This is a genomic window from Ruegeria sp. HKCCSP346, assembly GCF_017872595.1.
Classification (GTDB): domain Bacteria; phylum Pseudomonadota; class Alphaproteobacteria; order Rhodobacterales; family Rhodobacteraceae; genus Ruegeria.
In genome coordinates, this window is record NZ_JAEDOT010000002.1 from 459,105 (window position 1) to 516,775 (window position 57,671).

Sequence of the window (57,671 nt, forward strand, 5' to 3'; positions counted from 1 at the left end):
ATGATGATGAGCACATCGGAGACGACGGGCACGATCACGATGATCATGAACATGGTCACGACGACCACGCCAAGGATGATGACCACGATCACGAAGAACATGCCGATCAAGAAAAGCATGATGAGCATCACGATCACGCGCATGGCGAGCACGATCCACATGCATGGCTTTCACCCGCAAATGCAGAAACCTGGCTGAACCTGATCGCCGCACAGCTGTCGTCTGCCGATCCGGACAATGCAGGTGCATATTTTGCCAATGCCGCAGCCGCGCGCGCTGAAATGGCCGCGCTGTCTGCACAAGTGGCCGAGACGCTTGGACCGGTTCGCGGAGGAAGCTTCGTCGTGTTCCATGACGCCTACCAGTACTTCGAAGACGCATTTGACTTCCCTGCCGCAGGTGCGATTTCCATCGCCGACGCCTCGGACCCGAGCCCGGCTCGTATCGCCGAGATTCAAAGCCGTATCCGCGAAGAAGGTATCAGCTGCGTTCTGGCCGAGCCACAGTTCAACCCCGGCATCGTCAAAACCGTGCTGGACGGGACCGAGGCCAAAACGGGCGTCATCGATCCGCTGGGCTCTGATCTGGAACCCGGAGCGGATCTCTACCCGCAAGTCATTCTCAACATGGCAAAAACTCTGGCCGAGTGTCTCTAGCCCCGTTGCAAACCCGGCTCGGGTTGAGAAACCGGCCGGGTTCAACCTTTCAGGAGACAGGGCGGATCAGCTCGCAGACCGAAAAAACCAGCAGCTGCATCATGTTCGACGGCAATGTCAGGGAAACCTGACACTGCCGCTTCTCTGACCCAGTGTGTTGCAACCAAACGATCCTTCAGGAACGCATCTCAATCGCCAACGCGCTTGTCAGATCGCCTCGGAAACGGATTGGTCTCACTCCTTGAGACATGCTTTTAGGAAGGTGATTTCAAACCCAGCTTTTTCAGGGCTGCATCCGCTGCCCGCGTCCACCTTTCCCGAAGGGCAGCGTTGGTGCTGTGGCGCAAGCCAAGTGATCTCAGATGCTCAAATCGTTTCGGGTCATCCCTCCCGAAAGACACAGCTACGCGGGGCCACCAATAGTCCACAGCGTCTTGCATATCTTGCGACTCTCCGTTTTCAACCAGCTTCACAGCACCTTCCAACGCCAGTTCGCCGTGATGCGCCTCGATCGGTGCGATCTGCCGGAAAGCCTCGGCGAGTGGTTGATAAGAGACGGTCGAAAACTCCGCCAGTTGTTCTGCCACGGCACGGCTCATCAGCAGGTTCATGACGACGGCGTCAGTCCAACCGGCAATCGGATAATTGAACACCGCAAGCCGCATGTCATGTTCGCTGCGGGTCGCGCCGATATCCGCTTTTCGATCCAACCGGGCAGTCCACGGGTGATGCGTGGCATAACGATCCGTGTCGGCGCCGAACTCACCCATGATTTTCAGAACCCGGTCCGCGTGGTCCGTCTTTTCCAGCACGATCTTCGCCGCCGCGATACGTTCCTTTATGCCAGGGCCCTGGTTGATGACATCAGCAAAGCCTGCGGCACCTGCGAGTTCGCTGTCCACAAACGTAGCCATCAGTTTCATCAGCTCGGCGCGGTAACGCGGCGGTACGTTGGTCGGATTGGTCAGCACTCCGCCTGCGGCCAGGTAGCTGTCGAGTGTCATGGCGTCGGTCATTGATCCTCTCCCTTTACTGGTCGTAGTCCACGACCACGCGGTCGGTCACCGGGTAAGCCTGACAACTCAGCACGTAACCTTTTTCGACCTCGTAATCTTCCAGCGCGTGGTTGGCGAGCATCTCGACTTCGCCCTCAAGAACACGGCAGCGGCAGGTCGAACAAACCCCGGCTTTGCAGGCGTAAGGCGCATCCATGGCATTTTCCAAGGCTGCATCCAGAATGGACTGATCTTTCGGCAAGGTCACGGTCTGCGTCGCGCCATCCAATGTGATCAAAGCGCTGGTCTGGTTTGCCTGCGTGCCTGCGTCGGCCGCGTCTGCCTTGCGTCTGGCCCGACCCGGCTGGGCGCTGGCGAAGAGTTCGAACTTGATCTGGCTGTCCTCAAGACCGTGTTCCCGCAGAGCGGCGGCAATACCCAGCATCATCGGCTCTGGTCCGCAGATGAATGCGGTGTCTGCATTCTTGACATCGATCCAGTGCTTGAACAGCTCGCGGCATTTTTCCTGCGTCACCAGACCGGTGAACAGATCAATCTCCTGCGCGTCGGTTTCCAGAATGTGGATGACGTTCAGCCGGCCCATATAGAGGTTTTTCAGATCCTCCAGTTCCTCGCGGAACATGATCGTGTTGATGCCCTTGTTGGCATAGATCAGCGTAAATCGGGATTTGGGTTCGCGTGCCAACGAGGTTTTAAGGATCGACAAAACAGGCGTGATCCCCGATCCGCCGGCGAAGCCAACGTATTGTTTTTCCGCATCCGCATCGATGGGCACGTGAAAATTGCCCATGGGCGGCATTGCCTGCACGACGTCACCTATGTTGAGCTCTTCATTTGCCCAGCTTGAGAACGCGCCACCCTCGACGCGTTTTATGCCAACCTGAAGAACACCGTCATCCTTGCCGGCACAGATGGAGTAGGAGCGGCGCAGTTCTTCACCGTCGAATTCGCGCCGGAACGTCAGGTACTGGCCGGCGGCGAAGTCGAACTGTTCCGCTGCGCCGTTAACAGGTTCAAGCGTAACGACAACCGCATCGCGGATGGTTTTGTGGATGTCGGTGACTTTCAAGTCGTGAAAACGTGCCATCCGGTGCTCCTCCTCAGATGCACTTGAAATAGTCAAAGGGTTCCAGACAGTCCGCGCAGCGCCAATGGGCCTTGCACGGGGTCGAGCCGAACTGGCTGACCTTTTCGACTGCTTTACTGCCGCAATGGGGGCAGCGATCCGGGCCGCCCGCGGGTTGCGGCGGCGCAATTCCATAATCTTCCAGCTTAGCGCGGCCTTTTTCGCTGAGCCAATCGGTGGTCCAGGCGGGTGAAATGCTGGTTTCTATGCGCAGATCCCCGATGCCGTGATCGCGCAGGGCGGTTTCGATATCCATACTGATGATGGATGTCGCCGGGCAACCGGAATACGTTGGCGTGACGGTTACGACCAGCGTATCAGCGTCCCAGCGCACATCGCGCACAATGCCCAAATCCACGACGGAAATCACCGGGATTTCAGGATCGGGCACGGCATCCAGCCAGCTCCATATCTGGTCAGTCGAGACCCGCATCCGCTTTTACCACTTTGCTCCGGGATAGGCGCGTTGCAGCCATTGCATCTGCGTCAGCAGATGGCCCAGATGTTCGGTATGCATGCGCCCGTTGCGGCCGCCTTTATGGGCAAAACGGCTTTCCGGAATGGTCAGCGTCGCCTGATTGAGGACCCGCTCAACCAGAGCGTCGTATTCCTCTCGCAAATCCGCCGGGTTCGGCGCGATCCCTGCGGCGACCATCTGGGCGTCCACCTCGTCGCCGGCAAACATCTCGCCCACATAGGGCCACAGGTAATCCAGTGCGTCCTGCATCCGTGCATGACTTTCCTCGGTTCCGTCGCCAAGCCCGACAACCGTGTCGCCCGAACGTTCCAGATGGTAGGTCACTTCCTTGCTGGCCTTGGCGGCGATTGCCGCGACCCGCTCGTCCGAGGAAGCCATCAGCCGCCCCAGCATGATCGAGTGCCACGCATCGAACAGGAATTGACGCATCAGCGTACGGCCGAAATCGCCGTTCGGCACCTCGACCAGCAACACGTTGCGGAAATCCCAGGCGTCGCGCAGGAAGGCCAGATCGTCGGCGCTTTTGCCACCATCGGCCTCTCCGGCAAGGCCCAGCCACATCTGGGTCTGACCAATCAGGTCCAGCGCGGTGTTGGCCAGCGCTATGTCTTCTTCCAGAACCGGCGCATGGCCGCACCACTCACTGACACGATGGCCGAGGATCAGGGTGTTGTCCCCCATCCGCAGCAGGAATTGCAGAGATGCCTCGTCCCGGGTCATCACATTGCCCCCACTTCATCGGGAATGTCGAAGAAAGTCGGGTGGCGGTACACTTTGCTTTGGCTTGGTTCATACAGTGGGCCTTTGTCGCTGGGCGACGAAGCCGAGATGTTGTTGGCTTCGACCACCCAGATCGAGACGCCTTCGTTGCGGCGGGTGTAAACATCGCGCGCGTTCTTGATTGCCATTTCCGCGTCAGGGGCATGTAGCGAACCGACATGTCGGTGGCTCATCCCATGCTGACCGCGGATGAAGATTTCCCACAGGGGCCATTCGGTATTCATCGGGTATCCTCCTCAGGGTAAGCTTATTCAGCAGCCAGATTGCCGGCCTGTTTCTTGCGGGCGTGGGCCAACAGCCCGTCACGGACCCACTTGCCGTCGTCCCATGCCTTGTTGCGCGCGGCCAGCCGATCCACGTTGCACGGGCCGTTGCCCTTGATCACGTCAAAGAATTCCGACCAGTCGGGTTCCGTAAAGTCGTAATGCCCCCGCTCTTCGTTCCACTTCAGATCCGGATCAGGGATTGTCAGACCCAGATATTCAGCCTGCGGCACGGTCTGGTCGACGAATTTCTGGCGCAGCTCGTCATTGGTGTTGATCTTGATCTTCCACGCCATCGACTGGGCCGAATGCACCGAGTCCTTGTCGGACGGACCGAACATCATCAGTGACGGGTACCAGAAGCGGTTCATCGCATCCTGCGCCATCTTGCGTTGCTCGGGCGTACCTTCGGCCATCTTGCGAATGGCATCGTAACCCTGACGCTGGTGAAAGCTCTCTTCCTTGCAGATGCGGATCATAGCTCGCGAATACGGCCCGTAGGACGTTCTTTGCAGCGGCACCTGGTTCATGATCGCCGCTCCGTCAACCAGCCACCCGACGGCACCGATATCGGCCCAGTTCAAGGTCGGGTAATTGAAAATCGACGAATATTTCATGCGGCCATCCAGCAGCATCTCGGTCAGTTCATCGCGGCTGACACCCAACGTTTCGGCGGCACAATACAGGTAAAGACCGTGCCCGGCCTCGTCCTGCACCTTGGCGAGAAGGATCGCCTTCCGCTCCAGCGTCGGCGCGCGCGTGATCCAGTTGCCTTCCGGCAATTGGCCCACAATCTCGGAATGAGCGTGCTGTCCAATCTGACGGATCAGCGTCTTGCGATACCCGTGCGGCATCCAGTCCTTTGGCTCGATCTTGATGTCCGCGTCGATCCGCGCCTGGAATTCAGCAAGCTTGTCCGGATCTTCATTCGACGCTTCGGATTCTACCATCTGAGCATACATGTCCCGTCTCCTCCGTTACACGCGTTCAAGTATAAGGGCCGCACCCTGCCCGACACCCACACACATGGTGCACAGGGCATAGCGCCCGCCGGTACGTTTCAATTGATAGGCCGCGGTCAGCACAAGACGCGTACCGCTCATGCCAAGGGGATGGCCCAGCGCTATTGCGCCACCGTTGGGGTTCACGTGGGGCGCGTCGTCGGGAAGACCCAGCTCGCGCAAGGTGGCAAGGCCCTGAGACGCAAACGCCTCGTTCAGTTCGATCACGTCCATCTGATCCACGCTCAGTCCTGCGCGGGCCAACACCTTGCGGCTGGCCGGCACCGGGCCGATGCCCATCACACGTGGTGCAACACCCGCAACCGACATGCCAACCACACGGGCCATCGGGGTCAGGCCGTTCTTGGCTGCTGCGGCCTCGTTCGCCATCAGGATCGCCGCCGCGCCATCATTCACACCGGACGCATTTCCCGCCGTCACGGTTTTGTCGGGCCCGTTCACACCTTTCAGACCCGCGAGTTTTTCTGCCGTAGTTCCCGGGCGCGGGTGCTCGTCCGTATCAACGACAATCGGATCACCCTTGCGCTGGGGAACCGAAACTGGGGTGATTTCGTCCTTGAACACCCCAGCCGCATGCGCGGCGGCCCAGCGGGACTGGCTGCGCGCGGCAAAGGCATCCTGGTCTTCCCGGCTGATACCATAATCTTCGGCGACATTGTCGGCCGTTTGCGGCATGGAGTCGACGCCGTATGCCTGCTTCATCTTCGGGTTCACGAAACGCCATCCGATCGTGGTATCGTACACCGCGTTGCTGCGGGTGAACGCCGAACTTGCCTTGGGCATCACGAACGGCGCACGGGACATGCTTTCCACGCCACCCGCAATGGCCAAATCATAGTCGCCCGCCTTGATGCCGCGCGCCGCCATTCCCACGGCATCCATGCCACTGGCACACAGACGGTTCACCGTCGTTCCCGGCACATCAATCGGCAAACCCGCCAACAGCGCCGCCATACGCGCAACGTTTCGGTTGCTCTCGCCCGCCTGATTGGCATCGCCATAGATCACGTCGTCAACACTGGCCCAGTCGACCTGAGGGTTGCGCGCCTTCAATGCCGCCAACGGCAAAGCAGCCAGATCATCTGTGCGGACCGTCGAAAGCGCTCCTCCGTAGCGTCCGATCGGAGTGCGCGTCGCGTCACAAATGAAAGCGTCCATCTTAGAGTACTCCTGTTCCCATGGAACAATATCTACCGTCTGGTCGGTTAATAAATCTTCCCCTGATTCGATGCAAGTCTTATGTTACTCAATCTTCTTATGTGCCGTACATCTTGTAACATTAAATGTGACTACTGACCAAAGAGGTTTTCTTGACTGCAAAAAAGACGACGCAGCCCTTCTTAACAATGGCAGGACATCCAGCAGCTCACCCGAACTTTGCCCCGCTGTGGGTCAGTCCATCAGCTCGGCTTCCAAGCTCGATAGCGAAGGGCGCGGTAGCCTGTCCAACAAGTGCGAGACAGCTTCTCTGCATGCGGCGCCTTTCCAGTCGTCCGGCAGGAAAACCGGTGGCAGGCTTGGGTGGCGCAGAACGATACGTCGCCAGGCGTGCACCACCAGTACGCGCAGAACCGCCGAACGCATCGGGTCACCCGCCCCCTCTGCGGGCAAAAGCCGCTCAACAACCTGAATGGCATCCCAGAATTGATCATAGGCGGTTTTCAATGGCTCCGGCCCGCACAGGTCGCGAAGCCAGTTCGGGACGGACATCGTGTCGCTCTCGAAACCCAGAAGCTCTTCAAGATCATCCGGCATCGGCCCGGGCGCCATGGCCGTGGACGCATTCAGCGAGAAGTAATCCCCCGTCAGCATCAGGTCCGACAATTCCTTTCGGGAACTTTCCGAGTTGCTGGCGATGAGGACATGCCAGATATCCGGCATGTTCGGGTCGCGGGAATAGATACGCGGTGCGGCTGCAACGCTTTGACGGCGGCCAAAGCTGGTCAGCCTGTGCACACTGTTCCGACCAACCCGCGTGCTTTCAATCCAGCCTTCCTTGCGCAACCGATGCAACGCAACACGCGTGGCCTCGGCCCTGATCCCCGCCAGACGCGTAAGCGCGGTGATCACTGATCCACTGATCTGATCTGATCCATCCTGCGCCAGATCGCCGAAAATCGTGACCAGAACAGACCACACCCGCTGGGTGCTTGTCGTGGTCAGCCGGCTGACACAGGTTTCAAACCAGTCTGGAGCGGTATCTTTCATTTGGACAGTATAATCAGGCCCGAGGGAATTGCCATCCGGCCCCGCGCGCCCGGTTTCGTACAGGGCCAGGATTTCGGCAACGGGATCGGTTCAGTCAAGCGTTATCGGGCAAGACAAATGATCGGCCGAGGCAGCGCCAGCTGCGCGCGGCCCGCGTTGCGTGCCGCTCTATTTGGAATGCATGTCACGTTTGCGGTTGCGAGTCCGTTTCGTGGCCTCGTCCGAGCCATCATGATAGGTTCCGAACCACTTGTCCCAGGGCATTTCTGCGTTGCCGTAATTGCATTCGTAATACCGGTGATGCAACTGGTGGAAAAACGCCCCGATCAACAACGCCTGACGGTCGCGCGCCCAGATCGCCTCGTACCCGGAATGAGACGAGGCGGCGCCCAACATCAGCCAATACCCCAGAAAGATCATGTGCACCGGGTTGCTGGGCAGTACCAGCACGATCAGGATGGCACTGAGATACCCCAAGGCCTCGACCGGATGCATCGACATGCCCGACCATGGGCCGGTGTTGACGTTGCGGTGATGTACGGCGTGAACATGTCTGTAGATGAATGGCTGGTGCAGAAACAGATGCACGACGTAGAAATGAAAGCTCTGCCAGATCGCCAGGATCGGAAACAGCAGCACGAACCAGACCGGATGCGCCGTGAAGCTGAGCGTGGCGATATAATTGTTGGCGTACATCCAGCGCAGAAAACACTCCAGCATCGACAGGAACGTCGCGCCAAAGACCATCGAATGGTAGATGTTGTCCCAGGTCTGATAGCCGAACTTATACAAAGCATTCTTGCGCTTCATGTAAGGCCGTGGGTCGTATTTCAGCAGCTTTCCCTGCCCGTCAACCCCGTAGAACCACATGTGCAGACCACCGGCGACGATCAACAGCAGCACCCAGTTCCGAATGAACACCCATGACATCCAGCCCGGGGCAAACGAAGCCTGCCCGGCATCTACGGGTTGTACCAAGAAGGCCACAAGGAAGGCCAAGGCCAGAAAGATCGAGCGGTCCGAGAACTGAAGCCAGTTCTGCCAAACCCATTTCGCCAGGACGCCGATTTTCGGCGGCCAGTTCCAGTACGGGGCGTATTTCACCGGCAAGTCCGGGTGCCAATGCCATTCGCGGCTCATGGGGCCGGGCTCGGGCGGTGCGTTGGTGGTGTCCTGAGGGTTCGCATCTTGGATCGTCACGTGATTGTCCTTTCCTGATTAAAGTCACCTTTTTCAGGACCACGCCGGTGGCGGCTCGTAAGGATATTTGCGGGACGGCCGACGATACATGATGTGACCTATTCGTGGAACGGGCGGTGGTTACCGAGCGCCTTGCGCGACCTGCCCCGCCGATCTGGTTTCTTGGGGGCACGAAAAACGGCCAGACGTTTCAGCCGATTTGCTTCAGGCGTGATGCAGGATCCGCCCTAGTCGGCGAATGCAACGGCGCAAGAATGATGATCCGCCATACTGTAGATCCGTTTCCTGCCCGCCGCGCACCGCCCTATTCGGCGGCCTTCAGGTCAGATCCTTGCGGGATCACTTCGTAACCGGGCTCTTCGGGTTCATCGTCCAGCATTTCCGATGGGAACCCCGGCGCGCGGATATCCAGCCCGGTTTTGTCTTCGAGCCGGCGGATGATGTTGGGGGAAAACTCACGAGGGCCGTATTTCTCGATCCCGTCCTTGAAAATCTCGATCATCAGCGGATTGATCTCCAGCGGCACCCCGGCGCGATCCGCCACCTCCTGAAACAGGCCGATATCCTTCAACACCAGGTCCATCGTGAACGAGATATCACGAGATCCGTTTAGGATGACCTGACTTTCGGTTTCATGCACGAAGGATGTTCCCGAACTGATCTTCATTGCCTCATACGCCGTATTCAAATCCATTCCGGCGGCCTTGGCGACCACAAGCGCCTCTGAACAGGTGATCAGGTTTGCAGTGGCCAGATAGTTGGTCAGCACTTTCAGTACCGAAGCAGATCCCAGTTCACCGGTATGAAGGATGCGACGCCCCATCGTGGTCAGAAAGGGCAGAATACGTTCGAACGTGGCGCGATCACATCCGGCAAAAATCGAAATGTTGCCGGTATCCGCCCGATGACACCCGCCCGAGACCGGACAATCGACGGCAGCGCCACCGCGTTCCTTCACCATCGCACCTAGACGCTTGACCTCAGCTTCATCCGTGGTGGACATCTCCATCCAGATTTTGCCCTCGGTCACTTCGGGCAGCATGTCCTGCATCACAGCGTCCGAAGCCGCCGGAGAAGGCAGGCAGGTGATCACCGCATCACAATCCCGCATCAGTTGTGCCGGTTTCTCGGCGGCCTTTGCCCCGCGGTCGACGAAACCTGACACCAGGTCAGAGTTCAGATCATGTACGGTCAGATCAACGCCATTGCGCAGCAAACTGCCGCTGAGTTTCCCGCCGACATTTCCAAGGCCGATAAATCCAACTTTCATACCTGCGTTCCCTTTCCGGTGGCCAATCAGAGGACCAGTGCTGTTTCTCCCTGATGAAATCTACGGGCGTTGAATGCAGCGTGTAAAACGAATAAATATCGCCGGTATCCATAAAATTTTTTGGTGCTGGAAATGTCAAAATCGCCCAATCTGGTCTGGCTGCGGTCTTTTGACTGTGCCGCACGGCATATGAGCTTTACTGCTGCGGCAGAAGAGCTTGGCATCACCCAGACGGCCTTGAGCCTGCACGTCCGCTCATTGGAAGCACAGCTGGGCTGCCCTTTGTTCTTTCGTGCCGCACGCAACCTCAGCCTGACAGAGGTCGGGCAGGCGTATGCGTTTTCAGTTCGGCGCGCCTTGGGCGATATCGACCTGTCAACCGCAAACCTGTTTGGCTCCAGCCACAAGCATGAGCTGGTCGTGCGTGTGCCGATTTCCACGGCCAGCTTGTTCCTTGCCGGCAGATTGCCTGAGTTTTCACGCGCACACCCGGGTGTATCGATCAGGTTGGTTTCAAATATCTGGGCAGAATCCGCAGGCAGGGAAAACGTCGATGTCGAGCTGCGTTTGGGAAACGGGGAATGGAACGACGGGCCGTTCAGCAAGATCTCGGACGAACGTATCGTTCCGGTTGCAGCCGGATCACGAGATCGGAAATGGCCTTCGACGGAACAACTGCTGGTCAAACCCCAGATACAGATTTTGGGATTTCAGGACATGTGGCACCGGTATTTTTCCGCTTTCGGCACAGAGTATTCTCCTGCGGCGTCTTGCTTCACCGTGGACACGACAATTGCCGCCGTGGACATCGTGGCGGAAGGTGGAGGTTACTCAGTAATCCTTGAGCGCTTTGCCAGAACCGCAATCAAGGCCGGAAGGTCCATCGCGATAGTCGGGGACGCCATTCCAATCGAACAAAGCCATTTCCTTGTCGATGGCCAGGGATCGAACGCGAACTCTGCTGCCAAACAGATGTTTGAAACCTGGCTCAAACAGATTTTCGCCTGAGATGTGCCTGTGGGCGATGAATTCGATCTTCTGTATTTGACCAGTTACGCGCGTGCCCGCGTTTGCTTGCTGATCCAGTTTGCAAAAACTTGAACGGCGTCGTTCTTCTGACCTGTTGGCGTCGCGATGTAATAGGCGCTGTTCGACGTGTTGGCGATCTGGCCGATTTCGGTCAGAACGCCGGACGCCAGCTCTTCTTCAATCAAATACGAGGGCAGAATGGCGGCACCCAAACCGACGACGGCGGCCTCGATCAGCATCGAGAACTGGTCAAACCGCATCCCCGGAAAAACCGCCCCCGGATCCAGCCCGAGTTGAGAGTGATAGGTAGACCACAGCTCGGGGCGCGAGGTCAGATGCAAAAGCGGCAGTTCAAAGGTTTGCGCACGGGTGTCCAGCCTGTGACGTCTTAGCAGCGCGGGTGCTGCCGTGACCACCAGATGCTCGGGGAACAACCTGCGCAATTGCGCGCCCGGCCAATCCTCCTGCCCGAAATGGATGGCCAGATCCATACGTCGTTCTTCAAGGCTGAAAGGCGTCGTGTAAGAGTGCAGATCCAGTTCGATTCCGGGATGGCGCGTTTTGAAATCCGGCAGGCGCGGCACCAGCCACCGTGTCGCAAAGGTGGGCAGGACGGCCAATGTCAAAAGCGACGCACCGTCTCCGGCTGCAATCGCACGGCTGATCGTGCCACTGAGACGTTCAAGATCACCTGCCAGCTCGTCCCGCAAGGCCCGCCCCGCTTTGGAAAGGCGCACTGCGCGTCCAACCCGCCGAAACAACGTAACGCCAATCGCGGCCTCAAGCTCTCGGACCTGACGGCTGATCGCGCTTTGCGTCACGCCAAGCTCTTCGGCCGCCATGGTATAGCTTTCATGGCGCGCGGCGGCTTCGAAACTGCGCATTAGGGCCAGAGATGGCAGTGAGTTGATCCGGGGCATGGAACTCATGAGTTTTAGTCACTGAAAAGATACTCATTGGCGTATTTTTCTCAAGTAACTTTGTGGCTAAAACCGAACTTGATTGCAGAGGAAGGTTCATGGTGTTCCAGCGCGCTGACCGGTTGAACGGTATCGAATTGTCGGAAATCGTCCAGATCTCAGAGGCCGCCGCCCGCCTGCGCGCCCAAGGGCGTAATATTCTGGCGCTGTCAACCGGCGAACCGGACCTGCCGACGCCGCCCCGTGTGGTCGAAGCTGCGCATTCAGCGGCACTGGAGGGCAAAACCAAGTACCCGCCCACTACCGGTGTGCCTGAACTACGCGCGGAAATTGCCCGACAAGCAGGTGCCGAGATGACCCAGGTCATCGTATCAACAGGCGCGAAACAGGTGATCGCAAATGCGATGCTGGCCAGCCTGAACTCCGGCGACGAGGTCATCATGCCCGCCCCCTATTGGACCAGCTATTCCGATATTGTCCGGATGGCAGGTGGGGTGCCGGTTGTTCTGCCCTGCCCGATGGAACAGGGCTTCAAACTGCTGCCTGAACAATTGCAGGCCGCCATCACACCGCGCACGCGCTGGCTGATGCTGAATTCACCCTCGAACCCGTCGGGCGCGATTTACGCTAAGGCAGAACTTGCGGGGCTGGCAGAAGTGCTGGAGCGCCACCCGCAGGTCTGGGTTCTGGCCGATGAGATTTATCGCCATCTCAGCTTTGCACCTTTCACGTCCGCGGCCGAGGCCGCCCCGGCGCTGACCCATCGCATGTTGATCGTCAACGGTGTGGCCAAGGCGTGGTCGATGACCGGATGGCGCATCGGCTGGGGGATCGGACCGTCCGATCTGATAAGCGCCATGGTCGCTGTTCAGGGTCAGGTCACATCGGGGGCATGCTCGATCTCGCAATGGGCGTCGCTGGCCGCGATCACTTGCGACCCCGAGTTGCTGGAGGTGCGTCGCGCCCTCTTTGCCGCGCGCCGCGATCTGGTCGTCGACGGGTTGAACGCAGTACCCGGGCTGCACTGTTCCACCCCGGACGGGGCGTTTTATGCCTTTCCGTCCTGCACTGGCCTGCTGAAAGAACAAGGCGGGCCATTTGACAGTGACGCGGAATTCTGCACGTGGTTGCTGGAAGATGCCGGCGTTGCCCTGGTGCCCGGCCGCGCCTTTGGGATGCCGGGCCATCTTCGCCTGTCGTTCGCTTATGCTGAAGATACAATTGCAGCGGGCCTTGCGCGTCTGAAAACCGCTGTGGAAAGGAAACTTGCATGAAACCTCAATCCGCCCCGCACCTTGGCCCCTTCACCTGGGACGATCCGTTCCTGCTGGAAGACCAGCTGGCCGAAGACGAACGCATGGTTCGTGATGCCGCACATGCCTACGCGCAGGACAAACTGCTGTCTCGGGTAACTGCCGCGTTTGCCAATGAAGAAACCGACCCGGCCATCTTTCGCGAGATGGGTGAGATGGGTTTGCTGGGAACAACCATTCCCGAGGAATACGGCGGTATTGGGTCCAGCTATGTGACCTATGGTCTTGTCGCGCGCGAGGTCGAGCGTGTGGACAGCGGCTATCGTTCGATGATGTCGGTGCAGTCCAGCCTGGTGATGTATCCGATCTACGCATACGGCACCGAAGAGCAGCGCCAGAAATACCTGCCCAAACTGGCAACCGGCGAATTTATCGGCTGCTTCGGGCTGACGGAACCCGATGCCGGTTCGGACCCCGGCTCGATGAAGACTGTCGCGAAGAAAACCGAGGGCGGCTATGTGCTGAACGGGTCGAAAATGTGGATCTCGAACGCCCCGATCGCCGATGTGTTCGTCGTTTGGGCCAAATCCGAAGCGCATGGCGGCAAGATCAAGGGCTTTGTCCTGGACAAGGGAACGGCTGGACTGTCGGCCCCCAAGATCGAAGGCAAGCTGTCTCTGCGCGCCTCGATCACCGGTGAGATCGTGATGAACAATGTCGAGGTCGGCGAGGACGCCCTGCTGCCCAATGTCGAAGGTTTGAAAGGCCCGTTCGGCTGTCTGAACCGTGCGCGTTACGGCATTGCCTGGGGATCGATGGGCGCCGCCGAGGCGTGCTGGCACGCGGCCCGGCAATATGGGCTGGACCGCAAACAGTTTGGTCGTCCGCTGGCGCAGACACAACTGTTCCAGCTGAAGCTTGCCAACATGCAGACCGAAATCACGCTGGGCCTGCAAGCCGCGCTGCGCGTGGGTCGCCTGATGGACGAAGCCCGCGCCGCGCCCGAGATGGTCAGCCTGATCAAACGGAACAATTGCGGCAAGGCGCTTGAGATCGCCCGCCATGCCCGCGACATGCATGGTGGCAACGGGATCAGTCAGGACTTCCACGTGATCCGGCACATGGTGAACCTTGAAACCGTCAACACCTATGAAGGCACCCATGATGTGCATGCCCTGATCCTGGGCCGTGCGCAGACAGGCCTGCAAGCCTTCGCCTAAGGACATCTGACATGGATCGCGCCGCAATCGTGCATGACAATTTCCTGCGCCGTGTTGCGGCGCGGGACTTTCCCGAAGGGCCCGCACCGGCCGGACCGCTGAGCGGTCATGAAGCCGTCGCACTTTACAGGGCGCAATGCCTGAGCCGGGCGCTGGACCGGCAAAGCCGCGCGATGCAGAAGGCGGGTCAGGGGTTCTATACGATCGGGTCATCCGGACATGAGGGCATGGCGGCCGTTGCCGCGGCCCTGCGCCCGACCGATCCGGCGTTTCCGCACTACCGCGATGCGGCCTTTCAGATTGCCCGCTCGGATCAGGTGCCGGGCCAAAGCCCGACATGGGATATTCTGCTGTCCTTTTCCTCGTCTTCCGAGGACCCGATCAGTGGCGGGCGTCACAAGGTTCTGGGATCGAAAGCGCTGTGCATTCCGCCGCAGACCTCGACCATCGCCAGCCATCTGCCGAAGGCGGTCGGCGCGGCATATGCCGTCGCCGCTGCAAGGCGTCATCGCCCTGAACATGCAGACATGCCCGAGGATGCTATCGTCTATTGCTCGTTCGGGGATGCCTCGGCCAACCATTCCACCGCACAGGGCGCTTTCAACACGGCGCAGTGGACGTCCTTTCAATCTGTGCCTCTGCCCCTTCTGTTCTGCTGCGAAGACAACGGGATCGGTATCTCGACCAAAACGCCGAAAGGCTGGATCGCGGCCACTTTCGCCAACCGTCCGGGCCTGAAGTATTTCTCGTGCGACGGGTTGGATCTGTTCGACACCTATCGCGTTGCGCAACAGGCGGCCGACTATGTGCGCAGCCGCAGGAAACCTGCTTTCCTACATGTTCGAACTGTTCGCCTGTACGGTCACGCCGGGGCCGATATGCCAACCACCTATATGCCAAAAGCCGAGGTTGAGGCCGAAGAAGCCAACGACCCGCTGCTGCATTCCGTGCGCCTGTTGGATCAGTGCGGCGCGATGAGCCCGGAACAGGCGCTGAGCGTCTACAATGATACCTGCGCCCGGGTCGCCCGCGTGGCCGATCAGGCCATCACACGCCCTCGCCTGCAAAACGCAACAGAGGTGATGGCCAGCCTGATCCCGCCCGTACGCCCCTGCGCGCCGACCAATGGCCCAACACCCGAGCGTCGGGCCGAGATTTTCGACGGCGATCTCAAGGCCCATTCCGAACCGCAGATCATGTCGCGATTGATCAACTGGGCACTGACCGATCTGATGCTGGAACATGGCGAGATCGTCATGATGGGCGAAGATGTCGGGCGCAAGGGCGGCGTTTACGGCGTGACCCAAAAGCTGCAAACACGGTTTGGCCCTGACCGGATGATCGACACGTTGCTGGACGAACAGTCGATCCTTGGCCTGGCGATCGGCATGGCCCAGAACGGGTTCACGCCAATGCCGGAAATCCAGTTTCTGGCCTATCTTCACAATGCCGAGGACCAGCTGCGAGGTGAGGCCGCCACCCTGCCCTTTTTCTCGAACGGTCAATACACCAACCCGATGGTCGTGCGCATTGCCGGACTGGGGTATCAAAAAGGGTTTGGCGGACACTTCCACAATGACAACTCGGTTGCTGTATTGCGCGACATTCCGGGCCTAATCCTGGCCTGCCCGTCGAACGGTGCCGACGCCGCGCGGATGCTGCGTGAATGCGTGCGCCTCGCGCGTGAAGAACAGCGGCTGGTCGTTTTCCTCGAACCCATCGCCCTCTACCCGATGCGGGACCTGCACGAGGCCGGAGACGGCGGCTGGATGCAAACCTATCCCGACCCTTCTGAAAAGATCGGCTTCGGCGAGGTGGGCGTGGACGGTGACGGCGACGATCTGGCCATCGTCACCTTTGGAAATGGCGTCTATCTCAGCCATCAGGCGCGCACGGCCTTGCAGGCCTACGGGATCAGGACACGGATCATCGATATGCGCTGGTTGTCCCCTTTGCCCAAAGCGGCACTGACACAGGCCGTGACCGGGGCCAAACGCATCCTGATCGTCGACGAAACCCGCCACCATGGCGGCGTGGCCGAAGCTCTGATGGCGCATTTTCATGAAACATGCGATGTGCCGCTGGCCCGTATCACCGCAGAAGACAGCTTTATCGCCACGGGCCCGGCCTATGCTGCGACCATGCCATCGAAGGACAGTATCGAAGCCGCCGCGCGATCCTTGATGGAGGCCGGCACATGAGTTCCGCCAAACAGACTGCCGTCGTCATCTGCCCTGGCCGCGGTACTTACAACAAACCCGAACTGGGTGTCCTGGGCCGGCAATTCAGCGACAAGGCCGTGTTGCGACGCTTTGATGACATGCGGCGCGCGCAGGGGCAAGAAACGCTCAGCGAACTGGACGGTGCGGCCCGATATTCCATTGCCAAGCACACCCGCGGCGACAATGCATCTGCTTTGATCTATGCAGCGACTTTGGGTGATTTCCGCGCCATCAATCCTGACAAAATCGAAGTGGTTGCGGTGACGGGAAATTCGATGGGCTGGTATTCGGCGCTGGCCTGCGGCGGTGCGCTGTCCGCCGAAGGAGGGTTCGAGGTGGTCAACACTATGGGCACTCTGATGCAGGAAAACATGATCGGTGGACAACTGATTTATCCTTTCATGGATTCCGACTGGCATCCTGACCAGACCCGCAAGGCAGAGCTGCTTGCCTTGGTGGATGACATTGACCGAACCGATGCAACGTTGACCCTGTCGATTGATCTGGGTGGCATGTTGGTGCTTGCAGGCGACGACGCCGGTTTGGCCGCGTTCGAAAAGGCAGTACCGGTGGTTCAGGAACGTTTTCCCATGCGATTGGCCAACCATGCCGGGTTCCATTCGCATCTTCAGGCTCCGGTCTCGGCGCAGGGCCGCACGAAACTGAGCGCTGGCCTGTTTCGACAACCGGACCTGCCCCTGATCGACGGGCGTGGCCGGATATGGTGGCCCGGAGCTTGCGACCCGAATGCACTTTGGGATTACACCCTTGGCCATCAAGTGACCGAAACTTATGATTTCACCCATGCCATCGCACAGGCCGCGCATGAGTTCGCACCGGATCTTTTCATTGTTACGGGTCCCGGCACCACGCTGGGCGGTGCCGTCGCGCAAAGCCTGATCCTGACCAATTGGTCCGGGCTGTCGGACAAGTCGACATTTCAGTCTCGCCAAAGAAACAGCCCGATTCTGTGTTCGATGGGAATGGTTGATCAAAGGAAACAGGTGACATGAACCTGTGCGCCCACCGGTCAGCCTCAGAGCCGGCGCGCCGAGGTTGCCAAGCCGTTTCAGAAAACCGGTGCAGGTAGTCCGGTTTGTCGTGTCCGGCGCTATTCAATGCGATAGAAACGTTCTGACGTGCCGCGAAAGACGTCGTCCAGCATCGACCCCGGGATGAGCGTCTCATGCCGGGAAACGGTTTCCTTGTAGGTCGAGGTAAGGCTGTCGACCGGGAAATTCGACCCGAACATGCAGCGATCGGCACCAAAATGCGACAGGCAGGTTGAAACGATCGGCGAGACTTTTTCAGCATTCCAATCGTGGTCGAACATTCCCAGGCCGGAGAGTTTGCAAAAGACATGTGGCAGGTTTGACAAGGCCGTCAATTCATCTGCCCACCGTCGCAACCCTTGCGGGGTCCGGTCGTATGGCGAACCTGCGTGGCAAAGAGCGATCCGGGTCTCTGTGGCCTGTGCAAGGACATTCGCGGTTTGACCCATCAGCTCTGGCAGCAGTTGAAGATCAAAGGAAAGACCACGCGCGCCCAGTTGCTTCAGACCAGCCAAGAACTTTGGGTCTTCAAGTAACGCGTTCGTGCCAGTTGAGGCGTCTTCACCCGGAGCGCGGCCAATAATCTGACGAACGCCGCGCACCGAAGGCAGGGTTTGAAGACGGTCGAGCTGTGCATCCAGATCATCCGAGGTCAGATCGCAGAATGCCACCTGCACCAACGGCCAGTCAGGGAACTGGTCGGCAACGGAGTGTACCCACCGCGCCTCGGCCCAGGGGTCAGCGGCGCCGACCTGAATGTGAACCGAAGCGCCGAACCCCATGGCTTCGGCGTCCGCGCGAAACTCCGGGAGCAAATAGTCCCGCTGGATGGAAGACGGATCGCCGAAAAACCGAACGATACCTTTCTCTGTAAGCCAGGGGTAGTGCACGGCCGAAAGGTCCCACAGGTGGTGATGCGCATCTATCCTCATGATGCTTCAATCCCGGTGGTGCGCGCCAGAATATCCACACCCTGTCCTTTCCAGAAATGCAGCAAGTCGATGAAGATCCAGTTTTCGGCCAGCTTGTCTTCGACGCGGCGATAGATATCGATCACCCTGAATTCGCCGGGTTTTCCGGTGGCTGGCATCCCCATAAAACCACCTGTGGGCGTGGCAGTAAAGTTGGGCCATCCAAAGAAGCCACCGTAATGCCCTTCGGCCAGACGGCAGACATGATTGGTCTTTGACCGGTCCGTGAAGGCAGCGCGAAACGGTCCGGAGTGTTGCCTGGCATAACGTTCGATCGTGTAGGTCGCGCCAATTCCTTCGGGGCCCCACCAGATCATGTCCTGGTGCCACGTGCGCGCCAATTCTTCTTCCAGCGACAGCCCGCTGTCCCAACGGCCCAGATCCGCGATCATCGCATTGATGACCGCCAGCGTTTTTTCGCCTTCGTGTGCGGGCTGCTCATCATGCAGCAATCCATCATGAGACCTTGGTCCGGGCTGCACCAGATGTGACGCAGTCTGCGGGGGGAACGGATTCTGGCCAGCCTGAACCATCAGGTGCGGGATGTCGAAATACATCGCCGTTTCGACAATTCTGTCACCGGCCACCTTGTAGAACGCGCAATATCGCAGGAACGCCATCTTGCCGGTCGGGCGAATACCCAACCACGGTCGGTCGAACAGCCCCATCAGATGGCCCATGGCGACAACCCAAACGTCGGTTTCTTTCTGCAACGCGTTTTGCCCCGCAAACAGAATATCCACTCGGTTCTGCAAATGAGCAAGGCTGCCCTTCAGCGGCTGCCAGAATTGCCGGGCAACCTGTTCGGCGCCGTTGATTTCGTTGAACGGATGAAAGCCGCGCCACCTCGAATCCGAAGCGCAGAATTGGCTCATCACCTTCGGAGTTTCCGTCACTGCGGCGGAGTCCAATGCGGTGTGAAACGCAGAGACCAGTTTTTTTTCTGTCTGAAAGTTCACGGTATTTACCATTGTAGTCAAAGTTTTGCGAGCGGCGCGAAGCCAGGTTGAGTCGGATTTCTCCGCAATTTTTGCATACGTATGCAAAAAAGTCTTGCCTGATTTGATACATGCGAATTACAGTTTTGCAAACGTATGCAAAACGATTCCTTGCAGGGGGCACCATGGCGGAAATTCAATTGCGGAACGTCGGCAAGCGATGGGGCTCATTCGTTGGGGTTCACAATTTTGACCTGACGATTGCAGATCGTGAGTTTCTGGTGCTGCTCGGCCCATCAGGCTGCGGCAAGACAACCACCATGCGCATGATCGCCGGCCTCGAAGACGTGACGGAAGGCGAAATCCTTGTCGACGGCAAAGTGGTCAATGATCTGGAACCCAAGGACCGCGACGTGGCGATGGTGTTCCAGAGCTACGCTCTGTATCCCAACATGAACGTTTACGAGAACATCCGCTTTCCGCTGAAAGTGCGTGGTATCGACCCGGCGACGCACGACGAAAAGGTGCGCCGCGCCAGCGCCATGGTGGAACTGGACGATTTCCTGCATCGCAAGCCAGCCGAGTTGTCGGGTGGTCAGAGACAGCGTGTGGCACTGGCACGTGCCATCGTGCGCGAACCCAACGTGTTCCTGATGGACGAGCCGTTGTCCAATCTTGACGCCAAGCTGCGGGTTTCCACCCGGGCCCAGATCAAGAACCTAAGCCATGAGCTGGCCGTCACCACCATTTACGTCACACACGACCAGATCGAGGCCATGACCCTTGCCGACCGCGTTGTCGTGATGAAACAGGGCGTGGTTCAGCAGGTCGGAAGCCCGACCGAAATTTATGACCGTCCCGCGAATACTTTTGTCGCCAGTTTCATCGGTTCACCTGCCATGAATTTGATGGACGGCGACGTGGCGAGCGGAATATTCCGCGCCGAACATGTCGAAATTGCGGTGGATGCACCGGATGGCCCAATGACACTGGGTTTCAGGGCCGAAGATGCCAGCCTTGCCGATGGCAAAGGTCAGATCACCGCTCCGATCTATACGCTGGAACTACTGGGCGACGCGACCATGATCTCGGTTCGGGTCGGCGGAGCTCTGGTTTCGGTGAAAGCAGACAAAGCATTCCGCGCCGAGATTGGCGAAATGGTCTCGTTCTCGGTGCCGACGGAAATCTGTCACCTCTTCGAAGCTGGAAGCGGTGCGCGGATCGGGGGCTAACCCCACAAACGGCCCGCAAGGGCATAACACCGGTCCGGACGTCGACGACGGACCGATCCTGACAGGGAGAAACCTATGAAACTCAAGACGATCCTCATGGCCGGTGCCATGTCCATCGCCGCCACCGGCGCGTGGGCAGATTGCGCCTTTGAAAACGAAGTGCCGCTAAAATCGCTGTCCGCCGGTTTTGAAGCCTGGAAGGCGGTCACCGATGCGATGGCAGAATGCGGCAATTTCAGCGCATCGCTGGATCAGGAATTCCGCGAAAAGCAGCCCGAAGCATTTGCTGCGGATCCCGCGCTTTATCAGATCGGCGGTGTTTCAAACGCGACCCTGGTGCCGTTGCTGAACGCAGGCACGATCCGTCCGCTGGATGATCTGGTCGAAAAATACGGCCAGGACCTGCTGCCCAACCAGTTGATCAAGGTTGATGGCAAGACCATGGCCATTGCGATGATGGTGAATGCGCAGCACCTGATGTATCGCGATGATGTTCTGGCTGAACTGGGCATCGAAGAACCAAAAACCTATGATGACGTCCTGGCCGCAGCTGCCAAGATCAAAGAAGCCGGTGTCATGGATTATCCGATCGGGGGAACGTTCAAGACCGGTTGGAACCTCGGCCAGGAATTCGTCAACATGTACCTTGGCGAAGGCGGCTCGTTCTTTGGCGACGGCAACGTTCCAACGATCAACAACGAGCAGGGCGTCGCTGCGCTGGAAACACTGAAAGCCATGACCGATTACATGGATCCGGAATATCTGGTTTCCGACTCGACATACGTTCAGCAACAATTCCAGCAGGGCAAGATCGCCATGGCAAACCTTTGGGCCAGCCGTGCCGCCGCGATGAATGATGAGGCCGAAAGCCAGGTCGTAGGCAAAGTCACCATGGCAGCCGCACCAATGGGTTCGGCGGCCCCGGCAACCACCATCTGGTGGGATGGCATCGTTCTCGCTTCGAACATGAGCGACGAAGAGGCCGACGCCGCATTCCGCGTCGCGCTTGAGGGCATGGACGGCGAAATGGTCAGCGCAAACAACGACGTCGCTGTTTGGCTGAGCCCTGCCTATTCAGCGGGTGCTTTGGCTGCAGGAGCAGCCGCTTCGGCTGAAGCGGGCGCAAAGGCGTACCCGGCATCTGGTCCGATGGGCATCATGCACACCGCCCTGGGCAACGGTCTGGCCGACTACCTGACCGGCGCCAAGGATGCTCAGACGACGCTGGCGGATATCGAGGCAGATTACATCACTGCCGCGAAAGAAGCCGGTCTGATCAGCAACTGATCCTCCCGTGGGAGGGCTACGGCCCTCCCGCCCCTTCCCTTCGAGAGTCATGAGAAAGGCAGAGCCATGAATTTCCGGACATTTGCCGCATTTGTCGGCCCCTCTGTCTTTATGATGCTTCTCTTTATCGCGTTTCCTCTGGTCAGCGTGTTCAAGCAGAGTTTTTACGTGACACAGCCGATCTATGAGACGGTCGAAAAGGAAACCTGCACGCCCGGTTTCCTGACGCAGACCTGCGTGACCGAGATGGTTTCGCAGCCAAAGCTCGACGAACATGGCGAGGTCATTACCCAAACCCAATATGTCGGCTTGCAAAGCTATCGCAACGTATTGGAGCCTGAACGCGCATGGCGCGCCATAAGCGACGGCAGTTGGCATGTGCTGTCTACGATCAACTTCTGGAAGGCGCTTCGGTTCACCCTGACCTTCACATTGATCACTCTGCCGCTTGTGGTCGGGTGCGGGCTTGGGATAGCAATACTGATCAACAACGCGGCGCGGTCCATCCGCGGCCCGGTGATCTTTGTGTCCCTGCTGCCCTTCATCATCACACCGGTGATCGGAGTACTGTCGATCAACTGGCTGTTCCGGGGCGACGGCATCCTGACCGCAATGATGGAATGGTGGCTGAACCGGGACATCGCCCTGTTCGCCCAAGCCTGGACCATCGAAATACTGATGATGCTCTACCGCGTCTGGCACGTGGCACCCTTTGCCGCAATCGTCTTCTACGCCGGGCTGCAAACGGTCAATCAGGACAGTCTTGAAAGTGCCGTGATTGACGGTGCGACCCGTTGGCAGCGCCTGAAATACATCGTCATTCCACACCTGATGCCGCTGATCATTTTCGTGTCGATGATCCACCTGATGGACAGCTACCGCGTGTTCGAAGAGATCGTTGGTTTTTCGAGCCAGGGCTACGTCATCTCGCTACAGTGGCTGACCTTCGATTATCTGACGCCTGATCAGGCCGGCAACCGGTCGATCAGCCGGGCGTCCGCCAACTCGATGCTGACCATGATCGGTGTCGTCATCCTGCTTATCCTGCCGCTGCGCCGTACGTGGCGCGACCATAAAGGAGGTCACTGACATGTCCTCGCGTGCGCTTCGCCAGCCCTTCAGCCTGCGGTTGACCTCGAACATCTTCCTTGCGCTCTGGTGCCTGATCGCGGCCTTTCCGATCTTCTGGATCGTGGTCATGAGCTTCAAGTCACCCGTCGATGCGTTCGACAGCAACGCGCTGAACGTGATCTTCGGGCCGGCCACGCTGAGCGTCGGAAAGGGCTTGTCGCTGCTGGATATCATTCTGGGCATCGCGGTTATCTGGGGCACGATCTTCGCTGCCACCAAAACACTGCCATCGATGATAAAGTCCTACACCAAGCCCGGTCAGGAATGGTTCGGCTGGCTGATCGGTGTTCTGGTCTTGCTGGTGGGTTTCCTGCTGGTGTTCTTCGTGGTCCTGCCTGCAATCCTGAACGTGTTGAACCCGCTGTTTGGCCCACTGGGACGGGATGTGCTTGGTCTGACGACCGAGCATTACAAAACCGTCTGGATCGACCGGGGCTTTTCAAACAACTTCAAGAACTCGCTGATCGTAACGACGGGCGTGGTGACGGTGTCGCTGACCGTGGGCACATTGGCGGGCTACGGTCTGGCGCGGTCAGGATCAACTTTGGCCTTCTGGATCCTGATCGTCGCACTGGTGTTCCGGGCATTGCCCCATTCGGTTCTGGTAGCAGGCTATCTGCCGGTGTTCATCAACTCGGCCGAATGGCTCAGCCCGATCTTGGGTGAAAACGCACCAACCTTGTACGGCAAGCCTTTTGCGGTGATCGCTGTTCTGGTTGCGATCAATCAACCCTTCACGATCTGGATGTTGCGCTCGTTCTTCCAGAACATCCCGGCCGAGCTGGATGAGGCCGCCCGCGTGGATGGGTGTAGCCACTTTCAGGCCTTCCGCCGTGTCATCATGCCGGTGATGTGGCCAGGTGTGATCACTACGGGGCTGTTCAGCTTCTTGCTGGCGTACAACGATTTTCTGGTCACCGCGCTGCTGCTTGATGCGCAGAACCAGACCATGGTTCCCGCCATCGTCGGCATGTTCAATCGCGAGACGACGACAACCGATCAGGTCGTTGCGGTTGCCGCTGCCGTGTCGATCACCGCGCCTCTGATCTTCCTTGTGCTGATTTTCCAGCGCCAGATTGTCAGCGGTCTGACAGCCGGGGCAGTGAAAGGCTGATGAGCAAGAACGCCCGACATAACGCCATGTCGCGCCACCCGGCGCTGAACAGGATGCCGAGGGACTTTCTGAGCATTGGGGCCGCACGTCCCAATCCCTCCCTTCGGCAACCTCAAAGGATAGAAAAATGAAAGGTTCCCGTCCCGAACAAGCGGTTCTGACCCGCGAAACGGACATGAGCAAGACGGAAGACACGCGCCGCGTGATCGAAACGATGGTTGATGGTCTGAATGATCACCGCATTGATGACATCGGTGAATTCTTCGCCGAAGGTTTTCGCTGGATGGGCAATCAGGGCTGCGGCACCAAGACCGGCCTGCAGGAATTTCAGGATAACTGGCAGCGCCCGTTTCAAGCCGCGTTTTCGGATAAGGTCTGCGTTGACGAAGCGCGCCTTTACATGGGTGAATGGGCCGCCGCCTTCGGCCGCCAGGAAGCCACGCATTCCGGCGAATTTCTGGGCATTGCCCCCACAGGCAAGCGTGTCGAAATCAGGTACATGGACTTCTGGAAAGTGGTCGACGGCAAAATTGTCGACAACTGGGTGAATGTCGACTTTGCCCACGTTGCGGCTCAGCTGGGCGTGGACCTGTTCAACGGCGAAGGCTGGGAAGCATTTGACCGCGGCGAGAAGACTCCGCCACGGCCGGAAAACTGAGGATTGGAAAGATGGCAATCGAGTATCTTAAACGCGGCAAATCCGATGCGGATCGGGCGGAAGATGATGCCAAGACCCGCGCCGTGGTTGAAGCGACGCTGAAAGACATCGAAACCCGTGGGGATGCCGCGGTGCGAGAGTTGAGTGAGAAGTTCGACAACTACTCACCTGCCTCGTTCCGCCTGAGCCAGCAGGAAATTGATGACCTGATCGGGCAATTGTCCGATCGTGAGCTGGCCGATATCAAATTCGCGCAGGAACAGGTGCGCAACTTTGCGCAGGCGCAGCGGGATTCAATGCTGGACATCGAGGTCGAAACCCTGCCCGGTGTCATCCTGGGGCATAAGAACATCCCGGTGCAATCCGTGGGTTGCTATGTTCCGGGCGGCAAATTCCCGATGGTCGCCTCGGCGCATATGTCGGTGGCGACCGCTTCGGTCGCCGGTGTTCCGCGCATCATCGCCTGCACGCCCCCGTTTCAGGGCAAACCCAATGCAGCGGTAATTGCCGCCATGCACTTGGGTGGCGCGCATGAGATATATGTCATGGGCGGCATTCAGGCCATCGGGGCCATGGCATTGGGCACCGAAACAATCGATCCGGTTCACATGCTTGTTGGCCCCGGAAACGCCTTTGTCGCGGAAGCCAAACGTCAGTTGTTCGGTCGTGTCGGGATCGATCTTTTTGCAGGGCCGACCGAAACGATGGTCATTGCCGACGAGACCGCCGCAGATGCGGAGCTGTGCGCAACCGATCTGCTGGGGCAGGCCGAGCATGGATACAACAGCCCCTGCGTTCTGCTGACCAACTCACGCAATCTGGCCAATGACACCTTGGCCGAGGTCGACCGGCTGCTGGGCATCCTTCCAACCGCGGATACCGCGAAGGTGTCGTGGGACGAATATGGTGAGGTGATCGTTTGCGACACCTATGACGAGATGTTGCAGGTTGCCGATGACATTGCCTCGGAACATGTGCAGGTGATGACTGACCGCGACGACTGGTTCCTTGAGAACATGACCTGCTATGGGGCGTTGTTCCTTGGGCCGCGCACCAATGTTTCGAACGGGGACAAGGTGATTGGCACAAACCACACGCTGCCCACCAAGAAGGCCGGGCGTTACACGGGTGGTCTTTGGGTTGGTAAATACCTGAAGACGCACAGCTATCAAAAAGTTCTGACGGATGAGGCCGCGACGCTGATCGGCGAGTATGGCTCGCGCCTGTGCATGCTCGAAGGGTTCGTTGGCCACGCGGAACAGTGCAACGTTCGCGTGCGCCGATATGGCGGAATCAATGTGCCCTACGGTGCGCCCGCCCCTTACCGGGACGCTGCTGAATGAGTGACAAACACACACATCACAAGGCCCTGATCGAACCGCTCAGGGCTGCGATGTACGATTTCAATGAGGCAGGCGTACGACAGGCTTTGGCGGAGGTCACGTCACCGGATGCCGTGTTCCGTCTGTGTCATCCCTTTGGGGACAGCGTCGGCAGCGATGCTTTCTATGACACTGGCTACAAAGACTTGCTGGCGGCATGGCCCGATCTTGAACGGCGGGACTATATCGTCATGGCCGGCCCGGATGAGTTCGGCGCAGATTGGGTCGGGTGTGGCGGCTATTACACCGGTGTTTTCACCGGCCCCTGGCTGGACATCCCGCCGACGGGTCATCAGGTCACGATGCGGTTTCATGAATTCTACCGCTTCGAATACGGCAAGATCGTCGAGATGCAGGCCCTGTGGGACATCCCCGAAGTCATGATGCAGGCGAATGCCTGGCCGATGGCGCCAAGTCTGGGCCGTGAATGGCACGTCCCAGGCCCCGCCACCCAGGACGGGTTTGTCCCCGGCCCTTATGATGAAACCAAGGGAAAACAGACCTGCCAGCATATCATCGACATGCTTGATCATCTCAAGAAACACCCGTCTCAAGGCGGCCCCGAAGTGATGGAGATGGAACGGTTCTGGCACCCGCGCATGAACTGGTACGGTCCTTCGGGCATCGGCACCGGGCGCGGGTTTGCGGGGTTCCGCAACTGGCATCAGATCCCGTTCCTGAACGGTATGCCGGATCGCGGGCAGTTCGTGGACGACATCACCTATCACTTCTTCGGTGACGGGGAATATGCAGCTGTGACGGGCTGGCCCAACATGATCCAGACCGTCACAGACGATGGTTGGATGGGCATCGCTCCGTCAGGCAAGAAGATCACCATGCGCAGCCTCGATTTCTGGCGTTTGGAAAACGGCAGGATCCGGGAAAACTGGGTGCTCGTTGATTTGCTGGATGCGTACCGGCAGCTTGGCGTTGACGTCTTTGCCCGTCTGCGTGAATTCAATAAAGCCCGAAATATGGGTCGTATTGAAATACCGGATGGAATGAGCTGATGACTAAACTGCCGCGCACCCCTTCATTTTCTCTGAATGGAAAAACCGCCCTTGTGACCGGAGCCTCCTCTGGTATCGGGCAAGGATGCGCGGTAGCGCTGGCCGAGGCGGGTGCACATGTAGTTTGCGCGGCCAGAGGAGCGGATCGGTTGAATGAGACAGTTTCCGCTCTGAAAGAGAAGGGATGGTCAGCCGAAGCGCTTGTGATGGATCAGGGTGATTTGGACGCCCTGAAACAGCTTTTCGATCACCGCGCCTTCGATATCGTGGTGAATTCGGCGGGCGTGGCGCGCCACAGCCCGGCTATCGAGACAACACCCGATGACTTTGATGTTGTCACCAACGTCAATTTGCGTTCGGCCTACTTCTTGTCGGCCTACGCCGCCCGCGCTTTGATCGAGGCAGGAAAGCCGGGTTCGATCATCCATATATCCAGCCAGATGGGGCATGTTGGCGGGGTTGATCGGGCGCTTTATTGCGCGACCAAGCATGGGTTGGAAGGCATGGTCAAATCCATGGCCATCGAATGGGGCAAACAGGGCATTCGGATCAATACGGTCTGTCCGACTTTCATCCGAACGCCGTTGACCCAGTCCACATTCGACAATCCTGAACGTGCCGCGTGGATCATGGAGAAGATCAAACTGGATCGCGTGGGCGAAGTCGAAGACATCATGGGCGCGGTACGCTATCTCGCCTCGGACGCCTCGGCACTGGTTACCGGCACCTCAATGTTGATTGACGGAGGTTGGACGGCAGACTGATGGCTGAGAAAGTAACATCCCTCCAGGTTGCCCAATTGGCCGGCGTTAGCCAGTCTGCCGTTAGCCGCGTCTTCACGCCCGGTGCCTCGGTCAGCAAAAAGACCGAAGAAAAAGTGCGCAAGGCTGCGTCTGAACTGGGCTATCGCCCCAACGTGCTGGCACGCGCGATGGTGTCCGGCAAAAGCAGGATCATCGGTTTGGTGGTCGCCTATCTGGACAATTACTTCTACCCCGAGGCGCTCGAGAAACTGTCCAATGCCTTGCAGGAACAGGGCTATCACGTTCTGATTTTCATGGCCTCCAGAACCGCTGGAAACATAGACGACGTGATGGAGGAAATCCTTGATTATCAAGTCGATGGCGTCGTTCTGGCATCCGTTGCGATGTCTTCAGACATTGCCACCCGGTGCCAGCAGGCGGGTGTGCCCGTGGTTTTGTTCAACCGCAGCCAGGACCTCGACGGGATCACATCTGTTACTTCTGACAACTATGCCGGTGGTCGCAAAGTTGCGGAATTTCTGATCACCGCCGGGCACAGTCGTATCGCCTACATTGCCGGTTGGCCGGGTGCCTCAACCCAGCGGGACCGCGAGGCCGGATTCCGCGCCGCGCTCAACGATGCGGGCCAGGAATTGTATGCGCACGACATCGGAGATTTTCACACCGAGAAAGCGCGTTTAGCTGCCCGCCGGATGTTTGATGTCGAACCGCAGAAACGACCTGACGCCGTGTTTGTCGCCAATGATCACATGGCGCTTGCGGTCATGGACGTCATTCGGTTCGAGTTGGGATTGCGCGTGCCCGAAGACGTGTCTGTCGTTGGTTACGATGACGTCCCTCAGGCCGGATGGCTTGCCTACAACCTTACGACCATTCGCCAGCGGGCAAATTTGATGGTTGCTGAGACCGTTGATGCCCTGCTGGATCATATCGAAAACCCGACAGCTGCTTCGGCACGCAAAGTCGCCATTGATGGGCCGCTGATCGTGCGCACATCGGCACGTCTGCCCAAAGGCTGGACACCTCAAAGGATGAATTCATGAAAGGTTTCGATCCCAAGTTCCGGGATTTCCCCGACTATATCATCGGCATCACCAAAGAGATCTGGGAAGATCGGGGTATCGCCACGCTGCATGAGTATTACAGCGAAGACATTGTGGTACGCTCACCCGGTTCGGTGGTGTTGGGCAATCAGAATGTGATCGGCGCTACCATGGCAACGCTGGCCGAGTTTCCGGACCGGCAGCTGCTAGGCGAAGACGTGATCTGGTCCGGCACACCGGAAGAGGGCATGTTGAGCTCTCATCGGATCATTTCAACGGCCACGCATTTGGCCGAGGGTGTCTATGGCAAGCCCACCGGCACCAAGCTGCGTTACCGGATTCTTGCGGATTGTCACGCCATCGACAATCAGATCAACGATGAATGGCTGATCCGCGATCAGGGCGCGATTGTGCGCCAGATGGGCTGGGACCCTAAGGAATACGCCGCTGATCTGATTGCCCGGGAAGGCGGCAAAGAGAACTGCGTCAAACCTCTGACACCCGAAATTGATCAGCCTGGACCATACAAAGGCCATGGGAATGACAATGAATGGGGGCAGCGCTACGCCGACATTCTGACGCGGATCATGAACGCAGATATGGGCGTGATCGGTTCAGAATATGACCGCGCTGTTCAGTCAGAATATGTAGGTGGTGTAACCGGGCATGGCTGGCAGGCCATCGACCGCTTCTGGATGGGACTGCGGGCGAGTTTTCCGAATGCGGAATTCAAGATCGAGCATCAGATCGGGCGAGATGACCCTGATATGCCTCCGCGTGCGGCAATTCGCTGGAGCCTTTGGGGCAAGCATGACGGCTGGGGCGTGTTTGGCGCGCCGACTGGTGCGCAGGTTTATGTCCTCGGGATCAGCCACGCTGAATTCGGCGCACTTGTTGCGGGGCAGCCGCAGTTGCGCCGTGAATACACCCTGTTCGATGAAACCTCGGTCTGGAAGCAGATCCTGTTGCAGAACGGCGAGGTCTGAGTGGGCCGCCCGGTCTCATATCGCATCCTGTCGGGCGGTCTGTCCGAGCCCCGGACCGTTCGGCTTTTCCATATGTACCGTCAAAGCCTGAGGGCGCGGCGACTGAACCTGCGCCCGCCCGGAAAGTAAGGGCCTGTCCTACTTGGGCACACGAGCTTTCTTTCCAAAAACGCTGAATCGGATCGTACGTCATGACAAAATCATCCATCCCTTCCCGCATCGTCCGCTATGGCGAGCTTCAACCCTGTAAAACCGCTTTTATCGATGCCCATACTCCCGGCAGCGATCAGAAAGAGAACTTCACGATAATCGGCGGCGGCGTCTCGGAATCTCCGGACCAGCATGTCCACATCACGGACAAGATCGGCTTCAACATCGGAGCGGCAGGGCAGCCGCCGAAATGCCGCAACTCACTGCACAGCCACACCACCGCCGAGGTCTTTTTCGTTGCCAAGGGTCGTTGGCGGTTTTTCTGGGGCCGCTATGGTACGGCCGGGGAATTCATCGCCGAGGAAGGAGACATCTTCAACATTCCAACGGGTATTTTCCGGGGCTTTGAGAATGTCGGCCAGGATTACGGAATGATCATGTCGATCCTGGGCGGAGACGATGCGGGTGGCGGCGTCACCTGGGCGCCTCAAGTGATCGAAGATGCGCAGGCACACGGTCTGATGCTGGGCGACAATGGCGTTCTGTACGACTCCAAACTGGGCCAGGAACTGCCCCACAATGTCCGCCCGATGCCTGTGCTGACCGAAGAACAGCTGAAAAGCTATCCCGAAGTTCCTGTCGAGGATGTGGTGGGCAGATACGTTGCGCGGTATTGGGATCTGATGGCGTTGTCGGCCAATAAGCCCGCAAAGGTGATTGGCGAAAACGCGTTGATCAAGGACAAACCCGGATTCGAGGTCGATTTTCTGGGGCGCGGATCCGCAGTGAACCAACCGATCGCTGCCGAGAAACCAGTGGTTCTGATGCCGGCCAGCGGTCACTGGCGTGTTTCGATCGACGGGTACGAGACCACGATCTCGGTAGGCGACACGGCCTTGGTTCTTCCTGGCGAAACCTATGGTATTCAGCCATCCATGACCGGACAGGCGGGCCTGTACCGGATCACCGCAACCGATGACCCGGCAGGAGCGACCTGGACAGGATGAACGCGGACCCGAATGACACCCACGCCGTTTATGAACGGCAGGCAACCGAGTATGACAGGCGCCGTTCCAAGGCCCTGTTCGAAGCGCGCTGGTTGGCGCGCTTCACGGCCAGCCTGAAGCCGGGTGACCGCGTATTGGACTTGGGCTGTGGCTCGGGCGACCCGATTGCCCGTTGGTTCATGGCCGAAGGGTTTGACGTCACGGGTATCGATTTTTCCGACGCCATGCTTGCCATAGCCCGCGACCGTTGGCCCGATGGCGACTGGCGCAACGCGGATATGCGGAATTTTGAACTGGATCAGCAGTTCAACGGCATCATTGCCTGGAACAGCTTTTTCCACCTTACGGCGGACGAGCAGAAAGACTGTATCGCCCGGATGGCGCGCCATTTGCGACCCAAGGGAATGCTCATGCTGACCGTCGGACCTCGTGCCGGAGAGGTCAGCGGCACAGTGGGATCAGAGCTTGTCTACCACGCGTCGCTGTCCCCGGCCGGTTACGCCGGGTGTCTTGAGATAAACGGGCTGCAAATGACCGGATACCTGGCCGAAGACCCAGAAGCCCAAAGCCACACGATCCTGATGGCACGAAAAAATTAAGGAGGTCCCCATGACCGTAAAAACAACACATGTTGGCTCTCTGCCCCGAACGCAGGACGTCGTGGATTTTATTTTTGCCCGCGAAAACGGCGAACCTTATGACACAGGCGCCTTTTATACCTGCATGGCCAACGCCGTGGCCGAAACGGTGCGCAAACAGGTCGAAGCCGGTGTTGATATCGTCAGCGACGGCGAAACTTCGAAAATCTCCTATGCGACCTATGTCAAAGATCGCTACACCGGGTTTTCGGGCGACAGCCCTCGTAACGCGCCGGCAGACTTGAAGATGTTCCCCGGCTTTCTGCAAAGACTGGCCGATGACGGCGGTACGCCACAATACGCAAGGCCGATGTGCACGGGTGAGGTGCGATCAAAAGGGCAAGGCGAGTTGCAAAAGGACATCGCCAATCTCAAGGCGGCCATGGCTCGACACGGGGCCGAGCGCGGCTTCATGAATGCCGCGTCTCCCGGAGTGATCTCGTTGTTTTTGCAGAATGATTTCTACCCTACGCGTGAGGCTTATCTGGCAGCGTTGGCCGACGCGATGAAGGACGAATACGAAACCATCGTCGCCGCCGGGTTGGACCTGCAACTGGATTGCCCCGATCTTGCCCTGTCACGCCACATGCTGTTCACCGACCTGTCGGATGAGGCGTTCATCAAGATTGCCGACATGCATGTCGAGGCCCTGAACCACGCGCTTCAGAACGTCCCGCAGGATCGGGTACGGGTACATATTTGCTGGGGCAACTACGAAGGCCCTCATTGCTGCGACATCGCCATGGACAAGGTCTTCAGCACCCTGATGGCAACCAAGTCGCGCTATGTCCTGTTCGAAACGTCCAATCCGCGGCATGCCCATGAATGGACTGTCTTCCGGGACCGCAAGGCCGAGATTCCCGATGACAAGGTTCTGGTGCCCGGCGTGGTCGATACCACGACCAATTTCGTCGAACATCCCGAACTTGTGGCCCAACGGATTGACCGGTTCACGGAAATCGTGGGACCGGACCGGGTGATCGCGGGCAGCGATTGCGGCTTTGGCACTTTTGCGGGTTTCGGCGCCGTCGATCCCCAGATCGCCTATGCCAAGCTGGCGGCGTTGTCCGAAGGGGCAAAGCTGGCTTCGGCATGAAACCTCTGATCTTGTTGCCGGGCATGATGTGTGATGCCCGGCTTTTTGGCCCCCAGATCAATGCTCTGTCGGGCAGAATGCCCGTAATGACCTTTCCGTTGTCTCATCACGACAGCATAGAGGCCATGGCCCAGGATATCCTTGGAAATGCACCGCCGGTCTTCGCGCTGGCCGGGCTGTCCATGGGGGGTATCGTGGCGATGGAGGTCACGCGCCAAGCCCCCGAACGTGTTTTGCGTCTGGCCTTGCTTGACACTAATCCACTGGCGGAAAAGCCAGAGGTAAAAGCGCGTCGTACGCCGCAGATGTCCGCCGTTCGCAAGGGTCAGCTGAGGACCGTGATGCGTGACGAGATGAAGCCCGGGTATCTGGCTGACGGACCGAACCGGGGGGCGATCCTGGATCTGTGCATGGCAATGGCCACCGACCTGGGCCCAGACGTTTTCATACGTCAGTCCAAGGCACTTATGAACCGACCGGACCAAAGCGAGACACTGACGGCCTATGCCGGACGGGCTCTGGTTTTGTGCGGGCATGAAGACCGGCTTTGCCCAGTTGAACGCCACCGACTTATGCATGACCTGTTGCCACGAAGCGCGCTTGAGATCATCGGCGACGCGGGCCATCTCCCGACATTGGAACAACCTGAAAAAACAACAGCGGCGCTGTCCCGCTGGCTGGAGGACACATGACACCGTCCCTTTTGTCTTTGCTTCGCAAAGTCGATACGCCAACTGTCTGCAATGCCATCGAGGTGGCACAGGGCAGGCGCGGGTTCGACAGGTTCACACGTGGCACCATGCTAAGCTCGGCCCCCGAAGGGCCTGCCATCGTCGGCTATGCGCGCACCGCCAAAATCGCTGCGGTCAATCCCCCGACCGAGCCGCCCGAAGTCATCAAAGCCCGACGTATGGCCTATTACAGGTACATGGCCGAGGCACCCGGCCCTTCAATCGCCGTGATCGAGGATCTGGATTATCCCGATTGCATCGGCGCATATTGGGGTGAGATCAATACGACGGTTCACAAGGGTTTCGGAATGTCTGGCGCTCTGACCAACGGTGTCATGCGGGATCTCGGGGATTTGCCTTCAGGGTTCCCGGTTGTCGCTGGTTCCATCGGCCCGAGCCATGGTTTCGTCCACGTCCGCGAGATTGACACTCAGGTTTCGATTTTTGGTCTGACAGTTGACCCCGGTGATCTGGTTCACGCCGATCGTCATGGTGCATTGGTCATACCGAATGATGTCGTTGATCAATTGGAAGGTGCCATCCAAAAACTTTTGGCGACAGAACGTATTGTTCTGGACGCAGCCCGCGAGCCCGCGTTTGATTTCGAAGCATTCGAAACCGCCTGGGCCGCCTTTGAAAAAGCAAGGGTCTGATCGCAGGGGTCGGAAACAATGAAAGCCGGCTGGGTGAAAAGCACTTACAAGTCCCTTGCTCGTCAACCCAGAGCAAGACGGCCTCTGCCAACGCAATGCCCGTGACGAAGTGTTACCCACATCCGTCTGTCCGGTGGCCGCGTCGCGCCGCTGCTGGTGACGCCCGAACGCAAACCGGACCGTTTCAGATAGAAGTCCATTACACCGGAGTGTAAGGGGGTTCAGATCCGTTCAGCCCCGTGTACAATCCGCGTTTCCAGACAGGTTCCGGAAAGAACAATCAAACCTTGTGAAAAGCGGCGCCCTGCGCATCCCTTCGCTGTTCTCCGATCACGTTCAGCATGGCATCTACATCTGCACGTACAGTTTGTGTTGCCGCTTCGCGCACCGGGCCAAAACCGCGGATATCCAGCGGGGCTGACAGGATTTTCAGGCAGGTTTCCGCCTCCAGCTCGGGGCTGACTTTTTCAATGCGATCCAAGACAGCCAGAAACCAGGCCAGGGTTTCGTTTTCAAGCTTGCGGTCCCTTGAAAACCGGAATGGATCAAGCCAGCCGCCGCGAAGCCTGCGTGCACGCGAAAGGAGCCTCAGAACGGGGGTCATCCAACCACCAAAGCTTCGCTTGCGCGGTCGCCCGCGTTCATCCTTGCGACCGCTCAGAACCGGTGGCGCGAGGTGGTATTTGATCCGAAATTCCCCTTCGAACTCGGACCGCAGTTGTTTCTCGAATTGTTGCGATGTCAGCAACCGAGCAACCTCGTATTCGTCCTTGATTGCCATGAGGCGAAACAGGGATTTTGCCGCAAGCGAAAGCGCTTCCTCGCGTATCTGGTCAGGCAGTGCTGCGGACAGACGGGCCAGGCGATCCCGGTACTTTTGCGCATAACCGTCATCGTGATAGGTCGCCAATTCATCGGACCGGTAATCGATTATCTGCTGCGATGTTTCTTGCGAAAAGCTCTTTTCCCTCGCATTCAGCATCTGCGGGTTTGCAGCGATCACCCGCCCCAGATCAAAGGCCATTATGTTGGCCTCGATCGCGGTTCCATTGAGCTTGATCGCCTGTTTGATTGCAAACTCACTGATTGGAATGTTCCCCAGCTGCCACGCGACACCAAACAGCAAGGTATTGGCAAAGACCGAATCCCCCAGCAAATCCACAGCCAACTGGTTTGCATCCAACGCGAAGACATTTTCTGCGCCGACGGTCCGGCGTATCAACGCTTCTCTTTCGTCGACCTTGAGCTGGGCATCGCGGTGCAAAACAAGGTCGCCTGTTGGCATTTCCGCACGGTTCAGTACGACCTTTGTGCCCTTGCGATAGTGAACCGAGGCTTTGGGCGCCGAAGACACGACCACGTCACACCCGATGACGGCGTCGGCGCTATTGGCCTCAATTCGGACCTGATTGATTTCTTCGGGCGTGCGGGCAATGCGAACATAGCCGACAACCGTACCGAATTTCTGGGCGAACCCGGTGAAATCCAGCACGCTGGCGCCTTTGCCTTCCAAATGCGCCGCCATCGTCAGAACGGCGCCCACCGTTACGACACCGGTGCCGCCGACCCCGCCGACCAAAAGATCGTACGGCGCGTGCAGGTCAGGAAGCTGCGGGTCGGGAACCTTGGCAAGAAGCGACGGGATATCCAGTTTCTGCCTGGGTTCCTTTCGCCGCACCGCCCCTTCCACCGTAATGAAACTGGGGCAAAACCCGTTCAGGCAGGAAAAGTCCTTGTTGCACGAGTTCAGGTTGACCTTTCGCTTGCGGCCCAATGGGGTTTCCAATGGTTCAATACTCAGACAGTTGCTTTCGACCGAGCAATCGCCGCAGCCTTCGCACACCGCGGGGTTGATGAAAGCAAACCGCTTGGGGTCTTCTGTTTTGCCACGCTTGCGGCGACGACGTTTCTCGGTGGCGCAGGTCTGCTCGTAGATTAAAACCGTCACACCTTGGATGTCACGCAACTCACGCTGCACCGCATCCATCTCTTCCCGGGGGTGAAAGCTCGTTCGTGCCGGAAAATCGCTGGAATCGAATTTCGTAATGTCGTCTGAAACCAACGCGATCCGGTCCACACCTTCTGCGCGACAGCACTGGGCGATCCCGGAAACGCTGATAGGGCCATCAACAGGCTGCCCCCCCGTCATTGCCACTGCGTCATTGTAAAGGATCTTGTAGGTGATGTTCGTACCCGCCGCCACGGCCTGGCGAATGGCAAGCGACCCGGAATGATACCAAGTGCCCTCGCCAAGGTTTTGAAAGATATGTTTGTTGCCATTGAATTTCGAGGCAACAACATGCGGCACACCTTCCCCACCCATCTGCGCATAACCGACCGTGTTGCGATTCATCCAACTTGCCATCACGTGACAGCCGATGCCTGACGCAGCCATGCTTCCATCGGGGACTTTGGTGGATGTGTTGTGGGGACAACCCGAGCAAAAATACGGAGCCCTGACCGCACCCGGAACATTCAGAACGGATGGCGGTTCGTCCGTCAGCGCCTTCGCCTTTTCCAAGAAACCCTCTTCCGGAAAAAAACGGTCGAGTCGCTCTGCAACGACTGGGATCAGGTTCAACGGGCTCAACTCTCCGGTCCAGGGAATCAACGGATCACCCGCTGCGCGGTGTTTTCCGACCATCTTTTCGGGTTTGTCCCCCGGCCAGTCATAGAAATATTCCTTGAACTGGCTTTCGATGATCCCGCGTTTTTCCTCGACGACCAGCACCTCTTTTTTACCACGGACGAAAGACAGCGCATCGCGCCGCGCCAAAGGCCAAACCATCCCGACCTTGTAGATGTCGATGCCCAAACGGCGGCATCCGCTTTCGTCGAGCCCCAGAAGGCGCAGCACTTCCATCAGGTCCAGATGGCTTTTGCCCGTTGTGACAATCCCGAATGGGGCATCCTTGATGTCATAGATGCGCCGGTCGATCGGGTTCGCCTCGACAAAAGCCTCGACTGCCCGCAACTTGTGTTCGATCCGCGTCTCGATGGCCGGGCTTGGCAAATCGGCGCTGCGCACGTGCAAGCCGCCCGGCGGCAGATCTATTTCCGGCAAGGTAAACATACGGTCCGGCTTCAACCGCACGGATTGCCCGCTTTCCACGGTTTCCGAAATCGCCTTGAACCCGACCCAGGTGCCCGAGTATCGGCTCAGCGCGATCCCGTATTCACCGAACTCCAGGTATTCAGCCACGTTGGCCGGGTTCAGCGTTGGCATGAACCAGGTCATGAAGGCGACGTCGGACTGATGCGGCATTGAAGAAGACACGCAGCCATGATCGTCACCCGCGACAACCAGTACCCCGCCCTTCGGCGACGAGCCATAGGCATTGCCATGGCGCAACGCGTCCCCTGAACGGTCAACTCCGGGGCCCTTCCCGTACCACATCGAAAACACGCCCTCGACCTCACAATCGGGATCAAGCGAGGCCTGCTGGGCACCAAGAACCGCTGTTGCGCCGAGGTCTTCGTTTACGGCCGGCATGAATGTGATCCTGGCCGCCTCGGTTTCCTCTTTCGCTCGCCACAGCTCCAGATCCAACCCACCAAGAGGAGACCCCCGATATCCGGAAATGAACCCGGCCGTGTTGTTTCCTGCTGCTGCGTCCCTGCGGGCCTGGTCTAACATGATGCGCACCAGAGCTTGCGTTCCCGTCAGGAAAACACGACCCTTTGAGGCTTTGTATCGGTCCGACAGGGCGTAAGTATCGAATTTCAGGGACTGGTCAGTCATGAACACCTCGCCTTTTTTGGATATTTTACCGGAAATTTTTGAAGAATCTGTTCTGTCTTCCCGACGTTTCCTAGCATTCTTGAAAAATCATCTCTTCTTTTGTCGCGATTTGGGGTATTTTTCTCGGATGCTTCTCGACTCACGTGACTGCCAACTTCTCGCGCTGCTTCAAAAGGACTGTCGCATCTCAAATGCTGACCTTGCACAACGGGTGGGCATGTCATCCTCTGCTTGCTGGCGTCGTGTCCGTGTGTTTGAAGAGGCCGGCCTGATTTCGCAGTACCGTGCCGAATTGTCGCCTGAACACGCCGGGCTTTCGTTTCAGGCCCTGGTGCATGTTCATCTGACCCGGCACAATCCGGAACATCTTGAACGGTTCATTGCAGCGATCGAGAAGCGCCCTGAAGTCATGGAATGCTACGCAACGACCGGGCAGGCAGATTACCACATGCGGGTGATCTGCAAGGATATCGGGGCTTACAACGTTTTTCTTGAAGAATTCCTGTTTCGCCTGCCGGCGGTGGAAAGCGCGCAAACAAATGTCGTTCTGCGCGAAATCAAACGCAGCAACGCCCTGCCCATTCCTTCCTGTTGAGATCGGTTCCCGGGTGGGGCTTTCCGGCTGGTATCGGCTTTGTTGCAAAGCTTTGAACGCACCAAGCGAAAGATCCACTCGAACCCGTTCCCAAGCTACGATTTGGCCCGCCAAACTCCACGGAATTGATGTTCATAGAATTTTTCACGCATCAGGTCTGGGAGCGCCCCCAAAAACCGTCGCGCAATTCAGCTTCAAGGCAGGTAAAACGTGGTTGCCTTTTCGACCGCAACCTTTTGGATTCCGCCTTCTGCGCCGCCCTCTGGGCGGAAGCTTCCATCGACGCCGAACAGCCGCAAAACCGAATTTCGAAACTGAAGCCATTTTTTTGCTTCGCGTTTCGATTTTCCTGTTTTCTTTTCCCGTGCTTGCATCGAGTCCGGCTCCTGTTCGCTGCCGTCATCCCGAGTGTAGCATCGTTCCTTTGCTTTTTCAGATTTTTATCAGAGAACCTTACGACTATTTCGCAATTTCGTCGATCAGCCGCGTCTCGAGAAGCTGGCCATTCTGGTACAGCACTGGGTAAGCAATAGATGCGATATGGCTGTTGAACTCCCGGAACGCCCGCAACGTCTCAAGATGAATATCACTGGTTTCGAAGCTTTCCCGTGACCCGTGCTGCAATCGGCGCAGATGTCGTTTTCGGCTTTCACGTTCCACCCGCTTGATTTCGGTCTTCTCAAGGCTCAGCAGGCGCGCGCTTTCCAGATCGTCTGAAATAAGCACGTTTGATGCCAGCTTCATGTTGGCCAGAATGCCCTCGTGCATCTGAACGAGTTCCGACCAGCCTTCCTGCGAGAAACTCGAGCCTTTGGCCCGCATTTCACCCGCCAACACGGTCAAACGCTTGGCCACGACATCACCGGCCGTCTCCAGCCGGATAGCGAACTCCATCAGGTCGCGTGCGGATTTTTCATCCTTTTTTTCATATACATCCGGTGGAATCGCCGAAACGAATGCCCTGATCCCGGACAGGCAATTGTTCACGTCCTCGTCGATGGCCTGTACCGCTCGAATCTGTTGTTTGTCGCCACTGCGATACAATTCCAGGCAAGGCCGGAACATGGTTTCGACAAGGTCGCTCATCCGCAGCAGCTCACGTTTGAGGCTTGGTAGGGCCTGGCTGGGATTTGCCACATTGCCTATGTCCAATGCGCTGGCCGGTCGTGCCGGTTGCGGAACCAGTTCCTTCTTCTGATCCGGCAAAAACCTTTCGAACAGAACTTTCAATCTCCCGCAAAATGGCAAGGCCAGAAGCAGCAGTGACAGGTTGAACAAAACATGCACATTGACCAGCATCTGCCCGCCTTGCGGGTCTCCTAACAACCCGGTCCGCAAAGCCATGTTGGCGGCAAACAAACTCACCAAAGCCCAACTGCCACGCAATGCCAGGTTGGCATATGGAATGCGCCGGGACTGGACTGGCATGGCGCGGGTGAGCCAGACCGGAATGAAGGCAGAGCCGAAATTCGCGCCAAACACCAAAGACATCCCGGCGGCGAACGGGATCGCTCCGATCTGCACAAGGGTGACACACATGAGGATGGCCGCCACCGAGGAATGCATGACGAAAGCCAAGGCGCCCCCGACCAGAAACGCGGTGATATAGTCGCGCGCCAGATAATCCGCCACCGCGGGCAGAAACGCGCTGTCCCGAATGGGATCCATTGCCTCGCGAAGAAACCGAAGCGAGATCAGGATAAAGGCCACGCCCATCAGGATGCGCCCCATTTGCCGGGTTTTTTTTGCGTCGGTCTTTACGAACAGATACCCCCCAACCGCCAACAGCATCGGAACAAGCCAGTCCAGCCGGAACGAAAGAATCTGGATGATCAGCGCCGACCCCAGATCGCCGCCAAGCACAATCGCAAGGCCAGCAGGAAAACTGAGCATTCCATTGGCCGCAAACCCCGAGGTCAACAGAGCAACAGCCGCCGAGCTTTGCAACACGACCGCCATCGTCAACCCAACCACCGAGGCCTGAAGGTAGCTGCGTTGTTGGGTCATTACCCGCTGGAAAGACGCCCCATAGCTGCGCTCGATCCCGGTTCGCACCATACGAACCGCGTAAAGCAGCAGCATCGTCGCCCCGGCAAGGCTGATAAGGAAGCTGACAATTGCCATACTCTACCCCGTTATTCTTTTTGGCCCAGCTTGTCGCGGCGCATTGAATTATTCATGTTACCGGCCGCGATCGGGAAGGGATACATCCCATTTTGGCCTACAAGGCGTAAACTCCTGTGAGCTTCACCGCAAGCACTTGACCGCGCTTTGACGGAACATCCGTCACCTATGAACTTGGCCAAGGGCCCCTGGAAGGGCGCGGCCCCTGATCCTCTATTGTGACACGAGATCGGTAAGGGGCGTCAACTCTCGGCCTTGATTGCAGCAATTACGATATCGATTGCGCGGTCCAGTTCCAAACGCGAGATCGTCAGCGGCGGTGACAGTGTCAGAACGCACCCCTGGCTGATCTTATAGCTCAGACCGGCCTCGAGACAGGCATAATAGATCCGTTCGGCGCACGCGTTCCCCGGTGTTTTGTCGGCGCGATCATCGACGATTTCGATCCCGAACATCAGGCCCCTTCCCCGGATGTCTCCGACAATCGGAACGTTCTGAAGTTCATCCATCAAGCGACCAATGGCATGTTCACCCAGTTCGGCTGACCGGCGAACCAGGCCTTCGTCTTCGATGATCTGAATTGTCGTCAAAGCGGCACGGGCGGTGACCGGGTTTTTTTCGTGCGTGTAATGCCCGATGGCAAAATCTCCGCAGACATCTAGTTGCTTACGGGCGACACAGGCGGCAATAGGCAGGATGCCGCCGCCAAGCGCCTTCCCAAGTGTCACGATGTCCGGGATGATCTCGTCATGTTCAAAGGCGAACATCCTGCCCGTCTTGCCAAGACCCGTCGGGATTTCATCCATGATCAACAGCGCCCCGTGACGGTTGCATGCCTCGCGCACCGTCTTCCAGAACCCCGGCGGAGGGACATAGGGCACGGCACGCATCGGTTCCGCAATGACTGCCGCCACATCTCCTTCGCGCTCGAGGACATATTCGACCATTTTCGCACAAGCCAGCCCGCAGGTTTCGGGGCCCGCATGATTGTACGGGCATCGATAGCAGGCAAAGGGGGCGACATGTTCGGTACCGGACAAAAGGGGCCCCGCAATGTGACTGCGAAAGGTCGCCTCTCCGCCGACACTTGCGGCGCCGAAACCCGCGCCATGGAAGGCATCCCAGAAGCTGATTGTTTTGAAACGACCGGTGGCGGCACGCGCGATCCTGAGGGCAACCTCGTTGGCGTCGGATCCGCCAGTGGTAAAGAGCATTTTGCCCAGATCACCAGGCACGATCTCTGCCAGTTTTTCAGCCAGCTCTACCGCCGGATCATTGGTAAAGCGGCGGGGCGCAAAGGGCAGATCGTCAAGCTGTGCCTTTATGGCGGCTACCAAGCGGGGATGGCCATACCCGATGTGGTGTACCGAGTTGCCGTGGAAATCCATGTACCGGCGGCCCTCGATATCTTCGATCCAGAGCCCTTCGGCCTTTGCAATGGTGCTGACGCAGGGTGAGGACAGAGATTGATGCAGGAAAACGTTCGCATCGCGTTTGAGCAATGGCGATGATTTCGGCCCCGTCGATTTTTGCAGCCACGCCTTGCGCGCCTCGGACGTGTTTGATTCCCCTTCAGTGTGGACAATTTGTGGCATCGCCGCTCCTCTTTGCCGTCATCAAAAGATGCGGACCCCGCAAGGCCCGCCAGTACCAGGGAGGAACTGTGTTGCCCTTTCCGCAAAAGGAGTAAGGGCAACAGACTCAGTTAGGCCACGGCAGCGAATAGGTTTTGACGTTGGTGAAAAACTTCATCGCTTCGATGACGCCTTCCTTCACCCCGTTTCCACTGTCCTTGATGCCGCCAAAGGGCGACATTTCAATGCGGTAACCCGGCTGTTCCCAGATGTTGCAGGTGCCGACGTTCAACCCGTTGATGAAGGCAATCGCCCGGTTCAGATCATTGGTGCAGACACCCGAAGACAGGCCGAACTCGGTTCCGTTTGAAATTGCCATCACCTCTTCGTCGTTGTCCGGCACACGAACGATCGGCACGATGGGACCAAAGGTTTCCTCCATCACCAGCTCGCTGTCATGGGGAACCTTGTCGACGACGATTGGCGGCAGCAGCGCCCCCTGACGACCGGGGTGGTACAGAATTTCAGCACCCTCTTTTTCCGCCTGAAAAACGCGGTTTTCAAAAATTTCGGCGGCCTTGTCATGGATCACGCATCCCAATTCGGTTTCCGGGTCTTGCGGATCGCCGAACTTGATCTTCTTGGCCTTTTCAAGAACCAGCGGCACGAATGTATCGGCCACACTTTCCTGCACGAGAATGCGCTTGACCGCCGTACACCGCTGGCCGGAATTTCCGGTAGCCCCCGCCACCGCAATGGCTGCCGCCTTGTCCAGATCGGCCTCACTCAGGTCATTCAGAACGATCAGAGGGTCGTTGCCGCCAAGTTCCAGCGCCTGACGCTTGTAGACGCCCTTTTCGGCGATCATCTTGCCCACGGGCACACCGCCGGTGAAGGTGATGATATCGATGTGTTCATTGGTGATCATTTCGTCGCCAATGTCACCGGGCCAACCTGTCACGACCTGGAACATCTCGGGCGGCAATCCGGCCTCATAGAGAATGTCAGCCAGTGTCAATGCGGTCAGCGGCGTCAGCTCGGTCGGTTTGCAAACCATGCAATTGTTGGTGGCAATCGACGGCGCGATCTTGTGGCTGACCATGTTCAGCGGGTGATTGAACGGCGTGATCGCGCTGATTGCCTTCACCGGTTCTCGGGTGGTGAAAATCTTGCGGGCCTTGCCGTTGTGGGTCAGGTCGCAGGAGAAGATCTCACCATCATCCTTCAGTGCCTCGGCCGCCGCGAATTGATACACGTCCTGCGCGCGCTTGGTTTCGTAGATCGCATGCTGGTGACAGATCCCCAACTCCAGCGTCAGCCATTTCGCAAGATAATCGCGCTTTTCGCCGATCAACTCGCCTGCCCGTTGCAGGATCTGGCTGCGCTCGTATCGGGTCAGCTTGGGTTTGTAATTCGCCGCAATCTCAAACGCCCGGCGCGCATGTTCGGCTGTACCGGCTGGAACGTGACCCACAACCTCGTTTGTGTACGGGTAGAGAACGGGAACGGTGTCATCGGTAAAGACTATTTCGCCGCCGATCCGCATTCCCTCGTTGCGTACTTCGATTTTCGACATGGTCTGATCTTTCATAGCTTACTGTGCCGCCGCTGTTGTTGCGTAGAAGAAGGCATCGAAATTGCGCAGCACGGGTTGGTTTGGCAGGTCGATGACACGGTTCACGATGAAGGGAACTTCCTGCTCGGTCAAACCACCATGACTGCGCAACGGTTCTTTGAGTGCTGCCAGATCGTGGCGATGCTCGGACGTGCCGATGCAGATGTTTTCACCGGAAACCATCACGATGTCGCCAATGCGGTCGCCTGGCAATTCGAATTGCTCGATCGCCTCGGCCTTGGTCAGCACATGAGTGATGCCGCTGGTCGCCTTGAGCTTGCTGATGATGTCGTCCTGGTCTGCTCCGTCAGGCAAATAAGCGGTTGCAAAAGACCCCAACGCGCCATGATGCACGACGTATGGATCGGTAATCGGAAGAATGACCCGCGCCGCATCCTTGCCCAGCCATTCGTCCATCAGGTCTTGCACGTACACCACCGAGGGGGATCCATCCGCCAAATGCTTTGGCTTCATGCCGTGATCCGCGGTCACCACGATGGCCGCACCCAATTCATCCAACTCGCCAAGATACCGGTCGAACATGGCATAGAAATCGAGTGCGCCTTTTTGATCGGGTGCAAACTTGTGCTGGATATAGTCGGTCGTCGACAAATACATCACGTCGGGCTTGAACTCTTTCAGCAGCTTGACGCCAGCGGCAAAGACAAATTCGGAAAGCTCTGCCGAGTAGACCTCGGGGACGTCCATGCCCAGCCATTCGCTGGCGTTGTCGATGCCATGTTCCGCCAGCGTCGTTTCACCCGACCGTTCGGAAGAAAACGCAACCGCCCTGCCCTCGTCAAATTTCAGCCCGGCTCCCAACAGCGCGCGCAGCTTGTCCTTGGCGGTTACCATCGCCACGCGGAAACCTGCGTCGTAGAATTGGGAAAAAATGGTCGGCGCACGCAGGAAGCGGACATCATTCATCATCACTTCCTCACCGCTGTCGGGGTCGATGAGGTAGTTGCCGCAGATGCCATGCACGATCGGAGGGCGCCCGGTGGCAATCGAAAGATTGTTGGGGTTGGTGAAGGACGGGATAACGGAATGGGCCAGTCGGTCCGTGCCCTCTTCGCGTATCCGCTTGAGATTGGGCATCAGCCCTTTCGCAATCGCGACATCAAGGTATTCGGGCTCGCATCCATCAAGGCAGATGGCAATGGCAGGCACCTTCGGCGTCGGATAGACGCGCTCATTTGCTTCGACAGGGGTTTGAATGGTCATCTGTATTTTCCTTGATGTTTAAGCGGCCAGCTTGGCGCGTTCTTCCAGTGCCCGAAGAGGAGGAGCGGCGTTTGTCACGCCCATTTCTTCCAGGGATTCCTTTGCTGCGCGCACGACATTGCGCATGACGTCTTCGTCCATCTGACCGATGCATCCGACGCGGAAACTGTCGACGACGGTCAGCTTGCCCGGGTAAATAATGAACCCTTTGTCCTTCATCAGGTTGTAGAACTGATCGAATACGAATTTCTCATCGGCGGGGCAGAAGAACGTGACGATGATCGGGCTGAGCCAACGATTGTCCAACAGCGTTTCGAAACCCAGTTCACGCATGCCCGCAACCATGACGTCCCGGTTGCGGGTGTAACGTGCGCCGCGGCCGGCAACACCGCCTTCAGCGGCATGCGCCCGAAGCGCTTCGATGAAGGCGGCGACCACGTGCGTCGGCGGGGTAAAGCGCCACTGACCGGTCTTGTTCATGTGCGCCCATTGGGCGTGCACATCCAGAGACAGGGAATGACTGTTACCCTTTGCGGCTTCCAGCTCGTTCTTGCGCGCCACAATGAAGCCAAAGCCAGGAACGCCCTCGATGCACTTGTTCGCCGAAGACACCATGGCTTCATATCGAATATCCGAGGGCCTGAGCTCGATCGCGCCAAAGGCAGACATCGAGTCGATCAACAGCTTGCGACCGGCTGCATATGTGGCCTCGGATATTTCCTCGACGGGGTTCAAGATACCCGAACTGGTTTCGCAGTGAATGGCAACAACATGCGTGATGGCCGGGTCATCCGCGAGAATGCGCGCAACTTCGTCGCCCCGTGGCGGCAGGTAATCGCCCTTGTCCAGCACGATATGGTCCCGGCCCAGATACTGTAGCGTCTGCGCAGAACGTTGCCCATAGGCGCCATTGGCCAGTACCAGCGCCTTTCCTTCCGGCGGAATAAAAGACGCCAGCATTGCTTCGACCGAGAAGGAGCCGCTGCCTTGCATTGGCACACAATCGAAGGCGTCGGCACCTTCACCAAGCAGGTCCAGCAGGCTTGACCGCAGCTCTTTTGTCATGGCGCGAAAGTCGTCGTCCCAGCTGCCCCAGTCCTTCAGCATGGCCTCTTTTACGGCATAGGACGTTGTCAAAGGACCGGGTGTCAGAAGGTATGGTTCGCCGAGGCGCGGTTGCTCGATTTTTGGATGGGATGGCGTCATTACCGGGCTCCAGAACAGCGTTTTCACAAACACCATTGCAGCAACGGTTGCTATATGTGAAATTGCAAATATCAATCTAATTATAAGTGCAGCCTATGCACAAATCATTGGGGACCGGTGATGCGGCACAGCCAGCTCAAAGCCTTTCATTACGTGGCCAAACATGGCGGGTTTTCCCGCGCGGCCGAGGCGCTTTTTCTGACGCAGCCGGCAATTTCCGAACAGGTTCGAAAGCTGGAACAGGATCACGATCTTTTGTTGTTTCAGCGCGAACGAAAACGCGTGAACCTCACCCCCGAAGGCGAACAGCTTTACCGGTTCACAAAGCAGTATTTTGAGATCGAAGATCAGATCGAGGACTACCTTTCGGAAACCAAGGCCGCAATCGACGGGGAATTGCGGATCATCGCCGATTCAGCGCATCACATGACGTCTTTCCTGGGGTCGTTTCAAAAGAAGTACCCCAAAATCACCATCACCGTGCGGTCCGGAAACACCGAAGAAATTTTGGAAGAACTTCGGTCGTACAATGCCGAGATTGGTGTTGTCGGCAGCCTGTCCCCCGGCAAGGACATGGATGTGTTGAATCTGGGGTCCACTGAAATCGTGGCCTTTGCCGCCCAAGGCGTTCTTTTGGCATCCAAACCTTCGCTTTCTTTGGAAGAACTGGCCGATCTGCCGCTGGTTTTCAGAGAGCACGGGTCAAAAACACGTCAGAAATTGGAAGAAGAAGCCGAAAGGCGCGGTATCACGTTGAATCCTGCAATCGTTGCGGAAGGGCGCGAGGCCGTGCGCGAGCTTGTGGCCTCGGGTGCAGGCATCGGATTTGTCTCTCAGGCAGAGTATGGGCATGATGATCGGTTGCGACAAATCAAGCTCAAGGACGTGAAGTTGCAAATGGGTGAAAGCATGATTTCGCTGTCGCAACGGCGCAACGTAAAGCTCATCCGGGCCTTCATGGACTTCGCCCAACGCGCGCTGGAAGAAAAAAGCCCCCCCGCTGATACCTGACCGGCGGGGGCAGGGTTCCTTTGGCTACCGGCTTCGCCAAGCCTGAGTGCGCTTCAGGATGCCTTTTGAAGCAATCAGGTGAACGATCCGGGCAGCGGCGTTGGTGTAAAAGATCATCATGCCCATCGCCGCCGCAGGCGCGATATCCCCGGCATCATCCATGTTCAGCACCGCGATGGACGCAAGCGTCGTTTTGGGAGAATAGAGGAATACCACTGCCGACACGGTCGTCATCGCATTGACGAACAGATAGATTGAGATGTCCAACACCGCTGGCAGACAAACCGGAACCGTTACCCGTGCAAACAGCTTCATTGTCGGCTGTTTGAGCGAGGCAGACACGGACTCAAATTCTCTGTCCATTTGCTTGAGCGCGGTGACGGCCGTCAGGTGCGATACGGTGTAGAAATGCGTCACAGTGCAAATCACCAAAATCGCCATCGTGCCGTAAATCCCGTTCAGCGGATTGGACGGGTTGTTGAAGAAGAAGATGTAGGACAGCCCCAATACCATTCCCGGGATCGCCATGGGTAGCATCGCGAACATCTGGAAAATCGACCGGCCGGTTCTGAACCCGTTTGATTTTTCAACCAGATAGGCCCCGAAGAACACAACCGTCGTGCCGATGACTGCCGTCAGCAACGCCAGTTTGATCGAGTTGAAATACGACCCCCAGCCGCCGCCGTCCATTCTGTTGAACTGATAGTTTTTGAGGCTCAGACTCAGGTCGTAGGGCCAGAACTTGATCAGCGCCGCAAACTGACACACAGCCAGAAGACCAACGATGAACAGGCCGATCAGGCTGCAATAGATCAGGAATATGCGGTCAGCTTTCGGGTTTGGCGTCGCCTGATATGGCACGGAACGCGCCGAAAGCAGCGCAACCTGCTTGGACTGAACCATCCGGTCGATGGCAAAAGCCAGAATGGCCGGAATGACCAGAACCACAGAGACCACGGCGCCCATTTCAAAGTTCTGCTGGCCGATCACCTGTTTGTAGATATCCACAGCAAGCACGTTGAATTGACCACCGATGACCTTTGGCAATCCGAAATCAGTGATCACCAGGTTGAACACGACAAAGGCCGCCGAGATCAGGCCATAGCGGGCCCCGGGGATGGTTACGGTCCAGAAGGTCCGCCATGGCGTCGACCGCAAGCTGGCCGCAGCTTCATACAGGCGCGCGTCAGATATCGCGAGCGCGGTCGATATGATCAGAAACGCGTGCGGAAAGGTAAAGAAAACCGATCCGATCACGATGCCTATGGGGCCGTAAATGCTGGCACCGAACAGCAACTCCTTGATCATGCCCTGATTGCCGAACAGATAGACCAACGCGATGCCCGGCAAGAGCGACGGAACCAGGATCGGTGCCATCGCGATAAGGCGAAAAACACCCTTGAACCGCATGCAGCTTCGGTTCAGCGCATAGGCGAACCAAAACGCCAGTGTCACCGTCACAATGGTGCTGACGACCGAGATCCAAAGCGAGTTCTTGATCGAATTGAACAGTGCCGGTGTCGAGAAATAGTTGATGAAATTGTCCAACCCTCGCGACTGGACCGGCCGCATTTGCACCCGGCGGAACGTGTTGGAATCAAGCTCGACCCAATCGGTGCCTTCATTCAATGTCGATCCGACCAGAAAGCGCCCGGTATCCGTCGTGTTGCGGATCTTGTACATCACCGGGCTGCGAAAGCTGAAATCAGGAAAGAATCCGGTCACAGGCAAGCGCCCGTCCGAACCCGTCACCAGATCAGAGTCGGAATAGACCCCCAATTGCCTGTTCAACTCGTCTGCCGACAGGATCGTTCCGTCGAAGACGCCTGCGTCGTCACTTACCTGAAACTCGTACTGTGACAGCTCGACCCGATAGGTCGAAAACGACTTGGACAGCATCGTGTAAAGCGGCAACGCCAATGTCACGACCAGATACAGCGCGATCACCATCATGCTGCCGCGCATCAGGATATCATCACGGCTGAGCTTGGGCTTGATGTCCGGCCCGACAGGCAGGCTGTCCTGATTGGTAGAAACCGAGCTCATGCCTTGGCCTCCGGCGCTTCAAACGCCATAAGGCGGTTCTCGGGAAGCTCAATCACCACGCTGCGCCCCTCTTCCAGTTCCAGACGACGCACGGCATTGATCGAGAAATCCGCGATCAGTTCCGATGATCCGAACTTCTCGTTGTTCAAGCGGCAGCGCCAGAACGAACCCAAGAACTCCATCTCATCCAGCGTCACCTCTATGCAGTTCCGATTGCCGCCCGTGTCGAGATAACCAGCTTCATGAGGGATGATGTCTTCGGGTCGAATGGCCGCGATGATCGGGGTTCCATCGTTGAACTTGTGGCTGAGGCAGGCAAAGGTCTTTTCACCGACGCTCAAACGTCCGCCTTTGGTGACCTGTGACCGGATCTGGTTCATTTCACCGATAAAGTCGGCAACGAACAGATTGGCCGGATCCCGGTAGATTTCGGTAGGGGGCCCCACCTGTTCGATCACACCATGATTCATGACCACGATGCGGTCTGCCATCGCCAGCGCTTCTTCCTGATCGTGAGTCACCATCACGGTGGTCACACCCAGCTTGCGCTGCAACTCCTTGATCTCGTGCCGCAGATGAACACGCACTTTGGCGTCCAGCGCCGACAGGGGTTCGTCCAGCAGCAAAAGTCCGGGGTTGGTCGCAATGGCACGCGCCAGCGCAATCCGTTGCTGCTGACCACCTGACAATTGCGCCGGATATTTCTTGCCCTGATCCGGCAGACCAACCAGGTTCAAGAGTTCGTTTACGCGAACAGCGATATCCGATTTGCTGCGGCCGGTGTTTTCAAGGCCAAAAGCGATGTTCTTTTCAATCGTCAGATTTGGGAACAACGCGTAGGACTGAAACACGATCCCGAAATCACGCTCGGACGGGGGCAGATTGGACACGTCCTTGCCATCCTGCATGACCGTACCCTTGGTCTGCAAATCCAATCCGGCGATTGCCCGCAAAAGAGTGGTCTTGCCGCACCCGGACGGGCCGAGGAAACAGACAAACTCGCCCTCGGTGATTTCCAAAGAGATGTCCTTGAGCGCCAGAAAGCTTCCGAACGCTTTCCACAAATTCTGGATGCTGAGATACAGTTCACCGGGTGGTGTTTTCTGAAGCACGGGAGAAGTCCTCACATCTGCACCTCGGGCGCGGCCGGTCCTGGCCGGTTGAAACCGGGTGAGTAAGTTGTTTTTCGGGGAACAAGAGACTGGTGTGCAGGAGAGGCACGAAAACCTCTCCTGCCAATGGGGTTACTTCGCTTCCGACTTTCCGTCATAGCGAGACTGCCATTCCTTCAGGATTGCCGCGCGATTGTTGGCGGCAAACTCAAAATCATTTTCGATCATTGCATCCAGAAGACCCTCTGGGAAGTGCTCAACCGGTTTTGCAACGCCCGGATAGGCGACAACTGCATAGCCGGTGTTGTACATCTCGTTGGCTTCCTTGGTGACGGTGAAATCCACCAGCTTTTGCGCGGCCTCCAAATTGGCTGTGCCAGCAACAATTGCGGTGGCTTCCATGTCCCATCCGACGCCCTCGGAAGGCACGATGATCTCAAGCGGCGCGCCGTCGGCTTTGGACTTTGCCCCGCGGAACGCAAAGGAAATGCCAATCGGGATTTCGCCTGCTGCGGCCAGTTTGCAGGGTTTTGAACCTGAATGGGTGTACCGCGCGATATTCTCGTGCAGCGCATCCATGTATTCCCAACCACCTTCTTCACCGAACATCTGCAACCAGCTGGACACGTCAAGGAAACCGGTGCCCGATGAGTTCGGATTGGGCATGATCACCTGATCTTTGTACATCGGATCGGTGAGATCCTTCCAGGATGTCGGCGGGGTCAACCCGGCCTTTTCGGCCTCGACGGTATTGTAGCAGACGGATGCAACCCAGGCGTCCATGCCGACCCAGGCAGGGGGGTTGTCGCCATCAACAAATTTTTTGTCCAGCTTTTCCACACCGGCCGGCGCATAAGGCTCCAACATACCTTCTGATTTCAGCAGCAGCAGCGACGTGGCGGCCAGGCCCCAAACAACGTCTGCCTGCGGATTATCACGTTCTGCCAGCAATTTCGCCGTAATGATCCCGGTCGAGTCGCGAACCCAATTGATCTTGATATCAGGGTGGCTTTGATTGAACGTCTCGGCATACCGGGCCAAGTCTTCCGCCTCGACTGCGGTATAAACTGTAAGTTCCGTTTCCGATGCCGCCGCCGTCGCCGTCAGCGCACCGATAGTCAGAGCTGCGAGAAGTGATGCTTTATGTTTCATTGTGATCCTCTGTTGGTAATTATGTTGTTTTCGCCATTCTTGCGCGGCGTTAGAACTCGATTATTGTGCACCGATTGTTTGACAGCAGTTTGACAGATAAAAACGCCAATAAAAATCGATTATATCTTCGATGTCATAAGCATCTCCTATAGATGAAATCCGCTCGCCCCGGAAGATCAGCGCGGAACTGGCCATGACGATCAACAGATCATCAAGGCATGTCAAAGGAGCTTAATTCTCAAAACTTTCCCGCGGCGGCGCAAGAACGCTCAACGTGTCATCGCAAGGAGTCCGATCCCGATCGCGACAATAGTCGCTGCAAGAAGCCTGTTGGATTTCGGCCCTTCGCCGAACCACATCACACCAATAAGCGATGCAAAGATAACCGAACTTTCCCTAAGCGCGGATACAACGCCCAAGGGCGCGACCGTCTTCGCATACAGCACCAGCCCATACGCCACGCCAGAGATGACGCCGCCTGTCAGACCCGCCCAGACATAACGCCTAGGCAGTGCGACGAAACGCTGCCATCTGGTTGCGAAGATAAATCCGGCGACAAAAATTTCCGCAACGAACAATGCCGCAATGTATCCCAGTATATTCCCGGACAGCCGGATACCAATGCCGTCCACAATCGAATAGGACGCTATCATCAGGCCCGTGCCAAACGACGCCGCCACGGCGACCCAGCTTGTGTTTCGGCCCAGCCCGACCAGGGACAGGCACCCAATCCCAGCCGAGATGCAGACAATGCCGACCCACGCGATCGGCGGCAGAAACTCACCCGCGAAAAGAATGGCACCCACCGTGACCAGGATTGGCGTCATCCCGCGTGAGATCGGGTACACCACCGACAGATCCCCATGTTTGTACGCGGTGTTGAGAAACCAATAGTACCCCCAGTGGATCAGGGTCGAGCCGATGATGAAGGGGAACGCCGCCCAAACCGGCAAGCCGATAAAAGGCAACGCAATCAGCGCAGGCACGGCGTGGCCAAGCGCCACCAACCCCAAAACAACCGCTTTGTCGGGCGCGCCTTTGACAACCGCATTCCAGAGCGCGTGCAACACGGCTGCGGTCAATACGATGAGAACTGCCTGTAGTGTCATTGTGGCCCGACGATATGAGCTGAATATTTGTCTTGCGTCAGATTTCGACTTTCAGCGCGCTTGTTTGCGCGCGCATGCAGTGACTTGACCAAAGCTTGATCTGTATCGCGGCAGCAACGGTTTAGGGGGCTCAATCCCGCTGGGCAATGCGACCCCGGCGAGGGGCGGATCAGGTTGGTCATCGCGGGTTGGTTGCACAACGGACCAACCAGACCAGCCACATGCCATGTGGTGCCACGGCTTGGTTGCCCCTGCTCAATAAGCACCACTTCACGTTGCCACTTTCCGGTCAGATGATACGCAACCGTGCAGCCAATGATGATGCCTCCGACAATGACATGCTGCGCTGTGCGAAAGTTTGGTGTCAGCCATCGGGTCGCTCCGTACTCAGGGATTCGGATTTCCCTTCACCCTATTTGTACTTTGCAAAATTTGGCAATTGCTTTCCTGTATTTGCGTTATGCTTTCACAATATCCACGGGTTGGCTTTGCAGCGCGCCAGCTATGCTGTTTGGCAACTCCTCATCCACAACCAGAGTCGCTTTCACCGGCAGAGGTTTCATCACGATCGGACCAACCACGTCGAACTTGCTGCTATCAGCCAGGATCAGCGGCCGCTGCGCCCGTTGCATCATCATATGACGCAGGTTGGCGCCTTCCAGTGAGAAATCCGTAAACAATGCACGAGAGCTCACACCGCCGACCCCGATCAACGCATATTCCGTATTGTATCGCGACAGGTGGTCGAGCGTGTCCAAACCCAATGTGACATTCTCTGAAAAATCCAGCCGTCCGCCCAGCAGCGTGACTTCGGCGGCTGCCGACGCCAGCACAGATGCAATCGTCAAATCATTGGTATATATTGTAAGGTTTTGTCGCACAGCAGCCAGAGCCTGCGCCGCCGCCACTGTCGTTGACCCGCTGTCGATTATCACGCTGGCCCCGTCCGGAATCACGCTTGCCACATAGACTCCAATCCGTTCCTTGCCTTGCGGGTTGGTTTGAGCCCGGTCGGCCATCGGAGGTTCCCGCCTGCGAACACTGGTCGCGCCGCCCCGCACCTGATGAAGCTTGTTCTCCAGTGCCAACTGTTCAATATCCTTGCGCACGGTTTCCCGTGACACACCAAGCCGTTCCGTCAGCGAACGGATCGAGACCGCTGGCTGGCGCGAGACTTCTTCCAGTATGATGGCGTGGCGTTCAGGTGCGAGCATTGGCCGGCCCTTTGGTTTTGGACTGCACGAATATGCCAAAATTTGCAAACATGGTACAGCCCAAACACCCAATCAGGCATGCGTTGCCATGGCGCAGCGGTGACGCGCTCACACCAATGGTCCAGAGCGGTCAATGGACCCTGCCACCGGGCACGCAGTGACTACGCTGGATAGATGGGGAACGATTTGCACAACGTTGCGACCGAGGCTTTGCAGCGCGGAATTGTCGCGTCGGTATCACCCGTGGCCTCAGCTTCGATCAAATCCGCAATCACGTTTGCCAACTGGTCGAACGCGGCCTCTTTCATGCCGCGGGTCGTTGCCGCGCTCACGCCCAGGCGCAATCCAACCCATTCTGACGGTCGCGTGCTGTCATTGGGGATCGCGTTTTTGTTGGTCGTGATATTGGCCTTTTCCAGAACGGCCTCGGCGCGTTTGCCTGTGATACCCTTGGGGCTGAGATCCACGAGCACCAGATGCGTGTCAGTACCACCGGACACGATACGCAACCCCCGGGACTGCAAGGTTTCTGCAAGTTTGGCGGCGTTGGCTTTGACCTGCGCTCCGTAGTCCTTGAACTCATCCGTAAGCGCTTCGGCAAGGCAAACCGCTTTGGCCGCCAGAACCTGGCTGTGGATCGAACCCTGAACGCCGGGGAAAACCGCAGATTGCAGCCTCTTGAACCAGTCCTCGTTGTTGGTGAGGATCAGCCCGCCACGAGGACCACGCAGTGTTTTTGTCGTGGTGCACGTCACAATGTCCGCATGCGGAAAAGGCGAAGGATGCACGCCCGCGGCGACCAGCCCGGCAATATGGGCCATGTCCACATGAAAATGCGCACCAACCTTCCTGGCGATTTGCCCCATGCGCCCGAAGTCGATTTCCCGTGGATAGGCAGACCCACCCGCGATCAGCAGTTTTGGCTGGATTTCCTCGGCCAGTTTTTCCAGCGCATCGCAGTCAATGACCTCGGATTCAGCATCGACACCATAATGATGCGGTTCAAACCAGCGACCCGACAGGTTGGCCTTCAGGCCGTGGCTCAGGTGACCGCCGGCGGCCAGATCCAGCGACAAGACCCTGTCGCTGGGCTTGAGCAGCAGAAAGAAAACAGCAAGGTTTGCCTGGCTGCCGGAATGGGGCTGAACATTGGCATAGTCGCACCCGAACAGTTCCCTGGCGCGGTCGATTGCCGCCTGCTCGACGACGTCGACAAACTGACCGCCCCCGTGGAACCGGTTTCCCGGATACCCTTCAAGCGTCTTGTTGGTCATCTCATGCCCGAGAGCATCCAGCACCGCGCGGCTGACGATATTTTCGGACGCGATCAGCTCAATTTGGTCCTGCTGGCGCTTTTTCTCGTTTGCAAGAGCTTCTGCGACGACGGGGTCGGTCATCCCAACTGGGTTTTCAAAGTGCCGCGACATCCGGGCTCCTCCGATGCGATTGCGTTTTCTCCAAAATTCCAGAGTTCCACTGGCCGAAGCAAATCAGTATTGCTATTTATTTGCCGCAGAAAAACTAAGGCTTAAATGGATGTCACTTTCCCCTCGTCGCCCGAAAGGCCCACATCTCAATGCTTTACGAGCATTCGAAGCGGCGGCTCGGCTTGGAAGTTTTGCCGCTGCGGCAGACGAGCTATCTGTTACACCGGGCGCGATAACTCAGCACGTCAAGGCCCTTGAAGCCTGGGCCGGCACCCAACTTTTTGTCCGAAATGCCCGCGGGGTCGAGATGACGGCGCTTGCCGAAGAGCTTTTGCCCGGGTTCACCCAGGCGTTTGATCAATTGGGAATGGCCGTGCAGGAACTTCGAACCAAGGCCCTGCCGCGCAAGGTCAAGGTCGCCGCGCTGCCGTCGATCGCGCAATTGTGGCTGGCGCCCAGACTTGGAACGCTCAGACAAATTGCCCCGGATTTGTCCGTGTCTGTTGTGGCCCTTGAAACGCCGCCAAACCTTACGCGTGAACCATTTGACATGACTTTGTTCTTTTCCGGTGAACCGATCGGAATCAACGAAATCAAAATAGCCGAAGATGTGATTTTCCCGGTTTGCGCCCCCTCGGTCGCGGATCGATTGAAATCTGTTTCAGATCTTTCGCAGGAAACCCTTCTCCATGACGGGGCATGGGCAAATGATTGGGACAATTGGCTGAACAGCCAACCAGATGGCGCACGTGTACCGAAGACGGGAACCGTGCACTCGTTGTATTCCGTCGCGCTGGAAGAGGCGCGTCATGGCGGTGGCGTGTTGATGGCGCACGAAGTTCTGGTTCAGAACTTGCTGGACAATGGCGATCTGGTTCGCCCGTTTTCGGCCTCGTTGAAGCTTCCTCGCGCAATGGTGGCCAAATTCACACCCTCTTTCAGCAGATCCCCCGTATTCAAAGAGTTCAGATCGTTTTTGCTGAACGCAAACTGAAAAGCGGTGCCCGCAAAACGGGGTGTTCGCGCCGATCAGGCCCGCCTTCCCCTGACAGTCTCGGCTGGCCAAATTTGGCGACGAATCCTTCGGGCGATACCATCAAATCCGTGAAGCTTCACATACTTAAGTCGTGGTCCGGCCTCGGACTGGAAGGTTGAGAAACGCGCCCCGACGATGCAAGCTGCTGTCAAGAACCATGGTTCGGGACGGAGGAAGAATGTCAGACGCGCGCCCCTCGGCGGAAACCGATCCTGGTCTCGCCGTACGCGACCTGAGCTTTCATTATGGCGCCAAGGCGGCTTTGGATGCTGTCTCTTTTGACGTGTCGGCGGGGATGTTCTGCGGTCTGCTCGGTCCGAATGGGGCCGGAAAATCTACACTGGTGTCGCTGCTCACGCGATTGCTTGTGGCGCCGGACGGTGAAATCACGGTCGCGGGCCATGATCTGCGCCAATCCCCACGCAGGGCGCTGGCAAAGCTTGGCGTGGTCTTTCAGCAACCGACACTGGATCTGGGTTTGACGGTGCGCCAGAACATGGCCTATTTCGCAGCTCTGCATGGGTTGTCGCGATCCGAAGTCCCCGGCCGTATCGACGCGGCGCTGGATCGGCTGAACATGCGCGACCGCGCCGGGGAACGAGTGCGCGATCTCAATGGCGGTCATCGCCGCCGTATGGAGCTGGCTCGGGCCCTGTTGCACGAACCTTCGGTGTTGCTGTTGGACGAACCGACCGTTGGGCTTGATGCCGCGGCTCGGCACGCGATAACCGACCATGTGCACGACCTGGCGGAACAGGGGCTGTGCGTCTTGTGGGCCACGCATCTGACAGATGAAATGCGCGACGACGACCAGCTTCTGGTTCTGCATCGCGGTCAGATTCTTGCCAGTGGGCAGGTGGGCCGCCTGCGGGGGGATCAAACACTGTCCGATTGGTTCCTGTCCCGAACCGAGGTCCCGACATGAACGGATTCCTGGGAGTCGCCCGCGCCATCATCGGACGCGAGTTTCTGCGCTTC

General features: G+C 57.8%; 51 protein-coding genes (2 of these 51 cut by a window edge). 26 read left to right on the forward strand and 25 right to left on the reverse strand.

All coding sequences use genetic code 11. The features are described from left to right. Nucleotides 1-656: the 3' portion of a zinc ABC transporter substrate-binding protein gene (locus I9185_RS10705; RefSeq protein WP_210093038.1), read on the forward strand. The gene continues 397 nt to the left of window position 1, outside the view; only the last 656 of its 1,053 coding nucleotides appear in the window; its start codon lies off the left edge, out of view; the stop codon is at nt 654-656. Between the two features lie 254 nt (nt 657-910). On the opposite strand, the gene I9185_RS10710 is transcribed toward I9185_RS10705, so the two are convergent. The 10 genes from I9185_RS10710 to I9185_RS10755 form a co-directional block, all read right to left on the reverse strand. Next, nucleotides 911-1,672 (reverse strand): Phenylacetic acid catabolic protein, encoded by a 762-nt coding sequence (locus tag I9185_RS10710; protein WP_170346881.1) that lies wholly within the window; start codon nt 1,670-1,672, stop codon nt 911-913. Between the two features lie 13 nt (nt 1,673-1,685). Next, on the reverse strand, nt 1,686-2,759 hold the full coding sequence (locus tag I9185_RS10715) for a 2Fe-2S iron-sulfur cluster-binding protein (RefSeq protein WP_210093039.1): 1,074 nt from the start codon (nt 2,757-2,759) through the stop codon (nt 1,686-1,688). A 13-nt stretch (nt 2,760-2,772) separates the two neighbouring features. Then, complete coding sequence (gene paaD / locus I9185_RS10720) at nt 2,773-3,231, reverse strand: 1,2-phenylacetyl-CoA epoxidase subunit PaaD (RefSeq protein WP_171118426.1); 459 nt, start codon at nt 3,229-3,231, stop codon at nt 2,773-2,775. Nucleotides 3,232-3,237: 6 nt separating this feature from the next. After that, nucleotides 3,238-3,996, reverse strand: coding sequence for a 1,2-phenylacetyl-CoA epoxidase subunit PaaC (paaC, locus tag I9185_RS10725; RefSeq protein WP_210093040.1), 759 nt, complete (start codon nt 3,994-3,996; stop codon nt 3,238-3,240). After that, the gene (gene paaB, locus I9185_RS10730; RefSeq protein WP_171118424.1) at nt 3,996-4,280 is read right to left on the reverse strand and encodes a 1,2-phenylacetyl-CoA epoxidase subunit PaaB; all 285 of its coding nucleotides are present in this window, start codon (nt 4,278-4,280) and stop codon (nt 3,996-3,998) included. Before paaB ends, paaC begins: the two co-directional genes overlap by 1 nt. Before the next feature lie 23 nt (nt 4,281-4,303). Beyond that, nucleotides 4,304-5,281 carry a 1,2-phenylacetyl-CoA epoxidase subunit PaaA gene (gene paaA, locus I9185_RS10735; RefSeq protein WP_171118422.1) on the reverse strand — a complete coding sequence of 326 codons (978 nt, stop codon included), beginning with the start codon at nt 5,279-5,281 and terminating at the stop codon, nt 4,304-4,306. A 15-nt stretch (nt 5,282-5,296) separates the two neighbouring features. Next, the gene (gene pcaF, locus I9185_RS10740) at nt 5,297-6,499 is read right to left on the reverse strand and encodes a 3-oxoadipyl-CoA thiolase (RefSeq protein ID WP_210093041.1); all 1,203 of its coding nucleotides are present in this window, start codon (nt 6,497-6,499) and stop codon (nt 5,297-5,299) included. Nucleotides 6,500-6,733: 234 nt separating this feature from the next. Then, entirely contained in the window at nt 6,734-7,549 is an 816-nt protein-coding gene (locus tag I9185_RS10745) for a PaaX family transcriptional regulator C-terminal domain-containing protein (protein WP_210093042.1), read from the reverse strand. A gap of 168 nt (nt 7,550-7,717) precedes the next feature. After that, nucleotides 7,718-8,749, reverse strand: coding sequence for a sterol desaturase family protein (locus tag I9185_RS20595; protein WP_210093043.1), 1,032 nt, complete (start codon nt 8,747-8,749; stop codon nt 7,718-7,720). A 304-nt stretch (nt 8,750-9,053) separates the two neighbouring features. Beyond that, a complete protein-coding gene (locus I9185_RS10755; protein ID WP_210093044.1) occupies nt 9,054-10,019 on the reverse strand; it encodes an NAD(P)-dependent oxidoreductase in 966 nt (321 codons plus the stop codon). Between the two features lie 132 nt (nt 10,020-10,151). Between I9185_RS10755 and I9185_RS10760 the strand changes: the two genes are divergently transcribed. Further along, nucleotides 10,152-11,027 carry a LysR family transcriptional regulator gene (locus I9185_RS10760; protein ID WP_210093045.1) on the forward strand — a complete coding sequence of 292 codons (876 nt, stop codon included), beginning with the start codon at nt 10,152-10,154 and terminating at the stop codon, nt 11,025-11,027. 44 nt (nt 11,028-11,071) lie between these two features. On the opposite strand, the gene I9185_RS10765 is transcribed toward I9185_RS10760, so the two are convergent. Next, nucleotides 11,072-11,977, reverse strand: coding sequence for a LysR family transcriptional regulator (locus I9185_RS10765; protein ID WP_245223519.1), 906 nt, complete (start codon nt 11,975-11,977; stop codon nt 11,072-11,074). 89 nt (nt 11,978-12,066) lie between these two features. On the opposite strand from I9185_RS10765, the gene I9185_RS10770 reads away from it, so the two are divergent. From I9185_RS10770 to I9185_RS10785, 4 genes are read left to right on the forward strand one after another with little or no spacing between them, the layout of a single operon-like run. Further along, a complete protein-coding gene (locus I9185_RS10770) occupies nt 12,067-13,242 on the forward strand; it encodes a pyridoxal phosphate-dependent aminotransferase (protein ID WP_210093046.1) in 1,176 nt (391 codons plus the stop codon). Further along, nucleotides 13,239-14,441, forward strand: a complete 1,203-nt coding sequence (locus I9185_RS10775; protein ID WP_171170247.1) for an acyl-CoA dehydrogenase — start codon at nt 13,239-13,241, stop codon at nt 14,439-14,441. The genes I9185_RS10770 and I9185_RS10775 overlap by 4 nt, the downstream gene beginning before the upstream one ends. An 11-nt stretch (nt 14,442-14,452) precedes the next feature. Further along, nucleotides 14,453-16,642 (forward strand): thiamine pyrophosphate-dependent enzyme, encoded by a 2,190-nt coding sequence (locus tag I9185_RS10780; RefSeq protein ID WP_210093047.1) that lies wholly within the window; start codon nt 14,453-14,455, stop codon nt 16,640-16,642. Continuing rightward, entirely contained in the window at nt 16,639-17,676 is a 1,038-nt protein-coding gene (locus I9185_RS10785; RefSeq protein ID WP_210093048.1) for an ACP S-malonyltransferase, read from the forward strand. The genes I9185_RS10780 and I9185_RS10785 overlap by 4 nt, the downstream gene beginning before the upstream one ends. 98 nt (nt 17,677-17,774) lie before the next feature. Here I9185_RS10785 and I9185_RS10790 read toward each other — a convergent pair whose 3' ends face one another. Further along, nucleotides 17,775-18,647 (reverse strand): amidohydrolase family protein, encoded by an 873-nt coding sequence (locus tag I9185_RS10790; protein WP_210093049.1) that lies wholly within the window; start codon nt 18,645-18,647, stop codon nt 17,775-17,777. After that, the gene (locus I9185_RS10795; protein ID WP_348539735.1) at nt 18,644-19,645 is read right to left on the reverse strand and encodes a nuclear transport factor 2 family protein; all 1,002 of its coding nucleotides are present in this window, start codon (nt 19,643-19,645) and stop codon (nt 18,644-18,646) included. The genes I9185_RS10790 and I9185_RS10795 overlap by 4 nt, the downstream gene beginning before the upstream one ends. A gap of 164 nt (nt 19,646-19,809) precedes the next feature. Here I9185_RS10795 and ugpC point away from each other — a divergent pair, with 164 nt between their 5' ends. The 15 genes from ugpC (at nt 19,810) to I9185_RS10870 (ending at nt 34,506) form a co-directional block, all read left to right on the forward strand. Continuing rightward, nucleotides 19,810-20,856, forward strand: coding sequence for a sn-glycerol-3-phosphate ABC transporter ATP-binding protein UgpC (ugpC, locus tag I9185_RS10800; protein WP_171723890.1), 1,047 nt, complete (start codon nt 19,810-19,812; stop codon nt 20,854-20,856). 75 nt (nt 20,857-20,931) lie between these two features. Continuing rightward, entirely contained in the window at nt 20,932-22,143 is a 1,212-nt protein-coding gene (locus I9185_RS10805; protein ID WP_171637111.1) for an extracellular solute-binding protein, read from the forward strand. A gap of 66 nt (nt 22,144-22,209) precedes the next feature. After that, complete coding sequence (locus I9185_RS10810; RefSeq protein WP_152460108.1) at nt 22,210-23,232, forward strand: sugar ABC transporter permease; 1,023 nt, start codon at nt 22,210-22,212, stop codon at nt 23,230-23,232. Nucleotide 23,233: 1 nt separating this feature from the next. Next, nucleotides 23,234-24,388, forward strand: a complete 1,155-nt coding sequence (locus I9185_RS10815; RefSeq protein WP_171637115.1) for a carbohydrate ABC transporter permease — start codon at nt 23,234-23,236, stop codon at nt 24,386-24,388. Between the two features lie 127 nt (nt 24,389-24,515). Further along, on the forward strand, nt 24,516-25,046 hold the full coding sequence (locus I9185_RS10820) for an ester cyclase (RefSeq protein ID WP_171637117.1): 531 nt from the start codon (nt 24,516-24,518) through the stop codon (nt 25,044-25,046). Between the two features lie 11 nt (nt 25,047-25,057). After that, nucleotides 25,058-26,389, forward strand: a complete 1,332-nt coding sequence (gene hisD, locus I9185_RS10825; protein WP_171170235.1) for a histidinol dehydrogenase — start codon at nt 25,058-25,060, stop codon at nt 26,387-26,389. Further along, the gene (locus I9185_RS10830; protein ID WP_210093051.1) at nt 26,386-27,438 is read left to right on the forward strand and encodes an ester cyclase; all 1,053 of its coding nucleotides are present in this window, start codon (nt 26,386-26,388) and stop codon (nt 27,436-27,438) included. The genes hisD and I9185_RS10830 overlap by 4 nt, the downstream gene beginning before the upstream one ends. Continuing rightward, complete coding sequence (locus I9185_RS10835) at nt 27,438-28,202, forward strand: SDR family oxidoreductase (protein ID WP_210093052.1); 765 nt, start codon at nt 27,438-27,440, stop codon at nt 28,200-28,202. The genes I9185_RS10830 and I9185_RS10835 overlap by 1 nt, the downstream gene beginning before the upstream one ends. Next, on the forward strand, nt 28,202-29,245 hold the full coding sequence (locus tag I9185_RS10840) for a LacI family DNA-binding transcriptional regulator (protein ID WP_209835380.1): 1,044 nt from the start codon (nt 28,202-28,204) through the stop codon (nt 29,243-29,245). Before I9185_RS10835 ends, I9185_RS10840 begins: the two co-directional genes overlap by 1 nt. After that, a complete protein-coding gene (locus I9185_RS10845) occupies nt 29,242-30,231 on the forward strand; it encodes an ester cyclase (RefSeq protein ID WP_171723894.1) in 990 nt (329 codons plus the stop codon). The genes I9185_RS10840 and I9185_RS10845 overlap by 4 nt, the downstream gene beginning before the upstream one ends. 191 nt (nt 30,232-30,422) lie before the next feature. Then, nucleotides 30,423-31,388, forward strand: a complete 966-nt coding sequence (locus I9185_RS10850; RefSeq protein ID WP_210093053.1) for a cupin — start codon at nt 30,423-30,425, stop codon at nt 31,386-31,388. Beyond that, nucleotides 31,385-31,987, forward strand: coding sequence for a class I SAM-dependent methyltransferase (locus I9185_RS10855; RefSeq protein ID WP_210093054.1), 603 nt, complete (start codon nt 31,385-31,387; stop codon nt 31,985-31,987). Before I9185_RS10850 ends, I9185_RS10855 begins: the two co-directional genes overlap by 4 nt. Nucleotides 31,988-31,997: 10 nt before the next feature. Beyond that, on the forward strand, nt 31,998-33,122 hold the full coding sequence (locus I9185_RS10860; protein ID WP_210093055.1) for a cobalamin-independent methionine synthase II family protein: 1,125 nt from the start codon (nt 31,998-32,000) through the stop codon (nt 33,120-33,122). Further along, complete coding sequence (locus tag I9185_RS10865) at nt 33,119-33,814, forward strand: alpha/beta fold hydrolase (protein WP_210093056.1); 696 nt, start codon at nt 33,119-33,121, stop codon at nt 33,812-33,814. The genes I9185_RS10860 and I9185_RS10865 overlap by 4 nt, the downstream gene beginning before the upstream one ends. Then, on the forward strand, nt 33,811-34,506 hold the full coding sequence (locus I9185_RS10870) for an RraA family protein (RefSeq protein WP_210093057.1): 696 nt from the start codon (nt 33,811-33,813) through the stop codon (nt 34,504-34,506). Before I9185_RS10865 ends, I9185_RS10870 begins: the two co-directional genes overlap by 4 nt. 280 nt (nt 34,507-34,786) lie before the next feature. Here the strand turns inward: I9185_RS10870 and I9185_RS10875 are convergent, their stop codons facing one another. Beyond that, entirely contained in the window at nt 34,787-38,248 is a 3,462-nt protein-coding gene (locus tag I9185_RS10875; RefSeq protein ID WP_210093058.1) for an indolepyruvate ferredoxin oxidoreductase family protein, read from the reverse strand. Between the two features lie 127 nt (nt 38,249-38,375). Here I9185_RS10875 and I9185_RS10880 point away from each other — a divergent pair, with 127 nt between their 5' ends. After that, nucleotides 38,376-38,843, forward strand: a complete 468-nt coding sequence (locus I9185_RS10880) for an Lrp/AsnC family transcriptional regulator (RefSeq protein ID WP_171637228.1) — start codon at nt 38,376-38,378, stop codon at nt 38,841-38,843. Nucleotides 38,844-39,302: 459 nt separating this feature from the next. Here the strand turns inward: I9185_RS10880 and I9185_RS10885 are convergent, their stop codons facing one another. From I9185_RS10885 to I9185_RS10905, 5 genes are all read right to left on the reverse strand, one after another. After that, a complete protein-coding gene (locus I9185_RS10885) occupies nt 39,303-40,967 on the reverse strand; it encodes a Na/Pi cotransporter family protein (RefSeq protein WP_210093059.1) in 1,665 nt (554 codons plus the stop codon). Between the two features lie 242 nt (nt 40,968-41,209). Further along, a complete protein-coding gene (locus I9185_RS10890) occupies nt 41,210-42,562 on the reverse strand; it encodes an aspartate aminotransferase family protein (RefSeq protein ID WP_171118375.1) in 1,353 nt (450 codons plus the stop codon). A gap of 106 nt (nt 42,563-42,668) precedes the next feature. Then, entirely contained in the window at nt 42,669-44,117 is a 1,449-nt protein-coding gene (phnY, locus tag I9185_RS10895) for a phosphonoacetaldehyde dehydrogenase (protein WP_209835385.1), read from the reverse strand. A gap of 18 nt (nt 44,118-44,135) precedes the next feature. Beyond that, complete coding sequence (phnA, locus tag I9185_RS10900) at nt 44,136-45,380, reverse strand: phosphonoacetate hydrolase (RefSeq protein ID WP_171637143.1); 1,245 nt, start codon at nt 45,378-45,380, stop codon at nt 44,136-44,138. An 18-nt stretch (nt 45,381-45,398) separates the two neighbouring features. Next, a complete protein-coding gene (locus I9185_RS10905; RefSeq protein ID WP_209835386.1) occupies nt 45,399-46,586 on the reverse strand; it encodes a 2-aminoethylphosphonate--pyruvate transaminase in 1,188 nt (395 codons plus the stop codon). A gap of 120 nt (nt 46,587-46,706) precedes the next feature. On the opposite strand from I9185_RS10905, the gene I9185_RS10910 reads away from it, so the two are divergent. Next, complete coding sequence (locus tag I9185_RS10910; protein ID WP_210093060.1) at nt 46,707-47,597, forward strand: LysR substrate-binding domain-containing protein; 891 nt, start codon at nt 46,707-46,709, stop codon at nt 47,595-47,597. A 24-nt stretch (nt 47,598-47,621) separates the two neighbouring features. On the opposite strand, the gene I9185_RS10915 is transcribed toward I9185_RS10910, so the two are convergent. From I9185_RS10915 to glyA, 6 genes are all read right to left on the reverse strand, one after another. Continuing rightward, nucleotides 47,622-49,643, reverse strand: a complete 2,022-nt coding sequence (locus tag I9185_RS10915) for a putative 2-aminoethylphosphonate ABC transporter permease subunit (RefSeq protein ID WP_171640655.1) — start codon at nt 49,641-49,643, stop codon at nt 47,622-47,624. Then, nucleotides 49,640-50,755: a putative 2-aminoethylphosphonate ABC transporter ATP-binding protein gene (locus I9185_RS10920; RefSeq protein WP_210093061.1), complete on the reverse strand. Its 1,116-nt coding sequence runs from the start codon at nt 50,753-50,755 to the stop codon at nt 49,640-49,642. Before I9185_RS10920 ends, I9185_RS10915 begins: the two co-directional genes overlap by 4 nt. Before the next feature lie 132 nt (nt 50,756-50,887). Then, the gene (locus I9185_RS10925; RefSeq protein WP_171118362.1) at nt 50,888-51,907 is read right to left on the reverse strand and encodes a putative 2-aminoethylphosphonate ABC transporter substrate-binding protein; all 1,020 of its coding nucleotides are present in this window, start codon (nt 51,905-51,907) and stop codon (nt 50,888-50,890) included. A gap of 269 nt (nt 51,908-52,176) precedes the next feature. Further along, nucleotides 52,177-53,016: a hypothetical protein gene (locus I9185_RS10930; RefSeq protein WP_171637153.1), complete on the reverse strand. Its 840-nt coding sequence runs from the start codon at nt 53,014-53,016 to the stop codon at nt 52,177-52,179. 458 nt (nt 53,017-53,474) lie between these two features. After that, complete coding sequence (locus I9185_RS10940; protein ID WP_171637155.1) at nt 53,475-54,230, reverse strand: DeoR/GlpR family DNA-binding transcription regulator; 756 nt, start codon at nt 54,228-54,230, stop codon at nt 53,475-53,477. Between the two features lie 161 nt (nt 54,231-54,391). Then, nucleotides 54,392-55,657, reverse strand: a complete 1,266-nt coding sequence (gene glyA, locus I9185_RS10945; RefSeq protein ID WP_210093062.1) for a serine hydroxymethyltransferase — start codon at nt 55,655-55,657, stop codon at nt 54,392-54,394. 109 nt (nt 55,658-55,766) lie between these two features. Here glyA and I9185_RS10950 point away from each other — a divergent pair, with 109 nt between their 5' ends. The 3 genes from I9185_RS10950 to I9185_RS10960 all read left to right on the forward strand — a co-directional run. After that, on the forward strand, nt 55,767-56,651 hold the full coding sequence (locus I9185_RS10950; protein WP_210093063.1) for a LysR family transcriptional regulator: 885 nt from the start codon (nt 55,767-55,769) through the stop codon (nt 56,649-56,651). A gap of 220 nt (nt 56,652-56,871) precedes the next feature. Further along, nucleotides 56,872-57,618, forward strand: coding sequence for an ABC transporter ATP-binding protein (locus I9185_RS10955; RefSeq protein WP_210093064.1), 747 nt, complete (start codon nt 56,872-56,874; stop codon nt 57,616-57,618). Next, nucleotides 57,615-57,671, forward strand: the 5' portion of a protein-coding gene (locus I9185_RS10960; protein WP_171363233.1) for an ABC transporter permease. The gene runs 735 nt beyond the window's last position; the window shows 57 of its 792 coding nt (coding positions 1-57); it begins with the start codon at nt 57,615-57,617; the stop codon falls past the right edge of the window. Before I9185_RS10955 ends, I9185_RS10960 begins: the two co-directional genes overlap by 4 nt.

Bases quoted from the DNA above. Each gene is read 5' to 3' on its own strand.
- I9185_RS10950 (WP_210093063.1), top strand. From the start codon at position 55,767: ATGTCACTTTCCCCTCGTCGCCCGAAAGGCCCACATCTCAATGCTTTA.
- I9185_RS10915 (WP_171640655.1), bottom strand. From the start codon at position 49,643: ATGAGCTCGGTTTCTACCAATCAGGACAGCCTGCCTGTCGGGCCGGAC.
- phnY (WP_209835385.1), bottom strand. From the start codon at position 44,117: ATGTCGAAAATCGAAGTACGCAACGAGGGAATGCGGATCGGCGGCGAA.
- I9185_RS10815 (WP_171637115.1), top strand. From the start codon at position 23,234: ATGTCCTCGCGTGCGCTTCGCCAGCCCTTCAGCCTGCGGTTGACCTCG.
- I9185_RS10810 (WP_152460108.1), top strand. From the start codon at position 22,210: ATGAATTTCCGGACATTTGCCGCATTTGTCGGCCCCTCTGTCTTTATG.
- glyA (WP_210093062.1), bottom strand. From the start codon at position 55,657: ATGTCGCGGCACTTTGAAAACCCAGTTGGGATGACCGACCCCGTCGTC.
- I9185_RS10785 (WP_210093048.1), top strand. From the start codon at position 16,639: ATGAGTTCCGCCAAACAGACTGCCGTCGTCATCTGCCCTGGCCGCGGT.
- I9185_RS10940 (WP_171637155.1), bottom strand. From the start codon at position 54,230: ATGCTCGCACCTGAACGCCACGCCATCATACTGGAAGAAGTCTCGCGC.
- I9185_RS10780 (WP_210093047.1), top strand. From the start codon at position 14,453: ATGGATCGCGCCGCAATCGTGCATGACAATTTCCTGCGCCGTGTTGCG.
- paaD (WP_171118426.1), bottom strand. From the start codon at position 3,231: ATGCGGGTCTCGACTGACCAGATATGGAGCTGGCTGGATGCCGTGCCC.
- I9185_RS10930 (WP_171637153.1), bottom strand. From the start codon at position 53,016: ATGACACTACAGGCAGTTCTCATCGTATTGACCGCAGCCGTGTTGCAC.
- I9185_RS10865 (WP_210093056.1), top strand. From the start codon at position 33,119: ATGAAACCTCTGATCTTGTTGCCGGGCATGATGTGTGATGCCCGGCTT.
- I9185_RS10855 (WP_210093054.1), top strand. From the start codon at position 31,385: ATGAACGCGGACCCGAATGACACCCACGCCGTTTATGAACGGCAGGCA.
- I9185_RS10715 (WP_210093039.1), bottom strand. From the start codon at position 2,759: ATGGCACGTTTTCACGACTTGAAAGTCACCGACATCCACAAAACCATC.
- hisD (WP_171170235.1), top strand. From the start codon at position 25,058: ATGGCAATCGAGTATCTTAAACGCGGCAAATCCGATGCGGATCGGGCG.
- I9185_RS10880 (WP_171637228.1), top strand. From the start codon at position 38,376: ATGCTTCTCGACTCACGTGACTGCCAACTTCTCGCGCTGCTTCAAAAG.
- I9185_RS10765 (WP_245223519.1), bottom strand. From the start codon at position 11,977: ATGAGTTCCATGCCCCGGATCAACTCACTGCCATCTCTGGCCCTAATG.
- I9185_RS10845 (WP_171723894.1), top strand. From the start codon at position 29,242: ATGAAAGGTTTCGATCCCAAGTTCCGGGATTTCCCCGACTATATCATC.
- I9185_RS10805 (WP_171637111.1), top strand. From the start codon at position 20,932: ATGAAACTCAAGACGATCCTCATGGCCGGTGCCATGTCCATCGCCGCC.
- I9185_RS10905 (WP_209835386.1), bottom strand. From the start codon at position 46,586: ATGACGCCATCCCATCCAAAAATCGAGCAACCGCGCCTCGGCGAACCA.
- ugpC (WP_171723890.1), top strand. From the start codon at position 19,810: ATGGCGGAAATTCAATTGCGGAACGTCGGCAAGCGATGGGGCTCATTC.
- I9185_RS10835 (WP_210093052.1), top strand. From the start codon at position 27,438: ATGACTAAACTGCCGCGCACCCCTTCATTTTCTCTGAATGGAAAAACC.
- I9185_RS10820 (WP_171637117.1), top strand. From the start codon at position 24,516: ATGAAAGGTTCCCGTCCCGAACAAGCGGTTCTGACCCGCGAAACGGAC.
- I9185_RS10910 (WP_210093060.1), top strand. From the start codon at position 46,707: ATGCGGCACAGCCAGCTCAAAGCCTTTCATTACGTGGCCAAACATGGC.
- I9185_RS10885 (WP_210093059.1), bottom strand. From the start codon at position 40,967: ATGGCAATTGTCAGCTTCCTTATCAGCCTTGCCGGGGCGACGATGCTG.
- I9185_RS10745 (WP_210093042.1), bottom strand. From the start codon at position 7,549: ATGAAAGATACCGCTCCAGACTGGTTTGAAACCTGTGTCAGCCGGCTG.
- I9185_RS10790 (WP_210093049.1), bottom strand. From the start codon at position 18,647: ATGAGGATAGATGCGCATCACCACCTGTGGGACCTTTCGGCCGTGCAC.
- I9185_RS10955 (WP_210093064.1), top strand. From the start codon at position 56,872: ATGTCAGACGCGCGCCCCTCGGCGGAAACCGATCCTGGTCTCGCCGTA.
- I9185_RS10870 (WP_210093057.1), top strand. From the start codon at position 33,811: ATGACACCGTCCCTTTTGTCTTTGCTTCGCAAAGTCGATACGCCAACT.
- I9185_RS10890 (WP_171118375.1), bottom strand. From the start codon at position 42,562: ATGCCACAAATTGTCCACACTGAAGGGGAATCAAACACGTCCGAGGCG.
- I9185_RS10850 (WP_210093053.1), top strand. From the start codon at position 30,423: ATGACAAAATCATCCATCCCTTCCCGCATCGTCCGCTATGGCGAGCTT.
- paaA (WP_171118422.1), bottom strand. From the start codon at position 5,281: ATGTATGCTCAGATGGTAGAATCCGAAGCGTCGAATGAAGATCCGGAC.
- I9185_RS10770 (WP_210093046.1), top strand. From the start codon at position 12,067: ATGGTGTTCCAGCGCGCTGACCGGTTGAACGGTATCGAATTGTCGGAA.
- I9185_RS10925 (WP_171118362.1), bottom strand. From the start codon at position 51,907: ATGAAACATAAAGCATCACTTCTCGCAGCTCTGACTATCGGTGCGCTG.
- paaC (WP_210093040.1), bottom strand. From the start codon at position 3,996: ATGACCCGGGACGAGGCATCTCTGCAATTCCTGCTGCGGATGGGGGAC.
- I9185_RS10860 (WP_210093055.1), top strand. From the start codon at position 31,998: ATGACCGTAAAAACAACACATGTTGGCTCTCTGCCCCGAACGCAGGAC.
- I9185_RS10875 (WP_210093058.1), bottom strand. From the start codon at position 38,248: ATGACTGACCAGTCCCTGAAATTCGATACTTACGCCCTGTCGGACCGA.
- I9185_RS10840 (WP_209835380.1), top strand. From the start codon at position 28,202: ATGGCTGAGAAAGTAACATCCCTCCAGGTTGCCCAATTGGCCGGCGTT.
- I9185_RS10830 (WP_210093051.1), top strand. From the start codon at position 26,386: ATGAGTGACAAACACACACATCACAAGGCCCTGATCGAACCGCTCAGG.
- phnA (WP_171637143.1), bottom strand. From the start codon at position 45,380: ATGACCATTCAAACCCCTGTCGAAGCAAATGAGCGCGTCTATCCGACG.
- pcaF (WP_210093041.1), bottom strand. From the start codon at position 6,499: ATGGACGCTTTCATTTGTGACGCGACGCGCACTCCGATCGGACGCTAC.
- paaB (WP_171118424.1), bottom strand. From the start codon at position 4,280: ATGAATACCGAATGGCCCCTGTGGGAAATCTTCATCCGCGGTCAGCAT.
- I9185_RS10760 (WP_210093045.1), top strand. From the start codon at position 10,152: ATGTCAAAATCGCCCAATCTGGTCTGGCTGCGGTCTTTTGACTGTGCC.
- I9185_RS10755 (WP_210093044.1), bottom strand. From the start codon at position 10,019: ATGAAAGTTGGATTTATCGGCCTTGGAAATGTCGGCGGGAAACTCAGC.
- I9185_RS10710 (WP_170346881.1), bottom strand. From the start codon at position 1,672: ATGACCGACGCCATGACACTCGACAGCTACCTGGCCGCAGGCGGAGTG.
- I9185_RS10775 (WP_171170247.1), top strand. From the start codon at position 13,239: ATGAAACCTCAATCCGCCCCGCACCTTGGCCCCTTCACCTGGGACGAT.